At 51.2% G+C, this 57,671-nt stretch carries 49 protein-coding genes (1 of these 49 only partly in view); 37 read left to right on the top strand and 12 right to left on the bottom strand.

Annotated elements, in window-relative coordinates; all coding sequences use genetic code 11:
* Positions 1 to 112: 112 nt before the first annotated feature.
* The 3 genes from PAECUDRAFT_RS12965 to PAECUDRAFT_RS24695 all read left to right on the top strand — a co-directional run bounded on the left by PAECUDRAFT_RS12965 (position 113) and on the right by PAECUDRAFT_RS24695 (position 4,260).
* Entirely contained in the window at positions 113 to 673 is a 561-nt protein-coding gene (locus tag PAECUDRAFT_RS12965; RefSeq protein WP_006038546.1) for a hypothetical protein, read from the top strand.
* On the top strand, positions 670 to 1,515 hold the full coding sequence (locus PAECUDRAFT_RS12960; RefSeq protein ID WP_006038545.1) for a nucleotidyltransferase domain-containing protein: 846 nt from the start codon (positions 670 to 672) through the stop codon (positions 1,513 to 1,515). Before PAECUDRAFT_RS12965 ends, PAECUDRAFT_RS12960 begins: the two co-directional genes overlap by 4 nt.
* A 156-nt stretch (positions 1,516 to 1,671) precedes the next feature.
* Positions 1,672 to 4,260 (top strand): S-layer homology domain-containing protein, encoded by a 2,589-nt coding sequence (locus tag PAECUDRAFT_RS24695; protein ID WP_006038544.1) that lies wholly within the window; start codon positions 1,672 to 1,674, stop codon positions 4,258 to 4,260.
* 557 nt (positions 4,261 to 4,817) lie between these two features.
* On the opposite strand, the gene PAECUDRAFT_RS12950 is transcribed toward PAECUDRAFT_RS24695, so the two are convergent.
* Positions 4,818 to 5,636, bottom strand: a complete 819-nt coding sequence (locus PAECUDRAFT_RS12950; protein ID WP_006038543.1) for a WYL domain-containing protein — start codon at positions 5,634 to 5,636, stop codon at positions 4,818 to 4,820.
* Complete coding sequence (locus PAECUDRAFT_RS12945) at positions 5,611 to 6,939, bottom strand: helix-turn-helix transcriptional regulator (RefSeq protein ID WP_006038542.1); 1,329 nt, start codon at positions 6,937 to 6,939, stop codon at positions 5,611 to 5,613. The genes PAECUDRAFT_RS12950 and PAECUDRAFT_RS12945 overlap by 26 nt, the downstream gene beginning before the upstream one ends.
* Positions 6,940 to 7,114: 175 nt before the next feature.
* Between PAECUDRAFT_RS12945 and PAECUDRAFT_RS12940 the strand changes: the two genes are divergently transcribed.
* Positions 7,115 to 7,903 (top strand): nucleotidyltransferase domain-containing protein, encoded by a 789-nt coding sequence (locus PAECUDRAFT_RS12940; protein ID WP_144266540.1) that lies wholly within the window; start codon positions 7,115 to 7,117, stop codon positions 7,901 to 7,903.
* Here the strand turns inward: PAECUDRAFT_RS12940 and PAECUDRAFT_RS12935 are convergent.
* Positions 7,878 to 8,339 carry a hypothetical protein gene (locus PAECUDRAFT_RS12935; RefSeq protein ID WP_144266534.1) on the bottom strand — a complete coding sequence of 154 codons (462 nt, stop codon included), beginning with the start codon at positions 8,337 to 8,339 and terminating at the stop codon, positions 7,878 to 7,880. The two genes, PAECUDRAFT_RS12940 and PAECUDRAFT_RS12935, sit on opposite strands and share 26 nt — an antisense overlap.
* A gap of 90 nt (positions 8,340 to 8,429) precedes the next feature.
* On the opposite strand from PAECUDRAFT_RS12935, the gene PAECUDRAFT_RS12930 reads away from it, so the two are divergent.
* Positions 8,430 to 9,656, top strand: a complete 1,227-nt coding sequence (locus tag PAECUDRAFT_RS12930; RefSeq protein ID WP_006038539.1) for an RtcB family protein — start codon at positions 8,430 to 8,432, stop codon at positions 9,654 to 9,656.
* Between the two features lie 66 nt (positions 9,657 to 9,722).
* Here PAECUDRAFT_RS12930 and PAECUDRAFT_RS12925 read toward each other — a convergent pair whose 3' ends face one another.
* The gene (locus PAECUDRAFT_RS12925; RefSeq protein ID WP_006038538.1) at positions 9,723 to 10,283 is read right to left on the bottom strand and encodes a histidine phosphatase family protein; all 561 of its coding nucleotides are present in this window, start codon (positions 10,281 to 10,283) and stop codon (positions 9,723 to 9,725) included.
* A 104-nt stretch (positions 10,284 to 10,387) separates the two neighbouring features.
* On the opposite strand from PAECUDRAFT_RS12925, the gene PAECUDRAFT_RS12920 reads away from it, so the two are divergent.
* On the top strand, positions 10,388 to 10,909 hold the full coding sequence (locus tag PAECUDRAFT_RS12920; protein ID WP_006038537.1) for an ankyrin repeat domain-containing protein: 522 nt from the start codon (positions 10,388 to 10,390) through the stop codon (positions 10,907 to 10,909).
* Positions 10,910 to 10,929: 20 nt separating this feature from the next.
* Here PAECUDRAFT_RS12920 and PAECUDRAFT_RS12915 read toward each other — a convergent pair whose 3' ends face one another.
* Positions 10,930 to 11,553 (bottom strand): GNAT family N-acetyltransferase, encoded by a 624-nt coding sequence (locus PAECUDRAFT_RS12915; RefSeq protein ID WP_407636292.1) that lies wholly within the window; start codon positions 11,551 to 11,553, stop codon positions 10,930 to 10,932.
* Positions 11,554 to 11,757: 204 nt separating this feature from the next.
* Here PAECUDRAFT_RS12915 and PAECUDRAFT_RS12910 point away from each other — a divergent pair, with 204 nt between their 5' ends.
* Genes PAECUDRAFT_RS12910 through PAECUDRAFT_RS12895 form a run of 4 tightly spaced genes read left to right on the top strand, consistent with a single transcriptional unit; the run spans position 11,758 to position 13,857 of the window.
* Positions 11,758 to 12,402 carry an HAD family hydrolase gene (locus PAECUDRAFT_RS12910; RefSeq protein ID WP_040712533.1) on the top strand — a complete coding sequence of 215 codons (645 nt, stop codon included), beginning with the start codon at positions 11,758 to 11,760 and terminating at the stop codon, positions 12,400 to 12,402.
* Positions 12,403 to 12,429: 27 nt separating this feature from the next.
* A complete protein-coding gene (locus PAECUDRAFT_RS26575) occupies positions 12,430 to 13,110 on the top strand; it encodes a 4'-phosphopantetheinyl transferase family protein (RefSeq protein WP_006038534.1) in 681 nt (226 codons plus the stop codon).
* Between the two features lie 21 nt (positions 13,111 to 13,131).
* On the top strand, positions 13,132 to 13,419 hold the full coding sequence (locus PAECUDRAFT_RS12900; RefSeq protein ID WP_006038533.1) for a YciI family protein: 288 nt from the start codon (positions 13,132 to 13,134) through the stop codon (positions 13,417 to 13,419).
* 42 nt (positions 13,420 to 13,461) lie between these two features.
* Positions 13,462 to 13,857 (top strand): iron chaperone, encoded by a 396-nt coding sequence (locus PAECUDRAFT_RS12895; RefSeq protein WP_006038532.1) that lies wholly within the window; start codon positions 13,462 to 13,464, stop codon positions 13,855 to 13,857.
* A 462-nt stretch (positions 13,858 to 14,319) separates the two neighbouring features.
* Here PAECUDRAFT_RS12895 and PAECUDRAFT_RS12890 read toward each other — a convergent pair whose 3' ends face one another.
* The gene (locus PAECUDRAFT_RS12890; RefSeq protein WP_006038531.1) at positions 14,320 to 14,523 is read right to left on the bottom strand and encodes a DUF378 domain-containing protein; all 204 of its coding nucleotides are present in this window, start codon (positions 14,521 to 14,523) and stop codon (positions 14,320 to 14,322) included.
* Positions 14,524 to 14,851: 328 nt separating this feature from the next.
* Here PAECUDRAFT_RS12890 and PAECUDRAFT_RS12885 point away from each other — a divergent pair, with 328 nt between their 5' ends.
* The 9 genes from PAECUDRAFT_RS12885 to PAECUDRAFT_RS12845 all read left to right on the top strand — a co-directional run bounded on the left by PAECUDRAFT_RS12885 (position 14,852) and on the right by PAECUDRAFT_RS12845 (position 30,410).
* Complete coding sequence (locus PAECUDRAFT_RS12885) at positions 14,852 to 17,158, top strand: zinc ribbon domain-containing protein (protein ID WP_006038530.1); 2,307 nt, start codon at positions 14,852 to 14,854, stop codon at positions 17,156 to 17,158.
* A 54-nt stretch (positions 17,159 to 17,212) separates the two neighbouring features.
* Positions 17,213 to 19,501 (top strand): VWA domain-containing protein, encoded by a 2,289-nt coding sequence (locus tag PAECUDRAFT_RS24690; RefSeq protein WP_006038529.1) that lies wholly within the window; start codon positions 17,213 to 17,215, stop codon positions 19,499 to 19,501.
* A 20-nt stretch (positions 19,502 to 19,521) separates the two neighbouring features.
* Entirely contained in the window at positions 19,522 to 20,535 is a 1,014-nt protein-coding gene (locus PAECUDRAFT_RS24685; protein ID WP_006038528.1) for a M15 family metallopeptidase, read from the top strand.
* A 191-nt stretch (positions 20,536 to 20,726) separates the two neighbouring features.
* Complete coding sequence (locus PAECUDRAFT_RS12870) at positions 20,727 to 21,839, top strand: glycosyltransferase family 2 protein (RefSeq protein WP_006038527.1); 1,113 nt, start codon at positions 20,727 to 20,729, stop codon at positions 21,837 to 21,839.
* A gap of 196 nt (positions 21,840 to 22,035) precedes the next feature.
* The gene (locus tag PAECUDRAFT_RS12865) at positions 22,036 to 22,929 is read left to right on the top strand and encodes an ADP-ribosylglycohydrolase family protein (protein WP_006038526.1); all 894 of its coding nucleotides are present in this window, start codon (positions 22,036 to 22,038) and stop codon (positions 22,927 to 22,929) included.
* A gap of 240 nt (positions 22,930 to 23,169) precedes the next feature.
* Positions 23,170 to 24,267 carry a threonine aldolase family protein gene (locus PAECUDRAFT_RS12860; protein ID WP_006038525.1) on the top strand — a complete coding sequence of 366 codons (1,098 nt, stop codon included), beginning with the start codon at positions 23,170 to 23,172 and terminating at the stop codon, positions 24,265 to 24,267.
* Between the two features lie 444 nt (positions 24,268 to 24,711).
* A complete protein-coding gene (locus tag PAECUDRAFT_RS12855) occupies positions 24,712 to 25,647 on the top strand; it encodes an aldo/keto reductase (RefSeq protein WP_006038524.1) in 936 nt (311 codons plus the stop codon).
* Positions 25,648 to 26,389: 742 nt separating this feature from the next.
* A complete protein-coding gene (locus PAECUDRAFT_RS12850; RefSeq protein ID WP_006038523.1) occupies positions 26,390 to 29,683 on the top strand; it encodes an immunoglobulin-like domain-containing protein in 3,294 nt (1,097 codons plus the stop codon).
* 181 nt (positions 29,684 to 29,864) lie between these two features.
* Positions 29,865 to 30,410 (top strand): hypothetical protein, encoded by a 546-nt coding sequence (locus tag PAECUDRAFT_RS12845; RefSeq protein WP_144266533.1) that lies wholly within the window; start codon positions 29,865 to 29,867, stop codon positions 30,408 to 30,410.
* A 660-nt stretch (positions 30,411 to 31,070) separates the two neighbouring features.
* Here PAECUDRAFT_RS12845 and PAECUDRAFT_RS12835 read toward each other — a convergent pair.
* Positions 31,071 to 32,528 carry an esterase-like activity of phytase family protein gene (locus PAECUDRAFT_RS12835; protein WP_006038520.1) on the bottom strand — a complete coding sequence of 486 codons (1,458 nt, stop codon included), beginning with the start codon at positions 32,526 to 32,528 and terminating at the stop codon, positions 31,071 to 31,073.
* Between the two features lie 179 nt (positions 32,529 to 32,707).
* Between PAECUDRAFT_RS12835 and PAECUDRAFT_RS12830 the strand changes: the two genes are divergently transcribed.
* From PAECUDRAFT_RS12830 to PAECUDRAFT_RS12825, 3 genes are all read left to right on the top strand, one after another.
* A complete protein-coding gene (locus PAECUDRAFT_RS12830; RefSeq protein WP_006038519.1) occupies positions 32,708 to 33,055 on the top strand; it encodes a hypothetical protein in 348 nt (115 codons plus the stop codon).
* A 158-nt stretch (positions 33,056 to 33,213) separates the two neighbouring features.
* On the top strand, positions 33,214 to 33,369 hold the full coding sequence (locus PAECUDRAFT_RS25295; protein ID WP_083814148.1) for a DUF3934 family protein: 156 nt from the start codon (positions 33,214 to 33,216) through the stop codon (positions 33,367 to 33,369).
* Between the two features lie 61 nt (positions 33,370 to 33,430).
* On the top strand, positions 33,431 to 33,712 hold the full coding sequence (locus tag PAECUDRAFT_RS12825) for a hypothetical protein (RefSeq protein WP_006038518.1): 282 nt from the start codon (positions 33,431 to 33,433) through the stop codon (positions 33,710 to 33,712).
* A gap of 66 nt (positions 33,713 to 33,778) precedes the next feature.
* Here the strand turns inward: PAECUDRAFT_RS12825 and PAECUDRAFT_RS12820 are convergent, their stop codons facing one another.
* Entirely contained in the window at positions 33,779 to 34,096 is a 318-nt protein-coding gene (locus PAECUDRAFT_RS12820) for a hypothetical protein (RefSeq protein WP_006038517.1), read from the bottom strand.
* Between the two features lie 466 nt (positions 34,097 to 34,562).
* Between PAECUDRAFT_RS12820 and htpG the strand changes: the two genes are divergently transcribed.
* On the top strand, positions 34,563 to 36,443 hold the full coding sequence (gene htpG / locus PAECUDRAFT_RS12815; RefSeq protein WP_006038516.1) for a molecular chaperone HtpG: 1,881 nt from the start codon (positions 34,563 to 34,565) through the stop codon (positions 36,441 to 36,443).
* 80 nt (positions 36,444 to 36,523) lie between these two features.
* Here the strand turns inward: htpG and pdxR are convergent, their stop codons facing one another.
* On the bottom strand, positions 36,524 to 37,933 hold the full coding sequence (gene pdxR, locus PAECUDRAFT_RS12810) for a MocR-like pyridoxine biosynthesis transcription factor PdxR (protein ID WP_006038515.1): 1,410 nt from the start codon (positions 37,931 to 37,933) through the stop codon (positions 36,524 to 36,526).
* A 129-nt stretch (positions 37,934 to 38,062) separates the two neighbouring features.
* On the opposite strand from pdxR, the gene PAECUDRAFT_RS12805 reads away from it, so the two are divergent.
* From PAECUDRAFT_RS12805 to PAECUDRAFT_RS12795, 3 genes are all read left to right on the top strand, one after another.
* Positions 38,063 to 38,521: a RidA family protein gene (locus PAECUDRAFT_RS12805; RefSeq protein WP_006038514.1), complete on the top strand. Its 459-nt coding sequence runs from the start codon at positions 38,063 to 38,065 to the stop codon at positions 38,519 to 38,521.
* A 191-nt stretch (positions 38,522 to 38,712) separates the two neighbouring features.
* Positions 38,713 to 40,653, top strand: a complete 1,941-nt coding sequence (locus PAECUDRAFT_RS12800) for a hypothetical protein (RefSeq protein WP_006038513.1) — start codon at positions 38,713 to 38,715, stop codon at positions 40,651 to 40,653.
* Positions 40,654 to 40,684: 31 nt separating this feature from the next.
* A complete protein-coding gene (locus tag PAECUDRAFT_RS12795; protein WP_006038512.1) occupies positions 40,685 to 41,116 on the top strand; it encodes a hypothetical protein in 432 nt (143 codons plus the stop codon).
* A gap of 743 nt (positions 41,117 to 41,859) precedes the next feature.
* Here the strand turns inward: PAECUDRAFT_RS12795 and PAECUDRAFT_RS12790 are convergent.
* The gene (locus tag PAECUDRAFT_RS12790) at positions 41,860 to 42,048 is read right to left on the bottom strand and encodes a hypothetical protein (RefSeq protein ID WP_006038511.1); all 189 of its coding nucleotides are present in this window, start codon (positions 42,046 to 42,048) and stop codon (positions 41,860 to 41,862) included.
* 83 nt (positions 42,049 to 42,131) lie between these two features.
* Between PAECUDRAFT_RS12790 and PAECUDRAFT_RS12785 the strand changes: the two genes are divergently transcribed.
* The 3 genes from PAECUDRAFT_RS12785 to PAECUDRAFT_RS12775 are packed head-to-tail and all read left to right on the top strand — an operon-like array spanning position 42,132 to position 45,972.
* Positions 42,132 to 43,670 (top strand): spore germination protein, encoded by a 1,539-nt coding sequence (locus tag PAECUDRAFT_RS12785; protein WP_006038510.1) that lies wholly within the window; start codon positions 42,132 to 42,134, stop codon positions 43,668 to 43,670.
* 5 nt (positions 43,671 to 43,675) lie between these two features.
* Positions 43,676 to 44,860: a Ger(x)C family spore germination protein gene (locus PAECUDRAFT_RS12780; protein WP_006038509.1), complete on the top strand. Its 1,185-nt coding sequence runs from the start codon at positions 43,676 to 43,678 to the stop codon at positions 44,858 to 44,860.
* Positions 44,857 to 45,972 (top strand): GerAB/ArcD/ProY family transporter, encoded by a 1,116-nt coding sequence (locus PAECUDRAFT_RS12775; RefSeq protein WP_006038508.1) that lies wholly within the window; start codon positions 44,857 to 44,859, stop codon positions 45,970 to 45,972. Before PAECUDRAFT_RS12780 ends, PAECUDRAFT_RS12775 begins: the two co-directional genes overlap by 4 nt.
* 31 nt (positions 45,973 to 46,003) lie before the next feature.
* On the opposite strand, the gene PAECUDRAFT_RS12770 is transcribed toward PAECUDRAFT_RS12775, so the two are convergent.
* Positions 46,004 to 46,852, bottom strand: coding sequence for an EamA family transporter (locus PAECUDRAFT_RS12770; protein WP_006038507.1), 849 nt, complete (start codon positions 46,850 to 46,852; stop codon positions 46,004 to 46,006).
* 179 nt (positions 46,853 to 47,031) lie between these two features.
* On the opposite strand from PAECUDRAFT_RS12770, the gene PAECUDRAFT_RS12765 reads away from it, so the two are divergent.
* From PAECUDRAFT_RS12765 to PAECUDRAFT_RS25890, 6 genes are all read left to right on the top strand, one after another.
* The gene (locus PAECUDRAFT_RS12765; RefSeq protein WP_006038506.1) at positions 47,032 to 47,658 is read left to right on the top strand and encodes an AAA family ATPase; all 627 of its coding nucleotides are present in this window, start codon (positions 47,032 to 47,034) and stop codon (positions 47,656 to 47,658) included.
* Positions 47,655 to 50,987 (top strand): DEAD/DEAH box helicase, encoded by a 3,333-nt coding sequence (locus PAECUDRAFT_RS12760; RefSeq protein WP_006038505.1) that lies wholly within the window; start codon positions 47,655 to 47,657, stop codon positions 50,985 to 50,987. Before PAECUDRAFT_RS12765 ends, PAECUDRAFT_RS12760 begins: the two co-directional genes overlap by 4 nt.
* 156 nt (positions 50,988 to 51,143) lie before the next feature.
* Entirely contained in the window at positions 51,144 to 52,022 is an 879-nt protein-coding gene (locus PAECUDRAFT_RS12755) for a radical SAM/SPASM domain-containing protein (protein ID WP_006038504.1), read from the top strand.
* Positions 52,023 to 52,543: 521 nt separating this feature from the next.
* Positions 52,544 to 53,404 carry a hypothetical protein gene (locus tag PAECUDRAFT_RS12750; RefSeq protein WP_006038503.1) on the top strand — a complete coding sequence of 287 codons (861 nt, stop codon included), beginning with the start codon at positions 52,544 to 52,546 and terminating at the stop codon, positions 53,402 to 53,404.
* Between the two features lie 191 nt (positions 53,405 to 53,595).
* Positions 53,596 to 54,453 carry a hypothetical protein gene (locus PAECUDRAFT_RS12745; RefSeq protein ID WP_006038502.1) on the top strand — a complete coding sequence of 286 codons (858 nt, stop codon included), beginning with the start codon at positions 53,596 to 53,598 and terminating at the stop codon, positions 54,451 to 54,453.
* A gap of 191 nt (positions 54,454 to 54,644) precedes the next feature.
* Complete coding sequence (locus tag PAECUDRAFT_RS25890) at positions 54,645 to 54,782, top strand: hypothetical protein (RefSeq protein ID WP_006038501.1); 138 nt, start codon at positions 54,645 to 54,647, stop codon at positions 54,780 to 54,782.
* A 57-nt stretch (positions 54,783 to 54,839) separates the two neighbouring features.
* On the opposite strand, the gene PAECUDRAFT_RS12740 is transcribed toward PAECUDRAFT_RS25890, so the two are convergent.
* Positions 54,840 to 56,054 (bottom strand): copper amine oxidase N-terminal domain-containing protein, encoded by a 1,215-nt coding sequence (locus tag PAECUDRAFT_RS12740; RefSeq protein WP_006038500.1) that lies wholly within the window; start codon positions 56,052 to 56,054, stop codon positions 54,840 to 54,842.
* Between the two features lie 132 nt (positions 56,055 to 56,186).
* On the opposite strand from PAECUDRAFT_RS12740, the gene speD reads away from it, so the two are divergent.
* Together speD and PAECUDRAFT_RS12730 are read left to right on the top strand one after the other, a co-directional pair.
* The gene (gene speD / locus PAECUDRAFT_RS12735; protein ID WP_006038499.1) at positions 56,187 to 56,999 is read left to right on the top strand and encodes an adenosylmethionine decarboxylase; all 813 of its coding nucleotides are present in this window, start codon (positions 56,187 to 56,189) and stop codon (positions 56,997 to 56,999) included.
* Positions 57,000 to 57,215: 216 nt separating this feature from the next.
* Positions 57,216 to 57,671: the 5' portion of an SDR family NAD(P)-dependent oxidoreductase gene (locus PAECUDRAFT_RS12730; RefSeq protein WP_006038498.1), read on the top strand. The gene runs 309 nt beyond the window's last position; only the first 456 of its 765 coding nucleotides appear in the window; its start codon is at positions 57,216 to 57,218; its stop codon lies beyond the right edge, outside the window.

Genomic DNA, 57,671 nt, shown 5'->3' with positions numbered 1-57,671 from the left:
ATCCGGGAGCTTCGCCTGCGGGCGAGGTTCTCGGATTTTTTGTTTGGCGTAAACTTGTAGATGGTAATATAAAACAGATTGAGTGAATGGTTTTTGCTAAGGGGTGAAGAGCGTGCAGGAGTCCAAGTTCGAGATTAGGTTTGAAATTTTCGAGGACGATATCGAAGAGCTGAGAGCGATGGATGTTAAGACGTTCGATAAGGAGTTTCATGAAATCTACGGTCCATTCACGATGCGGGTTGACGGTCATGAATGGATCCCGTATCCGTCGGATGGGCTGCCTTTATCTGCGAAGCGCATTTACTCAGAGCTTATATTAACGCATTTTAACCTGCTAGTTGATGTTCTGGCTGCGCTGGATGCACATACGTATGTCGCATTAAAGTATATCGAGAATAGCTGGACATGGTTTGTATTCGAAGCGCATGCGGATCAATTATCATTAAGCAAGCTGAAGGCTGAGGAAGGTAGCTGCACAGGGTTGATTTGCACCACTCCTTCGCTTCTGAAAGACGCGCAGGTGCAAATTACTTCAATTTTCCGAATCGCGAGGAGCGAATTCGAACAAGAAATTAAGGATGCTATTACGCGTCTTATGGCACAAATCAGGGCAATCAACCTTCCCTTGCTGGAATCCCACTATTTTCGAAAGGTGAGGCGGTTTCTTCGATGAAGTTGCAATCCAACATCAATTCTACAATAGATCAAATCATATCCCTTTATTTAAACAGCGTGAATCGTAGCTTCCCTCATTTGCTTGAAGGTTTTTATCTATATGGTTCCATCGCTTTGGGGGACTATTCGCTGGAGCTTAGCGATATTGATTTTATTGCCGTAACGAAAGAAAGATTGCACGATGCGGAGGTCGCAATACTGAATCAGGTTCATCGTGAAATCGAGTCCAAATACAAGAAACCTAACTTGAACGGCATCTATTTAACTTGGAGCGATCTAGGTAAACTTCCGGAGAACACGCAGCCTTTCCCTTATTTTTGCGATGGCGTTATGCATCGTTCAGGTTATTTTGAGTTGAATTTGGTCCCTTGGTATGAATTGAAGGTCCACGGCATCAGGATCATCGGTCCGGACATATCGACGCTGGAGATAGAGGTGGATTTTGAACAACTGTTATCGAGCATGCATCAAAATTTAAATGAGTATTGGAAAAATTGGATTCGCAAATCGAGTAAACGATTTTCCCTTGCATCGTTAGCGCTTTACTTTAGAAGAGCTGATATAGAGTGGGGCGTCTTGGGAATTACGAGATTATACTATACGTTCCGAGAGCAGCAGATCACATCCAAAGCCGGGGCAGGGGAATATGCTTTAAAGGTTGTCCCTGCACGGTGGCATCGTGTCATTCAAGAGTGTATCCATACAAGGCGGGGAGAAGCCAAATCGCTGTATGTATCGAAAATCCAACGAAAGAAAGATGCATTAGGTTATATGAATTACATGATGAGTGAGAGTAACAAGATATTCAATTCTATAATAAATAAACGATGTGAAAAATAAGGCGGATTACTCGAATCGAGTGATCTGCCTCTTTTATTTCTTAAGAAATCTTAGGTTGTTCAATATACACTGAGATGTTAATATTTTCTTTGTGCTAGAGTAATATATTATTCAAGTTTTTGGATTCTAATCATCATGCGGTAGTGGAGGAGAACAATGAAGAAGTTTAGAAGCATATTATCCGCTTTGCTCGCAGTGAGTCTTGTATTTGGCACATTGCTTGCTTCGGTATCGGCAGCATCCTCGGAGAATGTAGACAAGCACTGGGCGGCAGGCACGCTCAAAAAATGGCTGGATGCCGGACTCATTCAGGGATATCCGGACGGCACGGTGAAGCCGGATGCGCCAGTGACGCGCGGGGAATTCGCGGCGCTGTTGAATCGCGCTTTTGGGCTGAAGGATGAGGCTGCTAGCGTATCCTTTAACGATTTGCCGACCACAAACTGGGCTTATCATGAGATCGCAGTTGCAGTAAAAGCAGGCTACCTGCAAGGGACAGGCGGCGGCAAAGTATCCCCTGCACAAGCAGCGGCTCGCCAAGAAGCTTCCGTAATGGTGGCAAACGTGCTGCATCTCGATACGAAAACGAATACGGATGTATCGCAGTTCAAAGACGCGGCGCAGATCGCGGACTGGAGCAAAGGAGCTATCGCAGCGCTTGCTTCCAAACAAATCGTCAAAGGCGACGAGCAAGGCAACTTCCGTCCGAAAGCGTCGATCACGCGCGCGGAAGCAGTCGTTGTGTTGGATGCGGCTTTGGAGCTTCAAAACAACAGCGCGACGAAGACGTTTGATAAAGCTGGCGTCTATGGCTCGGCTGACAAGACGGAAACGATCGATGGCAATGTCGTCATTTCGGCCGCAGGTGTAACGCTGCAAAACATGGTCATTACAGGTAACCTGACCATCGCGAAGGAAGTAGCTGAGGGCGATGTGACGCTGAAGAATGTAACAGTGAAAGGCACGACGACGGTTAATGGCGGCGGCCCGAACTCCATTCATTTGGAAGACTCGGTACTGCTTCGCATCATTGTAGATAAAGCAACAGGCCGCGTACGGCTTGTCGCAATCGGCGCAACGACGGTGCAGGATGTGATCATCCAATCGCCGGTTAAAATCGAAGAGTCGCATGTAACGGACAGCGGCTTCAAAAACATCGAGCTGTCCAAAGCGCTGCCGAAAGACTCGAACGTAGAGTTGGTTGGACACTTTGAAAGCGTAGGCGTCATGGCTGCGAACATCCAGCTCAACATTCCGAGCGGAACGGTCGACAATCTGGATGTTGCTAGCGGCGCAGCAGGCAATACGATCAACGTGAGCAAAGAAGCGCAAGTGCTGAAGCTCATTCTCGATGCAGTTGCGAAGCTGATCGGTGAGGGCAAAGTCGACCAAGCGACGGTGAACGATGCGGCGAAAGGCTCGTCGTTTGAAACGAAGCCAGGTCAAGTGGACGGCTCGGCGAAAGACAGCATCACGACACCAGGTACGGCGGTTGTAATTGGCGGCGGCGGTGGAAGCACGGGCGGAAACAATAGCGGTAGCGATACAGGCGGGAATAACGGCGGAAACACAGGTGGCGACAATGGAGGCAACAATGGCGGAAGCACTCCGCCACAATGCACGGTGGACTGCGATGATGCGACGCTGCACTCGCTTTCGGTAACGGGCAGCGTATACATGGAGCTGGTACAACGGGACTTTGGTGTGGCTAAGGTTGGCATTGGCTTTGAAAGTAATATGCAGGACTACTCCGTCGATCTTGCCCAGAATTTCACGGAATCTGATGTTAATTTCACGGTCACTGCAGCCGCATATGCTAAGCTTAGTTATAGCTTAGTTTATGACGATGGAAATGAGATTAAGGATATTGCTGTGGGTGATCAAGGCACTTTCAATATTCATTTAAGGGAAAAGCACGACGCTACTGTGATGGTTACTGTTACCAACGCAAATGATAATCAGTCGTGGAATTACTACGTTAAATTTGTTTATCAGCGTGATCTTCAAGAAGCTTTCCGTATTTTTAAGCTCCCTGTTAGCCCAACTGAGACGTATCAATTTTTTGAAACAAGTGCTCTTGAAGAAGGTGACCATGTAGTGGTAACCGTACCTGCTGCGGATACGACAAAAGGACTTAAGATATCGGTGAATTTTGACTGTGGGAAGTATGGTTCTGGATACAATCTTGCAGATTACTCTAAAAATAACTTTTTCAAGCCTGTAAATACAATTGGAAAGCTACATGTAGTAGTGACACGTGCTGGTCAAGAGATTATGAATGGTGAATACCAATATGATCTTACTCCAGTTCCTCTTATTACAGATGGTACGGGTATTAATGCATCCCTTTGGACGCAGGAACAAATGAAGCAAGATGGTGCGGAAAATGCGTCTTATAGAATAGAGATCGACTTAGATAAGAATGCTAATCCCGCGCTTCAAAATGTGAAGTATATGGATGTTATGTATGAAGATAAAGTCTATACTAATATGGAAAAGCGTGTTTGGACTTATGAGGATTTTAAGACAAGCCAAAATAAATATGGGTTCACAGGTCCAACGCGTGTAGGGAACAATTCTTATCTTTTGACATCGTATGGATATAATGAGGTGCATGACAAGTTTGCCTATATCTTCTTATTTGATGAGCACAAAAAACTGATAGGATGTTATGTGCAAGAATTGCACTTTGATGCCGATCACGTCGGTGAAGGTGTAACAATCGTGCCGCCTGTGGTTAAATAATGTCTTCATCCCCCTTTTAGAGAGGGACTTTTTTCACCCGAGTTAAAAAAGTTTTAGAAGCATACTACCAGCATTGCTCGCAGTCAGCCTTGTGTTCCGCACATTGGCTAGTGTAAACAAAATAATCCCTCTCCTTTCGGAGGGGGATTATTTTGTTTAACAGCTTTTGCAGAGGGCTAACGGACAGGAAAGCCGTTATTCGATAAAAAAAGGTTACTTTTAAAATGTAACGGACACCAGTGACGCTATTTGCGTCCTTTCGCGCGGAAACGGGGTGTAGACAGGTGAATAACGGCGCTGGGGTCCGTTAGAATTTCCAAATGCGCGATTTCCGGCAAATAACGGCTGTTACGGTCCGTTAGCCACGGATGGAGGGGTCACGTCGGCAGCATCGTCCGTTAGCCGTGGGCAGAAGGCGCTCAGCCAACAGCAGCATACGGTCCGTTAGCGGTGGGCAGAATACGCTCGGTGGCAGCATGAGTCCATTAGCCGTTGCCCGAGGCCGGCGTTAGCAGCATAAGGCGCATCAGCAGCATCAGTCCCTCGGCACACCAGCGTTACTCCGCCCCATACCGTGCCAACGCCTTCGTCGACGCCTCCAGCATCCGCCGCTTCAAGTAATCTCCCTCCAACACGCGCACGCGCATGCCCAGAAAACGAATCTTCGAAAGCAAATATTCGCGTTCATCCAGCTGCAGGCATACCCGGACGCGATATCGGTCCTGTTCCTCATCGTACTCGACGTCCTTCTCGAAGCTGGAGAGAGCATAGAGAATACGGGACAGCTCGCGGTTGTACGCAGGGACGACCTCAATGAGTGCCACGGTTTTGCGCGACTCGAGTATCTGGTTGATTTTATGCAATATAACGGCCGGGTCAAGCGTCAATTCTTGCTCGGATTCGGTCAGCTCGGCAGCTTTGATTGTTTGCATGTTGTCCAGCTTGGTCTGCATGAAGGTGCGGCTGCGAACGTTATACCAGAGCAGGTACCATTCGCGTTTGACCATGGAATACTCCAGCCGATAGGGAAGCGCCAGCGGCGCGTCATTGATGGTTCCGTTCTTGGTCTTGTAAGTGAGCCGGATGAATGTCCGCTCCGCGATATATCGGCGCAAAGGGCGCAGCAGCGGATGGTACACCTGCTTCTCCATGCTGCGGGCTTTCTCTACCAGATGCTCGGACGTATCCATCACTTGATCCTCGCCGAGCATCGCATGCAGCTTATCCAGCGTATCGGGATCGAAAGCGTCCGCAGCTGCGGGATGCTGCAGCATGGACTTCAGCCATGCGCGTTCATGCGAGGTGACGACGAAGGTGCCGGAGTCCTCCAGTCGGGAGATAATCTGGTAGTTAAAGATTTTCTCGAACAGGTTCATAGTACGACTGAATCTCCTTCCATTCGGCGATCATCTCGGCGCGAAGCTGGGCGGGCTCCAGCACTTCGCAGCTGGAGCCGAAGCTCCTCAGCCATGGCTTGATTTCGGTGAGACCGTTAACGGTAATCTCATAGACGAAGGACTGCTCATCCTCCGCTACAATCTGCCCCCACTGCCCTTGCAGCAGCACCCGGTCCTTGACGAAGTTAAAGCGAGGCTCTACGGGCTCCGGGTTATAAAATCTGGCGCGCACCGTTACCGGCCAGCCTGTGTCAATGAGCCAACTGGACTTCATGCGATCGTCCAACGCCTGACGCCGCGCCTCGAACACCTGCTCAGCCGCCGGCTCGCCCTCTTCGATCTGCGTCATGCCTTCCATCCGATACTTTTGAATGCCCTCGCGGCCGTTCGTGAGTAAATACCATCGGCCATATTGGTGATCGTAGATGACCCTGATCGGCAGCTGCTGATGCACGTTGCCTTCGACTGCCCGCTCGAACAGCGGATTTGTATTTTGAGAGCTATAACTTTTCTCGGACTTCGGCGAAAAATAGCGGAATCGTACCGTTCGGCGGTGTCGGATCGCATGCAGCAGCGTGAACAGATGCGCTTCGTCCAGAATGCGCGAGTAATAGTGGTATTTGTATAAAAAAGGCTCGGTCGCCAGCTTCTCGCCATCGCTCCGCATAAGATGCTTTTTCAGCCCGTCCCGCAGCAAGTAGCCCTGCACCGAGGGAACCTGCGTGTTCGCCATCACGTCGACGAAGTCGTAGAGATCGATGAGCTCCTTATCCGACAGCGTTTGTACAAGCTCATGCTGAATGCGATAGCGGAACGGGCGAATGCCCGGCTCGCGTCTGATGGCGCCGACCTCTTCCAAGTATTTCAGATCGGACCGAATCGTTTTCTCGTCAGGAAGCGGCAGGTCGGCAGGCAGCCCGCTATAGCAGATGTCCAGCAGCTCCATCGCCGTCATCGCTTGCTCCTTCATCGCACCGAGCAGCAGCGAGAGGCGCTGGCTCTCGGACTCCTTCACCGACTTGGCGCGGAAGAGGAACAAGAGCATTGGATCGGTCGAATCATAATAGCTGTATCGAATCGCTTCTGCGAATTCTTTGCCCTGCTCCTGCGGTAGCTGCTGCTGCATCGTGCTTACGATATCTTTAAGCTTGCGAATCGTCTTATCGAACGTATGGACTGAGATGCCGAGCCGCTCGGCGAATTGCTGTCTGCTGAATGCGCCGCTCGTCAGCACAAGCATGCGCAGAAATTGGATCTCTTTATCGAAGCTTTCTTTAGCCATGCGCTATCCCCCGTTTCCCATCTTTTCATTGTAACAGGCAAGGAATCGATCTGGGTAGATTGGAAAACTTTCTCTCCATCGTAATACTTTCACCATGTTCGCTGCGCGTGAAATCATCGATTATAGATACAGAAGGAAATAATAAGAAAGAGAAAGGGAGGTCTACATGACAGAAATGACTTGCATGAAGGAGCAAATCGTAGAGGAACTGAAACGAGTGGAGAAAGAAGAGAATGTGCGTATCCTGTATGCATGCGAATCAGGCAGCCGCGCGTGGGGCTTCCCGTCCAAGGATAGCGATTACGACGTTCGTTTTCTATATGTCCGGCCGCTGGAATCCTACCTCTCCATCTTCGACAAGCGCGATGTGATCGAACGCCCGATCAGCAACCTGCTGGATATTTCGGGATGGGATTTGAGGAAGGCGCTCATGCTGTTTCGCAAATCGAACCCGCCGCTGCTGGAATGGCTGCAATCGCCGATTCCCTATATGGAGGACTATACCGTGGCGGAGCAGATCCGTCGCTTGTCACCACTGTCGTTCTCGCCGCGATCCTGTATGCACCACTATTTGCATATGGCGAGAGGGAACTATCGGACCTACTTAAGGGATGAGCAAGTGAAGATTAAAAAATACTTCTACGTGCTTCGTCCGATCCTCGCCTGCGAGTGGATTGAGCAGCATAACACGATACCGCCGATTGCTTTTCAAGCATTGATCGACGAATTTATGCCTGTAGATAGCGAGCTTCGGAAGGTGATCGACCGTTTGCTGCACCGCAAGATGGCAGGCGATGAGCTGGATTACGAGCCGAGAATCGATCTGATCAACGCTTATGTAGAAGAGCGGTTAGGCTGCTTCGAGCGCATCGCTCCAGAAGCGAGCGCAGCTACGTTCGATCAGGATGAGCAGCTGGATAAGCTGTTCAGGGCAGCACTTACAGAAGCTTGGAGGATGACGTAGCTTCGGAATCTTTCAGCCTTCTGTTTTGAACCCGGGCAACGATATGTTTCAGCTGCAAACCAATCCATAACCATACGGTAGGCAGTATGAATTGCCAGAAGGTTATCGATGGATCAAGGGAGAAATGGAAGGCTTCGGAGAAAGTGATCGCGTGCAAATTATAAAATAAGAAAAAGAACCAGTTGAATCCCATTTTGCTTGGAAACGTCAGCACGTACAGCCCGATAAACAATCCGATGATGCTGACGGCTGTGACGGAGAGAAGATTAGCAAGCATGGACTTTAACGGCTGGAGAAACACATAGCCGAGCGCGATATAGGCGACGATGGTGAAGGGGAGTACCCCGATGGGCGTTGCATGTAAGAAATAAAGCATGCCGCACATGACAAGGACGAACAGATGTATGCCCACCGAACGAATGTTATTATCCGACAAAAGCGCATCCCCCTCTTTGTAGGTGATTTCCCATTTATTCACTACGTCCATTATAACGTAATTCATCGATTCAGGAGTGAAATTAATCATATGGCTTATCAAACAATAAACGGCGTCCGTGTCTGGGGAGCGCCAGACGAAGGCGCGTTATCGCAAGCGAGAACTTGCGCAGAGACGGGCAACGTCGTCCAGGCGCTGCTTATGGCGGATCATCACAAAGGCTATAGCCAGCCAATCGGCGGCGTTGTCGTCTATGACGGCCAAATCTCCCCCTCCGGCGTAGGCTATGATATCGGCTGCGGCAATAAAGCGGTGCGTACGTCGCTGCATGTAGATGATATCAAGCATCAGCTGCCCGCGATCATGGATGAAATTGCGCGCCGGGTTTCGTTCGGCATGGGGCGCGTCAATAAAGACAAGGTCGATCATGAGCTGTTTGACGACCCGGACTGGGCGGTCTATGCAGCCATAGGCGAGCAAGAGCATGACAAGCTCAAAGCGTTGGCGCGCGAACAGCTCGGAACGGTCGGCAGCGGCAATCATTATGTCGATCTATTCGAGGAGCCGAAAACGGGACGGATATGGATCGGCAACCATTTTGGCAGCAGAGGGTTCGGCCATAAGACGGCGAGCGGGTTCATGAACCTCGCGGTAGGCAGAGCATTTTTCGGCAAATCGCCAGGCGAGAAGATGGAACAGCCGCCGATCTTGCTTGATCTTAGCAGCGAGCTTGGCGACATGTATTACCGCGCGATGAAGCTTGCGGGACGCTACGCCTACGCGGGGCGTGATTATGTCATCGACGAGGTGCTGTCTATTCTGGGAGCGGCAGCGGATATGGACGTGCATAATCATCACAATTATGCGTGGAAGGAAAAGCATAACGGCAAGGAAGCCGTCGTCGTTCGCAAAGGGGCAACCCCGTCCGCGCCTGGGCAGGTCGGCTTTATCGGCGGCAGCATGGGCGATATTTCCGTCATCGTGCGAGGCAAGGATACGGCAGAAAACCGCGAAGCCTACTATAGCACCGTACACGGAGCGGGCCGCATTATGAGCCGGACGCAGGCTGCGGGCAAGATGAATTGGAAAACGCGCAAGCGCATGGGCGGGGAAATCTCGACGCGCCGCATGGAGGACGCGATCCGGGCATTTGGCGTTGAGCTTCGCGGGGCGGGCACGGACGAGAGTCCTTTTGTTTACCGGAAGCTGCAGGACGTGCTCGACGCGCATGCCGAAACGATTGAGGTCATGCATGTGCTGAAGCCGATCGGGGTGTGCATGGCGGGGGCAGATGAGTTCGACCCGTATAAAGACTAAGCGAAACAAAGCGGCAGGCCCGATCGGCGGACTGCCGCTTTTTCACCGTTGCACTAAAGCGTTCAACTATTCTCTGCTCCAAATCCGGGTTACATCGGTAAGCTTAAGGTCTGTGAAGGTTAGTTTATAAATGTCGGGGATGTCCATCTTCTTCCAAAACAAAAAGTCATAGCGTACATCCAAGCGGTTCATGATCAGCGCCATCATATTGCCGTGGGTGCCGATTGCAATGCTCTGGCCTTCGTATTGCTGCAGTACTTCGTTGAGCGCTTGCATGCCTCGACGCTGCGCAGCGAAGTTGGATTCGCCGCCTTCCCAGCTGAACGAATAGTCCTCCCACACCCTGGCTATTGCGGTATCAAAATTATCGACAGGGTTTTCCGCCAGCTTTCTTTCTTTGAAGTCTTCCACCGTTGTAATCTCGATGCCAAGCAAGTCTGCCAGGCCTTCGATCGTCTGGATGGCGCGTTTGTAGGGGCTTGCGAGCAGTACGTTAATATTCTCATGCTGCAAAAGTGCGGTTACTCGCTGGGCATCTTGTTGTCCGCGTTCGGATAAAGGGCGGTTGCGTTCATCGGCTGAATACGTTGAATGGGCATGTCGTACGAGATAGATGGTTGTGCGCAAGCGAGGTCACCTTCCAATATTAAAGTCTTCGATGCAGGAGAATGGGTAATTCATCCAGAAGCATTACACCAATGATAACATGAATTGTTAGGGAGGAATAACCAATGGAGTTAAATGACATGATTCAAGAGCTTTTTCAAGCGGCCAAATCAGGAGATGCACTGCGTTTGCAAGCCATGCTGGAAGCTCATCGGCAGCTCGCGAACATGGAAAATGCCGACGGGCTGACTCCGCTCGGGTATGCTGCTCATTTTGGGAACAAGGAGGCGGTGCAAATTTTGCTCGATTACGGGGCAGAGGTCGACGCCGTCTCGCATTCCAAAGTTTCATTTATTCCGTCCAATACCGCGCTGCACGCAGCCATTGCGGGAGAGCGAAAGCTGGATGTCATCCGGCTGCTGCTGGACCACCAAGCGAACACGACAATTGCTGATAGCAACGGACATACCTGCCTTCACAGCGCGGCGTTCCATGATGATAACGTGGAGCTGCTTCGTTTGCTGATCGAGCATGGCGCTGACGTGAATGCGCGTGTTGAAGGCGGCGATACGGCGTTATCGATTGCCGTCCAGCGAGGAAACGCGAGTGCAGCGGAGCTGCTGCGCCAGCATGGGGCGGTTGAGTAGCTGTGCAGTAGGTTGTTTTACTAGGGTTGCTGCGCCGCAGGGCGGTTGTTGAATTGGCTGAACACCGTGCGTTGTAGCACCAGCCATTCTGATCTAATAATGCTGTAATAGATGTCATCGCGACAATTGCCGCTAGCATCGACGTAATTACTTCTAAAGTACCCCTCCTGCGTGGCGCCCAGCTTAAGAACAGCCTTTTGTGAGCGAAGGTTGTCGGCATCTACACTAAACTGCACGCGGTTGAACATCATTTCCTCAAAGGCGAAACGTAATAGCTCGAATTTTGCAGCCAAGTTGACATGCGTTCCCCTAAAGGGTTTGCCGTACCATGTCCAACCGATTTCAAGACGTTTATTATGAAAAATGATGTTCCCGAATCGGGTCATTCCAGCAACTTGGCTGGTGAGCTTATCGATGACAATGAAGGGATAGGTTTGCTTCTCTTGCCGGTTGGCTAGCGCAGAGCGAATATACTTTTCTAGATCATGATCATCAACGATATGGTTTCCTGTATATTGTGTAATTTCTTTGTCGAAAATGATCGTTCTTAGCGCGTACGTATATTGTTCACTCAGTGGCACGAGCTTGACGAACTTATTTTCTAGTATAATTTCACGGTCAAAGAAAGCATTCAAATAGCACACCGCCTAAATATATTAGTGTTTTGTAAAACTATGGTTTAAAGATACTTCAAGAGCGGCGATATCCCCATAGAGAATCTGTATACAATTTTGCATCAATTCGTCGGAGGAACGCGGTGAAGGTCGGAGACGTATGGGTAGGTCAACTCGATGAACATGGCAGCCACGCGTAGGGTTTGCAACTAGCCGCATAGGAGGATTTACATGATTAAAGCAATCGTTTTTGATTTTGACGGGCTCATCATCGACACGGAGACGGAATGGTTCCATGCGTTCCAAGAGGCGATGGCGCGTTACGGCGCAGAGTTTCCATTCGAGTTTTTTGTGACGTGCATCGGCACGGTTGACGGTCGGTTAGAGGCGTTTATAGAAGAGAAGGCAGGCAAGGAAAATGTCGAGGCTATATGTAATCTTGGCAGGGAGCTTCATTTCGAGCGGATGAAAACGGTCGATATTCGAGAGGGCGTAAAAGAATATCTCGCGGAAGCGAAGGCGCTAGGGCTGCGCATCGGGCTTGCTACAAGCTCCCGAAGGGAATGGCCGGAAAGGTTTTTAAAGCAGCTTGGTATCAGGGATTATTTTGAGGTCATTAAGACGAGAGACGATGTTGAGAAGGTGAAGCCTGATCCTGCACTGTATTTGCAGGCGATCGAAGCTCTTGGGATTAATGCGGACGAAGCGATCGCATTCGAGGACTCGGCGCATGGGGCGAATGCTGCAATCGCGGCGGGCCTGCATTGCGTCATCGTGCCGAACGAATCGACGAAGGACATCGCGTTCGAGAAATATCATTTGCGAATCGGCTCGATGAGCGACATGAGCTTGGCGCAAGTCATTACCCATCTTACCTAAAATCGAAGTGCCGGTCGGAGGAGAGCCATGGTTGAGTTATTTGCAGTTCGAATCGAACAGAGGATCAGAGAAGCGGATTTGGCTCCCTTGATCCATCAAGTGTCAGAGGCGCGGCAAGCGCAGATTAAGCGTTATCGGTTTCAGGACGATGCGATCCGAAGCTTGTTCTCGGAGCTGTTAATTAGAAGAGTGCTGCGCGAAAAATATAACATCGACAACGACGACATTGTCTTCTCGTTCAATACATACGGCAAGCCAACGATTGCGGGGCCGATTGAGCAGCAGTATAACGTGTCGCATGCTGGCTCGTGGATCGTAGGGGCGATAAGCGCATTGCCGGTCGGCATAGATGTCGAAGCGATCAAGCCGATCGATATGGCCGTCGCGCATCGCTTTTTCTCTTCGGTTGAGTGCGGCCAGCTGGCCGAGCTGACGCCGGAGCAGCAGCAGCTTCGATTTTACGAGCTGTGGACCTTGAAGGAAAGCTACATCAAAGCCGTAGGCAAAGGACTATCTTTGCCGCTTAACTCGTTCTCGTTCCGCTTCCAAGCGGATGAAGGCCGTTATCAGCTGAAGGCGGACAATGGCGATGATGATTACGAAATCAGGCAGTTCGATCTGGATTCGGATTATCGTTTGGCGCTATGCAGTAAGGAGCGGGAGATTAACCGTCAGATCCATCAATGGTCAACGAGTGATTGGTTATAAATAGCGTGGAGGTGGGCAACGATGTATATCGTCTTAGTGAACTATATAAAGCCGTTGGATGAGGTTGATGTATATCTGGAGGAGCATATCGCATTTCTGGAAAAGCATTATGCGGAGAATCGCTTTATTGTGTCTGGTCGGCGTGATCCTAGAACCGGTGGCGTCATTATAGCCCAGGTCGAAGATGAGGATACGATCCGATCGATCATGCATGAGGATCCGTTTTATACGAACCATGTAGCGGAATTTGAGTTCATTAAATTCAGCCCTGTGAAATATGCAGAGGCGTTCTCGCCGTTTATTGTGTAGTTGAACAAGAGATCGAGTCCTCCCGAGGGCGAAGGAGCAGCAATGGAAGAGAACAAATCGGCTTATGAAACAATTGATGCGTACATCGGAAGCTTTCCGCCTGAGGTACAGGACGTGCTCCAAACATTACGGCGAGTTATCAGGGAAGCGGCGCCGGAAGCGATGGAGAAGATCAGCTACCAGATGCCGACGTTCGCGCAGAACGGCAATCTTGTTTATTTTGCAGCATATAAAAAGCATATTGGGTTCTATCCCACATCGAGCGGCATCGCCGCCTTCCAGCATGAGCTGGAAGCCTATAAGGTGTCCAAGGGAACCGTCCAGTTCCCGTTGGGCCAGCTGCTGCCGTACGAGCTGATCACCAGAATCGTGAAGCATCGGGTCGAGGCGAATCGGGAGAAGGCCGCGAGCAAGCGGACGAAGAAAACGGGCAAATAGCAGGCATGAGCGTGGCTGCCCACGCGCCGGAGCGTGAATAGGGAATAAAAATCTTCCCTATCCCGCCGGCCCACGCGCCGGAGCGTGAATAGGGAATAAGAATCTTCCCAATCCCGCCGGCCCACGCGCCGGAGCGTGAATAGGGAATAAAAATCTTCCCTATCCCGCTGGCTGACGCACCGCAGCGAGAATAGGGAATAAAAATCTTCCCTATTCCGCCGGCCCACGCGCCGGAGCGAGAATAGGGAATGAAAATCTTCCCTATCCCGCCGGCTGACGCGCCGCAGCGTGAATAGGGAATAAGAATCTTCCCTATCCCGCCGGCTGACGCGCCGCAGCGTGAATAGGGAATAAAAACCGGCCCTACGGGCAAAGAAAAGCCGCGTTTTCGAGAAACGCGGCTTTCTCTACAATCTGAAAGGCGGTGCAGAGAAGGAATCTCTGCACCGCCTTTTTGCTTGCTTACTCGTCTTTGACGACCTTCGTGAACAAAGCAAGCGAGTATAGCGCCGCTGCCCCTACGACGATGTATACGATCTTCGACCCGACCTCATCGGTCCCTCCAAAAATCTCGCTTACGACATCGTACTCGAATACCCCGACCGACAGCCAATTCAATCCTCCGAGGATGACAAGAATCAGACTGACCACATTAAGTGTCTTCATTCGGATGCCCCTCCTTATGGTTTTGCCATTATGCCTTGCGCCAATGCCGGAGGCGTTGGTTGTTCATTGTCATGTTATGAGAGCGTATTCCCCGATATTCCACTTGACGGGATGCGAGATGTCCTATGCTTGATTCATTTTGCGTACAAGCTGCAAATTGTTCATGAAACTTTGGTCCTACTAAAGTTATCTTAAAATCTGATTCTCTAGTATTGTTTTTCCAGATTTTGTGTTGAATCTTGTCGTAGATTTGGTGATAATAGGGAATGCGAGATCGATATCCAACTTTTGGTCAACTCATTCTACTATTGTAAAGGCAGGTTCAACCATGTTTTGTACGAAATGCGGGGTCAAACTAGACGAGAATACGAAGTTCTGCACCGGTTGCGGCAAGCCAGTAGCACCGCCAATAGATTCAAACGCTGCTAATGGCGCACACGTACAGCCAGCAGCGAATACACAAGCCGCACGGGTGGAAATGTCGAAAGCGGTTAGTGAAACGGCTGCAGCAGCGGCGGTGGCAGCACCGACGGCGGCGGCGGCAGCACCAACAGTGTCGGGGGCAAACTCCGCAGCGTCGGCGGCAAGCTCGACAACGACGGCGAGACCGGCGGCAGTAGCGCCAACGGCAGCGACTACCGCACCTGCACCGCAATCCGCGCCGCAACCGGCGAAAAATCCATCGCCTCTGCCCGAGAAGCTGCAAGGGCTAGTAAAAGCGCTGGCTGGCAAGCGCCGCTTGCTCGCGTGGTCGGCAGGCGTAGTGGTTGCCGTCGTTATCGCGTTCTTCGCGTATACGTGGCTATCGAAATCCGATAGCGAGGCGCAGCTATTTTATGTGAAGGACAACTCGATATTTTTCAAATCTGAAAGCATGAAGAAGAGCGTAGCGATCACGAAGGAGCTGCTGGATGACGCGGATAGCGAGGATTTCGATGGAGACTCGGGCATCCCGTCCTATACCCGAGTGAATCAAAGCCGCGATAAGCTGTTCTTCCTCGACGGGATTGACACAGAGGAGGGAACGGGCAGCCTCTACATGAAGAACTTGGGCGACGTTAGCGACAAGAACGAGGAGAAGGGCACGAGCATCTCCTCGAATGTTTCCAGCTTTAAGCTGGCGAACGACGGGAAGCTGGTCGCTTACCTGAAAGACGCCAACGACGAGAGCAAGCTCTATTACAACGATTTGAAGCAGGAGGTGCTCGTGGATCGCGATGTTTCCTCTTACTACGTATCGGATGACGGCAAGCAGCTGATGTATGTGGTGACGGATGAGGATGGCGCAGAAACCCTATACACGAGACCGCTGAAGGAAGATGGCACAAAGACGAAGATCGATTCCGATCTCCATCATATCGTGACGTATAAGGGAGATTTCAGCAAAGTTTATTATCAAAAGGTTGACGATGGCGAGGATCACAATGCCGGCACGTTATATGTCAAAGAGGCGGGCAAAGACAAGGTGAAGCTCGTATCCGGGTTCGATTCGATTGTGTCGTCCAGCAGCGAAGGCCGCTTCTACTATACGAAGCAGGATGCTTCGATGGTGCACTTGTACGATTTTGTCAACGATGACATGCTCAGCGAGGACCAGAAGACGACCGAACCGACCGAACCAATCGAGCCGTCTGAAACGAGCTTCCAACGTCAGGTAGCGCAAACCGGTTATTTTGGCGATATCTACTATGACACTGTCACGGATTATGATGCGTACAACGCGGCCTATGAAAAATACCAGAAGGCATACGACAGCTATTCCATCGCAAACGACAAGTATCAGGCGAAGGTTGAGCGGGACCAGTTGCGCGATGAGCTGAAGGCAGCCAAGCTGGAGAGTACCAAATCTTCCCTGTACCTGTTCGACGGGAAGAAGGAGCAGCTTATTGCCAAAGACGTAGACCGCACGTCGCTTTCGGATTTGAGCAGCGGCGTTGTCGTCTATAACAAAATCGCAGCCTCCAAAATGAAAAAAATAGCGATATCTACGATTTATAACACGTCCGAAGTCGAGTCGGCTTATCGGGATCAGGATCTATCCGATCCGAAGCTGTACATTTCCGTTAAGGGCGGCAAAGAATCGTTGTTCTGGGACAAGTCCGACTATACGGCCGATGTGAAGCTAAGCGATGACGGCTCGAAGCTTTATGTGCTGGAGAGCAAGGATGGGGAAGAAGCGGGCGAGCTGAAATCCTATTCGGTCACGTCAAACGGCGCGCAGGACAAGAAGACGGTTGCGAAGGACGTTGCGAAATATGCCGTGGCGGGCAGCAATCTGCTCTTCTACTCGAACGTCAAAGATAATGTGGGCGATCTGAACACGACGATCGATGGCGTCAACAACAAAATCGCCTCCGATGTGCAGGTCGGCTACACCCAGATTCTTGATGAAGCCCGCACGCTTGTATACTACTCGGATTTCAGCGAGAAGAGCCTGTCCGGTTCGCTTAATCTGTACGAAGACGGCAAATCCAAGAAGCTTGCCGATGATGTCTATGACTATCGTTACGTGAGTTCGGATCTGATCTACTATATTTCGGATTACAGCAGCAAAAACAGCTATGGCGATCTATGGGAGCTTCGCAAAACGAAAGATAAGAAGCTGATCGACGATCAAGTCAACTTCTTCCTCTAGGAGAACCAGCTCGTGCATCGCATCTGAATCTAAGTTAGGAGAGTCGCGACTATTATGAAATGCTCACAATGCGGAGTGACGAACGAGAGCACCAACCATTTTTGCAAGCAATGCGGCAATGATCTGACGAAAGTCAGCTGCCAGCAATGCGGAACGGCTTTGCAAGCCGACAGCGCCTTTTGCGGCAATTGCGGAACGCCGCGGCAGGCGGATAGCCCGGCTTCGCCGAACGAGCAGCCGCCCGCGCAACCTCCTTCGGCCCCAATTGCAGCGCCACCGGCAGCGGCAGCGACGCCGGAAGCTGCGCAGCCAGAGCCACCGGTCGCGCCGCCCGCGGTGCAGCTGAAGAAGACGCCGGAGGCGCAGGAGCAGCCTTCTGCAGCAGAGGCCGAGGCGCTCAACTCATCTTCTGCGCCAGCGACCGATACTGTCGCGGCACCGCGGACCGAGAGCGTGAAGAAGAAGCCATGGATCTGGATCGCTTCAGCAGCGGCAGCCGTTGTTTTAATCGGACTGGGCTTCTACCTGTTTGCTTCCAACGAGAAGTCGCCTGTCGTCAAGGATGAGCATGCTTCAGCCGCTGTTTCCGACGAACAGAAAGCAGAGGAAGCGCCTAAGAGCTTGAAGCTTGCGATCGACGCGATCGATGCTTCGAATTATCCGACGATCAAAGTGAAGCTTGCGGTCGAAGACGGCTCCGAGCAGTCTGACCTGTCGAGCGGACAAGTAGCCATCAAAGAAAACACGGTAGCGCAGAAGACGGCTGAAGTGAATGCCAATACGGCGGACAAAACGTACGAGATCGTGTATGACACGACGGTATCCAATACGAACCCGCCCAATGGCGAGCAGCGTGTCGTCGATCTTGTTATTGGCGACAACAAGCTGTCGGAATCGTACAAGTCGCCTAGTCAGAAGAAGCTGCACATCGATGACGTCAGCTATAATACAGACGAGTATCCGAAGGTAAACGTCTATTTCTCTCTCTATGACGAGAACAACCAATTGGTAGAGGATATGAACCCGGTTAAGACGGCTTTCACGGTCAAAGAAGGCGATAAAGAAACGAAGAACGCGTCCTTCTCGAAGCTGACGGAGAAGCCGCAAGCGATCAGCACGAATCTCGTTATTGACGTAAGCGACAGCATGAGCGAGGACAACAAGCTGACGAAGGTTAAGGATGCGGCTACCCAATTCCTGTCCCATGCTTCCTTTGCAAGCAACGACGTGGTCGGCTTGATGTCCTTCTCCGATGCGAGCAATATCCGCCAATCCGATTTTACGACGGAAATCGAGTCCATCAAGAGCAGCATTGCAGGCATGCAGACGAGTGGCTGTACCGCACTGTATGAGGCGCTCAATCAAGCGGTCAGCAACACGGCCTATAACTCGGTCGAAGGCTCGAAGTACGTTGTCGTCTTCACGGACGGCAAGAATACGATCTGCGATGGAACGAACTGGGTAAGCCCTAGCACGGTCATCAATAACGCTTTGCAGTGGGGTGTTCCGATCTATGCGATTGGCGTTGAAGAGGACGCGGATTTGCAGCAAATCGCAGAGCAGACGAACGGCCAATACCATGTGCTGGGCAATGATTTCACTGATCTTAACGCCATTTATAGCGATATTTATACGAACAAGAAGAAGCAGTATGTTATCACGTATGATTCTTCTGTAGCAGACAAGTCGCCGCGCCAAGTCGATATCAAAATGAACGGCGCGAATCTGTATTCGAAGGCATCGGCCATGGTTACGCCTAAGCTGTTGGACAACCGCCAAGTGTCCGAAGCGATGCAAAACTATCAAATCGCATGGTCGCAAGCGATGAATGCCCATTCGATGGACCCGTTGCTGCCATACGTCACGACGACGACGAATGCGAAGGACAAATCCTCCGTCTTCAACATCGTTGACGTTCAAATTAACGGTGATATTCAGCCTGGCGGCACGCGTACCGGCGGATTGGTGAACCTGCGCACGGAGTACGGGGAGTACGTCAACTATGATATTCCAGATTATAAGCTGGTCAGCGCAAAGAAAATTTCCGATGACCGTTACCAGCTGCGCGTAGAGAAGCGCGTTCGCCGCGATGCGCTCCTGCTCGTCAACCATAATCAGGCCGCGCTTGGCTTGTATGATCCGTTGACTACGTTCAAAGAGACGGCGTACACCTACAATGTCATTAAGAGCAATGGTGCTTGGAAAGTGTCGACGGTCGAGGACGATGAAGCGGTGCCAGTGTGCTATGTGGATGCATCCTATCAAGAGAAATACGTTCGCGCGGATGGCAAATCGTCCAAGACGAGCGGAAACTGCCCGGGCGCAGCGTCTAACGAACGGTAAAAGCAAATGAGGAATGAAAAATGAGAAGATACCATTTATTGCTGTTCATCGGTGCTGTCATCGTAATCGCTGCTGCGATTAATATGTATACCAAGCACGACGAGCCTGCCTCCGGCAGCCCGAGAGTCGAGGAAACAGCAGGCAATACGCCAACTGCTGAATCGGGAGCGACGCCTGATTCGGCAGGCGAGCCTTCTGGCCAAACCGACACGTCCAATGCAGATGACGATGCGGACAAGGATGATGGCTCGAATGCCACTGCCGACGCGGATGCCAACATCGATTCGAATTCGGATCAAGAGAAGGCTGATCCGCCGAAGGATCAGACCGCCGATGCTCAGCAGCCGGCTTCGGCAGATGACGAAGCCATGACGACTTGCTTGCTGTATGTAAGCAAGGACCCGGCCTCGGCGCTCGCGGACACGTTCGTGCCGAAAGATCTTGTGGAAGTGAATGTGCCTACCGCCTACGACATTAAGGGCGAGCACGTGAAGGAACTGAGCAAGGATGACCAGAACTCGCTGTACAACGAGAAGCTGATGGTCAAGGAAGCGGCGGACGCGCTTGAGAAGCTGTTCGCTGCGGCAAAGAAAGACAAGATGGAGCTGTATGCGTACTCCGGCTATCGCAGCTATACGACGCAGGAGCTGGTATACCAGCGGAATGTGAAGAGGCTAGGCAAGGAGGAAGCGGATCGCGTGAGCGCGATTCCCGGACACAGCGAGCATCAGACGGGGCTTACGATGGACATTACCTCCAAGGCCTTGATGGACATTTACAGCAAAAACAAAGATAAAAGTCCGTTAATCAAAGATTTCGGCCAAGATCCGGAAGGCATCTGGCTGAAAGAGCATGCGCATGAATATGGCTTCATTATGAGTTATCCGGAAGACAAAGAGGCTGTAACGGGCTACAGCTATGAGCCTTGGCATTATCGGTATGTAGGCGTGGAAGCAGCGGCGAACATGCATGAAGCAGGCCAGACGCTTGGCGAGTACGTGGCCGGGGGCTGCAAGCCGAGCAAACAGAAATAGCGGCAATCGTAGAAAGAGGCGAGGGGACATCCCTTGCCTCTTTTTTATAGAAATTCGCTACCGTCTTCCGCTATCGCCAGCAAATGGTCGGACGGCTCGCATGCCCCCTCCCCGACAGGCATAACGAACAATGTGCGCCATAAATTAGTGGTATTCGCGATATGAAAGCGCCATTGGGGGGATGCTGTCCGATGATCACCATCACGTTATGCCTTATTGTAAAAAATGAGGAGGATGTGCTGCGGCGGTGCCTGGATTCGGTAGCTGAGATCGTTGATGAAATCGTCATCGTCGATACGGGCTCCACGGACCGAACGAAGGCGATTGCGGCAGCCTATACGGACGCGATCTACGATTTCGAATGGATCGATGATTTTGCCGCCGCGCGAAATTACGCTTTTAGCCAAGCGACATCGGCTTATATTTTGTGGCTGGATGCCGATGACCTCTTCCTTGAGGCGGATCGCCGGAAGCTGCTGGAGCTGAAAGCATCGCTGCAACCGGACATCGATACCGTATCGATGCACTACAATCTGGCGCAGGACGAGTATGGGAGGGTGACGAGATCGCTTCGCCGTAATCGGCTGGTCAAGCGCTCGCGCAATTTTAAATGGATCGGCGCGGTTCATGAATATTTGGAAGTATACGGCGTATCGTTGGCTTCAGATATCGCGGTGACGCATGCGAGCCTGCGGCATGATCATAATCGCAACCTTCGAATCTATGAGAAGCGGCTGGAAGCAGGGGAGGCGTTCGGTCCGCGAGATCTCTACTATTATGCGAATGAGCTGAAGGACCATGCCCGGTACGAGGAGGCAATCGCGTATTATGTGAAGTTTCTTGAAACACGAGAGGGCTGGGTGGAGGACAACATTGCAGCCTGCGGCAAGCTGAGCGACTGCTGCGCGGCGATCGGCAGCTCGGAGCAGACGCTGGATTATGCCTTGCTATCGTTTCGATATGGCAGCCCGCTGCCCGAGTTTTGCTGTCGGATCGGGTTCTGGCATTTGAACCAAGGGGCATATGCGACAGCAGCCTACTGGTATGAAGCTGCGCTTCAAGCGCCAAAGTCGGAACAAACCTGGACGCTTGGGAATCTATCCTGCGAAACATGGCTCCCCCATTTGCAGCTATGCGTCTGTTATGACAAGCTGGGCGATCTGCGCAAAGCGTTTTGGCATAATGAGCAAGCGCGAGCTTTTCGACCGAACGATGCAGCCGTCCTGTATAACAAAGCTTATCTCGAAGGGCTGCTGTTTCCCGAGGAGCGACTGAGCGGCGAGAACGCGGCGGAGTCGAACTGAGGGCAGATGGCGGCATCAGGCGGAACGTTGCAAGGCATGAGTATAGCTATCCCCTGTGACAGCCTGCTTGTAGACGGGGCTGTTTTTTTGTTTCAATGGAAAGGAAGCTCTTTACAATTCATTTTAATATGTCATAATGATAATATCGATTTGACTATATAAATTAAATAAGCAGAATGAGGGAGCGTGTGAAACGATGGCGACGATGGATGCAGCCGAACGGCTCGATCGGATCAAAGGCGGGATGTACGGCGTTGCGGTAGGAGATGCGCTGGGCGGGACGACGGAGTTTATGAGTGCGAAGGAAGTACAGACTGCCTACGGTTATTTGATGGAAATAATCGGGGGCGGCGTATGGCGGCTTGAGCCCGGCGAAGTGACAGACGATACGATGATGACGCTGTGCGTAGCAGAGGGAATTATCGAGCGGCCAGACCAGCCGATGGAGGCGATAGGCGAGCGGTTTCTGGCGTGGTACCGAACGAATCCGAAGGACATCGGCAATATCATTCGCACGGTATTCCATAAGTTCGAGGGGAACTGGTTCGAAGCGGCGCTTCTTGCTGATCTGGACATGGGGCAAAGCGGTGGCAACGGCTCCTTGATGCGATGCCTTCCGGCAGCGCTCGTGTATGCGAAATGGGAGGAAGTCGAGCGCGTAACGCGTATGCAATCCCGCATGACGCATTATGATCCGCGATGCGACGAGGCGTGCATCATTTATAACCGGATCGCGTATCGTCTGCTGCAAGGGGAGGCGCTGCAGCCGGTTGTTCAACAGGAGCTAATCGGAACGGAATACGAGGATCTGCTGACGTCCGAGCCAAACTGTGAGCCGAGCGGCTTCGTCGTGCATACGTTCCGCTGGGTCGCTCACCTGCTGTTGACGAGCAAGGACTTCAGCGATGTGGTGCAGCGCGCTGCCAATCTGGGCGGCGACTCCGATACGATCGGCGCGATCGCCGGCGGCTTGGCAGGCATGCATTGCGGTTATGGCCAAATTCCGAAGGCGTATGCGGACAAGATTTTGATTCGCGAGCGGTTGGATGCTGCGGTGGAAGGGCTGCATGCATTGCGGCGTGCGGAGTAAGCTGGCTCGAAGTTCGAGAGTCTATCAACGAATGCTGGAACTCCTTGGAAGGCGAGACAACGCGGCAAAATTACTTGCGCATCAACAATACCCATATGGAGCCAGCGGAAGTGGCAGCGCTTATTAAAGAAACGTTCGGGCTGTAAGGACCGGAGTTGATTATTTTTCCATAAATAGGCGTATTCTAAAGACCGATTAACGGCGTCGTCCAAGCGGCGCGTACAGAGAGGATCGGTCGATATGAAATTATTGCCCACTTTATCCGAAGTGTATAATCAAGCCAGTTATCCCATCACGGGCCACGCGAAGCGGAATGTACAGGTGCTGAAGGAAGCGCTGGCGAGCTATGACGGCGAGCTTGATAGCGATGTTTACGGCTCGGGCGCGGTGATCGAGCCGTTTCAAGAACGGATGGCGAAGCTGCTTGGCAAGCCGGCGGCTGTATTTTTCCCGAGCGGCACGATGGCGCAGCAGATTGCGCTTCGCATTTGGTCGGATGGGGCAGGCAGCAAGAAGGTCGCGTACCATCCGCTCTGCCATCTTGAGATTCATGAGAAGGACGGGCTGAAGGAGCTGCATCATCTTGAGCCGATTCTATTGGCGGATACGACAAGGCCGGTACGGTTAGCTGATGTTGTAGGGATGGAGGAGCCAGTGGCGTGCGTGCTGCTGGAGCTGCCTCAGCGGGAAATCGGCGGGCAGCTGCCGCCCTATGAAGAGCTGGTGGAGATATCGGCGCACTGCCGCGAGAAGGGGATCAAGCTGCATCTCGACGGGGCGAGATTGTTCGAGGCGCTTCCCTATTACGGCGTGGCAGCCGATGAATTGTGCAGCTTGTTCGACAGCGTGTACATCTCGTTTTACAAAGGGCTTGGCGGGATAGCGGGTGCGGTGCTGGCGGGCGAGTATGATTTTACGGAAGAGTCCAAGGTTTGGAAAAGAAGGCATGGCGGCGATCTGATCAGCCTGTATCCGTATATTTTGAGTGCGGAGTATTACATGGAGCGGCGGATGCCTCGCATGGCGCAGTATTATCACGAGGCGCAGGAGCTGGCCGCGTTATATAATGCGTGTTCGACCATCACGACGGTTCCGCAGGTGCCTGTATCGAATATGTTCCACGTCCATTCGGCGCTGCCGAAAGAGGTGCTCGAGCCGATTCTGATCGCGGTGATCGAGGAGACCGGCTTTGGCTTTACGCATGTGCTTCGGGATAAGGATGACGGCGGCAGCTACTATGAGGTGAGCATTGGCGACCGCTATGCGGAGCTGCCGAAGGAGAAGCTGCGAGACGCTTTTCGGATGCTGGACGAGCGTGTGCGGGCTGCGGCGGAGTAAGGGGAAAAGCGCGTAGGCCCCAGCCTCGCCTCCTCGGTCCGTTAGGTAGCGCGTGCGCTAGGAGATGGCGCCGCGCATCCGGCCTGAACAGGCTGCTGCGTCTCTTGTCGCATGCTCCTAGCGTAACGGACCCTACAGCCGCTATTGCTCCGTATTTTGCGCATCTGGGAGCCTAACGGACTCCACGGGCGTTAATGTCATCATTTCAGCCGAAATGGTGGCATTTGTTGCGTAATAACGGCTCCTCGGTCCGTTACAATCTCCAATCGCCGCTTTTGCGCCAAATAGCGTCCTATCGGTCCGTTAGCGCGTGAAGCAGCGGCAGGCGTTCGCTTCAGCAAATAGTAAAGCAAATGCCCGAGCTCGAAAAGTCCCGCAAATGAGCGTATAATTTGTTGCGTAGAACAAGCCAAACAGCATTTTGTAACAAGAGGAGTGATCCAGTTGAAGCAACGGCAATATGGTACTACAGGCAAGCAGGTTTCGGAGATTGGGTTCGGCGCGTGGCAGCTCGGCAACCAGCAGGATTGGGAGGCCATGGGAGATGAGGATGCGATCAAACTCGTCCACGCAGCGCTGGAGCGAGGCGTGAACTTCTTCGATACGGCTCCGAATTACGGGCTTGGCCGCAGCGAAACGCTGCTTGGCATCGCGCTTGCAAACCGGCGCAGCCGCGCCGTCATCAATACGAAGTTCGGCCATGCTGCCGATGGCACGACCAATTATGACCCGAGCAGCATTCGTACTTCTGTCGAACAAAGCTTGCGCCGCCTTCGGACAGATTACGTCGACTCCGTGCTTATCCATAATCCGCCGTTTGACCATCTCGATGGCAAACTCGGGAATTTTGACATATTCAGCCAACTGAAGCAGGAGGGTAAATTGCTTGCCTACGGGGCTTCGGTTGATTCCAGCAAAGAAATGCTAGAGCTGATTCAGCATACGGACGTCGGCGTCATCGAGGTGCTGTTCAACATTTTTGCGCAAGAAACCGCCGAGGCATTCCAACTGGCGAAGGAGAAGAAGATTGCACTCATCGTCAAAATTCCGCTCGACTCCGGATGGCTGTCGGGCAAATACGATGCGCAGAGCACCTTCGAGGGCGTGCGGAGCCGGTGGTCGCGGGAAACGATCGCGAAGCGGGCAGCGCTCGTGGAAAGGATTCGGTTCATCTCGGACGAGCAGACGACAATGACGACGGCTGCGCTTCGTTTCATTCTCGCTTATCCGGAGATTGCGACGGTCATCCCAGGCGTGCGCAATATCGCTCAGCTCGACGAGAACGCCGCGGCAAGCGACGCTCAGATGCCGCATGAGCATGTGCGCAAGCTGCAAGAGCTGTGGGACAAAGAGATTCGTTTCCAAAATCTCGGCTGGTAATGCAGTCGGCAATTCGCACGCAATAGAAGCTTCTGCATCGCCTATTAAGGGGATGCGGAAGCTTCTTTTTTATCCCCGGACAGCAGTCAAATATTTTTGAGATCGATCAAATCCGTCGCTTTTTATCCCCCGCCAAAATTCGTTAAATAGAAGAAAGGGATTAGACAGCTTAGGGAGGAACTCGACATGGCGAATGGGGAAAAAACTTCCTTATACAGCCAGCTATCGCATCGGGAGGTGAATAGGGAATAAAAATCTTCCCTACTCATCCGGCTATCGCGCGGGGAGGTGAATAGGGAATAAAAACCTTCCCTACTCATCCGGCTATCGCGCGGGGAGGTGAATAGGGAATAAAAACCTTCCCTACTCATCCGGCTATCGCGCGGGGAGGTGAATAGGGAATAAAAACCTTCCCTATTCAGCCGGCTAAAGCGCCGAGGGATGAATAGGGAATAAAAATCTTCCCTATGCCACCAGCTATAGCATCAAGAGGCGAATAGGGCATAAAGATCTTCCCTATTCATGACGATCGATATAATCGGATCGTCTTTTTTGTTTCGCCCTTCATCCCAACGAGGAGCTACTCCCTGAATATAAGGAGATACTCTCCCGACTAGCATTTTTTCTTGTATTTTTATGAAAATAGTAGGAAAATAATTGTCGGTAAATATAAATCGTTTTTAGATTTCGATCAATAGATCGCTATTACAGAATACGAGACATAACATAGGAGGCAATAGCAATGATTTTACAGCCCAAAACAGCATTACAATCAAGAAGCCATCTCCGCTTGGTGATGTTTATTGCAATCGCAGCAGTGGCCATCGTGCTAGGCTTGACTGCAAGCAAGGCATCCGCTGCGAATATGCTGGACCAAGGAACGGGCCCGAACGTTCCAACCTCAATCGGCGGCTCCAATAATATTGGACAGAGCTTTACCGCGGGCAAGACCGGCACCATGTATGACTTGGATTTGTTTCTATCTCAGGTCAGTCCGCCAGCTGGTACTACATTGACCATCGAAATTCATGATGGTGAAAATCCGAACGGCACGTTATTGGGGTCCAGAACGCTCTCTTATAATGAAGTGCTAGCCTTGTCAGGTTGGCCAGGCGGTAAATTCACGGTCACTTTCCGAGATGGCATTAACGTCACCGCAGGCAACAAGTATACGATTATGATTCGCTCGACTCCTACTACGGGGCAAGTAACGATGCACATGTACGATACAGACGTGTATAGTGGCGGGATGAGCTATTATATGGGCGTTTGGAAATCGAGCTATGACCTCGGCTTCCAGACGTATGTCTCCGATTCGTATCGGAGCTATATTCCGTCGATTACGGTTTCGCCGATTGTAAGCACCTACGGACAGGCGACTCCGTTTTCAGCAACCTTAATGGTGGACGGCGAGCCGCTGGCGAACAAGTATGTTAATTTTTCTGTTGATGGAAGTACGGTTGGCATTATTCTCACGAACGCATCTGGCGTGGCTAGCTTTAGTCACCCTCACCTCTACTCGGCGGGATCGCATACAGTGGGGGTTTCATTTGCAGCAGCGTACCCTTATTACGCGGCTAGTGCAACGACTACGCTAACCATCAATAAAGCCGATCTAATGGTGAGCGCGAATTTTCCGTCCAAAATATACGGCGATGGTTTACCGACATTCACCGGAATGTATACGGGCGCTGTTGCTGGCGACCTGCCGTTAATCACCGGCGCTGTCCAATTCAGCACAGGCGCAACTTCTGCCAGCGACGTCGGCGCGTATGTGATTACGCCATCGCTCAATACGGTGCTGAGCAATTACAACGTGAATTTTGGTTATGGGGCACTGACAGTAACGCCTGCGCCGCTAAGCGTAACGGCGTCGAACGCGACGCGCCAATATGGCGAAGCCAATCCGGCGCTTGCCGGAACGCTGACGGGTTTGGTGAACGGCGATGCGATCACAGCCTCCTATACAACAGCCGCTGTCGCGAACAGCACGGTGGGCGATTATGCGATTACTCCGCAATTAGCGGACCCTTCGGGCAAGCTAAGCAACTATGCCGTTACGACGACACCGGCAATATTAACCGTGACGAAAGCGCCCTTGACTGTGCAGGCCGATAACTTATCTCGCTGGGTGAACGCATCGAATCCGACGCTGACCGGAACGATTACGGGCGCTTGGGCAGCGGATGATTTGACAGCGAACTACACAACTTCGGCGGATCCAAGCAGTCCAATCGGAACTTATCCGATCACGCCGGGGCTGGTCGATCCACTTAACCGTCTATCGAATTACGATGTTACAACGAATCCGGCTGTGTTGACGGTCTATGCGAGCCCGGCTCCGGCGTTCGCGACGGGAGACAGTGCGGCATCTGTAACGCAGGATGTGCAGCTTCCGGCAGTCGATGAGAAAGGCAACGCGCTGCAATGGACATCGACGGACAACAGCCTCCTTGACCCGACAACGGGTGAGGTTCATAGCCCTTCCTTCACGGCAGGAGACAAGCAGGTTATGTTAGAAGCTGCTGCTACGGTGAATCATATGAATGTTTCAGTGTCGTTTGTGCTGACGCTTAAGGCAGCGGCAATGACGGATGCAGAAGCTGTGGCGTTGGATAAGGGATTGCTTGCCATTGGCTATGCGCCTGCAGAGAATGAAGCAAATGTGAAGAGCCAAGTATCGCTTCCAGCGAACGGGGCGAACGGTTCGGTCATTACATGGTCATCTTCTAACGCTAATTACGTAAATGCGCAAACGGGTGCCGTTCATCAGCCAACGTCGGCGGCCGGCGACCAGCGTGTCACGCTGACCGCTACGATTACCAAGGGCGCAGCGTCGATCACGAAGACGTTCCAATTAAACGTCCTTCACGATCTGTCGTTGATCGTTCAGCCTGATCCGGTGTCCGATTTATATGTGGATATCGTGGATGGCGAAGGAAAGACCAAACGAATCGTCATTTCTCAAGCGTCCGCGGCAGCAGGGGCGATTCGTATTGATGCTGACCAAACGGATATACAAATTGAGTTGAACGCCGAGGTATTGGACCAGCTTCGCAAAATCAACAGTGCGTTCAAGCTGCTCGTATCGACGCCAGCAGGCTCGATTACAATTCCAGCCGCGGCTTTCGAAGCCAAGGCTATCGTACGTTATATCATTCATGTAGGCGCAGCGGCATCCCCATCGATGCAGGCGGCTTTGACGGCGCAGCAAGCGAATGTAGGGGCTGGGCCTGTAGCATTCCAGCTGGCAATGATCAATAACAAGGGCCTGAAGATCGATCTGCCGACCTTCCAAGAGGCGGCAGCACGGACGATTATTGCGGATGCGAAGGCCTCGAAGGAAAATGCCGTCGTCGTACGCTGGGACGAAACGCGTAAAACGTTCAGCTACGTGCCCGCTCAATTTACGGTGGCGGATGGCAAACTCGTAGCGACGTTCAGCAGCCAAGAGACCGGCGTTTACCTGATCGTTAACCGTCCGGTGCTTTTCAACGATTTGGCTCAGCATTGGGCGAAGGAGGATGCGGAGTGGCTGGCTTCCCGCTTCATTATTGAGGGCCGCAGCGCGGGCCAATTCGACCCGAACAGCGGATTGACGCGTGCGGAGACGGCAGCGCTGCTCGTTCGAGCACTGGGCATCTCCGGCGATGCAACAGGAGCAGCATTCTCCGATATTTCTGGAAAATGGTACGAGCAAGCCGTTGCCGCAGCAGCGGAAGCGGGCTTGGTAACGGGCTATGAGGACGGCACGTTCCGTCCGAATGCGAAAGTAACGCGCGAAGAGCTGGCGCTAATGATCACGAGAGCGATCAAGTACTCCGGCGCAAGCGTGCAGCCGAACGGGGCAGCGCACGGCGTGCTGATCGATGCGGGCAGCGTATCCGCATGGGCAACGGGAGCCGTCCAGCAGGTGCTCGACCTTGGCATCGTCAAGGGCGATCCGAACGGCAGCTTCCGTCCGCAGGCTACGGCAACGCGGGCTGAAATGACCGCTATGCTGCGTCGGTTGCTAGAGGCGCTGCAGTACGCGTAGCGTTTTGCGAGGTAAATGAAAACACCTTCAAGAGAATCTTCCGTTGAATGGGAGGACGATCTTGGAGGTGTTTTTTTGTTTGGAGGAAGTACAGCGCTTAGATTTAGATTATATTACTTTTGTTAATTTTATCCTATAATAGATGAATTGAAAGGTTTCTAGAAGGAGAGATATGGGATTTATGAGGGGAAATAAAGCGATTGTAACGATATCCCTATTCAATACGATTTGGTATTTTTGGGGCTTCTATTTGTTTATGTACGCTCCCGGACCAAGATTCGGCAACGGCATGGATTTTTATGCGACTTTATTTCTTGTAGGATTTTTCTTATTTTGGCCTTTTACATTGTTTTTGATTGTATATTACGTCATTTTCTTTATCACCAGTGACAAAGTCAGGTGGAAAGTAAGAGCATATGCCATTTTATTCGGGGCACTGATTCCGCTGCTTCTAGGGAGCATCCATAAATATTGGTGGGACGAGGTTCCGCCAATGTCTGAGCAAAAGGCGATTCAAAAAGCAGATAAGGAGATGGAAGGATATTTAAAGAATAACTACAAGCGGGAGATATATTGGGATAGAGGACTTCATGAATGGGCTGTGATCTATAGGGAAACTGATGAATTGCTTCCGACTTGTGAGGCATATCGTATTCATCGATTATATACCATTCGAACGGGAGGATCTTGTACCGAAGTTTTAGCAAGATACCTAGAGAATGAATAACGGTGTAAGAAAATAAACGATCGATGTGAGAGAGTGTGGGTCGTACATGTTAAAAAACAGAGTCTTGGTAACTGTACCGCTTATGAATGTACTCTGGTATTTTTGGGGTTTCTATTTACTCATGTTTGCTCCGTATCCTCGATCATTTATACTTGGGGGCAGCGATGATGAAGGCCCATCTCTTTATGGAAAAATATATTTAACTATGCTTATTTTATTTGCCATATACTCATTTTTATTGCTCATATACTACATCTTTTTTTTATTCATAAATCGGAAGCTAACGTGGAAAATAAAAGGATATGCAGTTTTGTTGGGAATCTTGCTTCCTGCTATTCTCGGAAAAATAAACAATTACTGGTGGTATGAAGTGCCGCCCATGTCCGAGCAAAAGGCTATTCAAACTGCCGACAGAGAGATGGAAGGATTTTTAAAGAAAAACTACAAACGAGAGATCCATTGGGACAGAGTAAACCATGAATGGATTGTAATCTATAGAAGATCTGGTGATTTGTCGTGTGAGACCTTTTCTATTCATCGATTATACACAGAGACAGCGGGAGGTACCTGTGCGGATATTATGACGAGAGTTCTAGCGAATGAATAGACATTCGGAAATAAGACAGACGGGTCGACATAAGTCGCCCGTCTGTCTTCCCCTTACTTAATCGTATAAGGCAGCTTAAACGTCCACAGCTCCGTGCCGTTCGTCGTCAGCTTGCTGTCTACGCCAAAGTCGTTGTCGTTCACGATCGCCAGCGTATCGCCGTTAATAAGCGACAAGCCTTCGATTTTTTCATAGGGGAATTTGAATTCTACTGCGTCCAGAACCGTACGTTTGGAAGCTGGTAGAATGTCGTTCGTTTTCAGATCGGCAACGGTCATTTGTTCCAGCGTCTTGCCGGCCGCTTTCTCATCGTCGTATTTGCCGAGGATGTTCGTTGCGTCAGACAGGTTGATCGCGTAAATGCGCTTCAGCTGCGCTTTGTCGCCGGAGAACTTGTCGCGCTCGTCGATGAGCAGCGTGTTTTCGTTGACGACGACCATATCGGAGACGACGATGTCGCCTTGCACCAAGTCTTTGAATTGCGTTGCGTCTTCGAGCTGGTAGACGAACTCAGCTGCCGGCTTCAGCGTCGACAGGTCGAACTTGATAATGCGCACTTGGCGGGAGTTGTCCATATCCTTGTTCGGGTTGCGCAGCGCATTTTGCATCGCCATGAACATATATTTGCCGTCCGGCGTAATGCCGACTGCTTCCGCACCGCGGTTTTGGCGGAGCTTGTTGTAGACGGCTGGCAGCGTCTCGCGTGCAGGCACGAGCGTGGATTGCGCTTGGGAAGCCCAGCCGCTCGGTACGATGCGCTCGATGAGCGTGCCGTCGCGTTTGACGTGAACGATCGATGGGCCGTACTCATCCGAAATCCAGAACGTGTCGTCCTTTGCGTTATAAGCCAAACCTTCGATATCCAGGCCGTATGGGTCGTAGGAAAGCTCTTTCTCGCCTTTCGTATCGAATGGCGCTTCATCGCGTCCCTTAATGTTTGGCAAGCCTGTGATGTTCGCTTTGCCTGTTACAGGGTCAATGCCGTTCACATGCAGCGGGAATTGATCGAGAATTTGAATCTCGCCGTCTGCGATTTTGATCTTATAGATGCTAGGCGTGTAGCTTGCGAGCGGGAACGTGCGCACCAGCTTGCCGTTTACGTCGACTTGGCCGTTCGGGCCGCGGTCAGCCGTCGAGTAGAACACGTTGTCCGGGTCGCCCGGAAGATGCGTTAACGAGGAGCCGACGCCCATTTTGATGCCTTGTGCGAGGTCTGCTGCTTTCAGCGCATATTTGCCCGTCAATTGGGGCTTGTCCGTCATCGCAACGCTGCGGCGGAAGTCGTCCCAATCCACGTATTTGCCAGTCGTTTCGCCCAGTGCGCGAACCGGCATGTACAGGTGTCCATCAATATTTACGGCGGAGGTCGATGGCGTAACCGAATCTCCGTTATTCGAGTACGTGATGCCTTCAGCAGGCGCGCCGCTCAATACCGCTGCCGATGCAATGCCGATCCCTGCCGTAAGCGTTAGTGCTGCGGTTGCAGTGATCATCCATTTTTTCTTTTTCATGAACGTGAATTCTCCCTTCGAGCCGCTAGGCTCTGTAGCTGTTTTACTAGTTATACTTGGACAATGTTAAGTTCACGTTATGCTGGCTTGAATGTATTGTAAAAGCGATGCGACCTCGCGGCTGTGTGTCCTAATCCCGGCTTTTCTTTCATATAGTGAGAGGAAGGAGCGTGATCGTTATGGATACGTCTGTCAAAAGGTATTACCAGTTGAAGCAGAAGCAGCGGGAGATCGAGCAGGAGCTTGCGGAGCTTCGCGCAGCTATTATCGGGTATTGCGATGAGCAGGGCTTGTCCGATTGGGAGGCGGGCGCCTATCGGGTTAAGATCGTCCAGCAGGAGCGCAAAGAATACGAGGACAGCAAGCTGTTCGAGGCGCTGCCTGATACGGAGGTGTGGAGGATGCTGTCAAAGCCGGATCCTTCGCGCATCGCGAGCCTCATTAAGCTCAATGTCATCACGGAAGAGAAGATTAAGGACACGTATGCCGTTAAGCAGATTAAGCTGCTGCAGGTCGACAAACGGTAAGCGTTTGCGCGATTAATGGAGAAATTTTATAAATATACGCGGGATAACGTCCCATTTGCTGTACATATTGAATAGACTGCTGTATAGTTCATCATACTTGGATAAAGAGCGACTTTTATCTTATCGATGGTTCGCATTAATGGAGTGGTGAGTGAAGGATGGCAAAGGGCAAGGGTGGAACAGGTCGAGGGACGGATAAGAAAGGCTGGAATCGCTGGCAGGCAAGTGCCAAGCGAGCTCAGAATGCCCCGAAGCCATACACGAGCAAAGGCACGAAGAAAGTAAACGCGACGGCAACCAAACCATCGACGTAATGTAACAGGATTGGATTCGGATAAAAGCAAAGGAAGTGGTCATCTGAGAAAGCATAAGCCAATGTCGTTTGACGACCTGCTTAAAGAACTGCAAGGTCAGAAAACGGTGCAAGAAGGTCAAGTTTCATTGAAAGACCTGTTCAACGATCGGTTCATGAGCAAGTACTCCACCTGCAAGAGCATGGAGGAGTTTCTGGAGAAGGGTAATTTCCAAGTGGATACCCTCGATGAAATGAACAACATCCACGATGAGTTGCTGGATCGGCATGTCGCGCGCGAAACGGATTTTGCGGATTGGAAAGCGATGCTCAGCAAAGCCAATTCGGAGTTTGCAGCGCAATAACCGCCAGCGCAAGCCAAAAGACTCAAGCCTAGCAAGAGAGGCTCGAGTCTTATTTGTTTTTCTATTCTAATAGAACATGCCCTTATTCCAGCCTTGGTGGCGATTGCTTTTCTTGAATACTTTTTTCGAAATATTTTTCTTAACCGCCGATTGTCCGCCCTGCTCATCGTTTTTCTTGCCCGCGATGCCGCTGCGGCCGTTGCCGTTGGCGAAGTTTGCTTGTTTGTTGAAGCTGCGGCTGCCGTTAATCGCATTTTGGCCGCCTTGATTGGCGTTAGCGCCGACGTTTTTCAAAATCTGGCCGCCGCCCTCTGCCCGCTGATTAATCGTGTTGTGAATGATGTTGCCGTGAACGATCGTAATATGGATGGTACCTTTGCCCATTTTGTAATCTCTCTCCCATTCTCATAACGCTTGATTGGTTGGTTGATACTCTACTATATGAAATGACCGCGAATTGCGAGTATACAAGTGTACCCTGTCTATCAACCATTTTGAGATAGGTAGCGTTGTTATGTGCAGCAGCCTGCCCATTGCATTTCGTACAATCGAATCAACGCGAGCGCGGATGTGAGGCAGCATGATTGCATATTGAGCAACGAGAAAGACGGCTTTCTATGTTTTAGGCACATTGAGCTTCTTCTAGCTCGTTTCTCGTTGCATGAGCTGCAATGGGAACCTTCGGGTCAGGCCATTCATGCCTTTCTCGTTGTATAAAGTGCAACGGCATCGCAATCGCAATATTGACATGGAAAAATGGGATATGTTATATAATCAAGTAGGGAGTTGGCACTCGACTTAGTGGAGTGCTAACAAGAAAGCCTTTTACCTATTGAAAGGGGATTAGACAATGACCAAAATGCAGTTCAAAGCCGAATCCAAACGATTGCTCGAAATGATGATTAACTCGATCTACACGCAGCGGGAAATTTTTCTCCGTGAGCTGATTTCGAACGCTAGCGATGCCATCGATAAAATATATTACAAAGCGCTGACGGACGATCAGCTCGTTTTCAATCAAGACGACTACTTCATTAAAGTGACGGCGGACCAGTCGGCTCGTACCTTGACGCTTACCGATACAGGCATCGGCATGACGCAGGAGGAGCTGGAGAACAATCTGGGCGTTATCGCCAAGAGCGGCTCGCTCGCGTTCAAGAACGAGAATGAGCGCCAGGACGGACACAACATTATCGGCCAATTCGGCGTAGGCTTCTACTCCGCCTTCATGGTGGCTGACCGCATTATCGTACGCAGCCGCGCGCTGGGCAGCGCGGAGGCTTTCCAATGGGAATCCGAAGGCGCAGACGGATACACGATTACGCCTTGCGAGAAGGATGCTGTCGGTACTGAGATCGTTATGCACATCAAGCCGAACACGGAGGACGATCAATACGATGAGTTTTTGGAGCCTTACCGCCTGAAAGCAATCATCAAGAAGTACTCCGATTTCATTCGTTATCCGATCCGCATGGACTTCAAAACGCAGCGTCCAATGGAAGGCAGCGAGAACGAGTTCGAGGAAGTGCTGGAAGAGCAGACGGTCAACAGCATGGTGCCGATCTGGCGCAAAAACAAGAGCGAGCTGAAGCAGGAGGATTACGAGAACTTCTACTTCGAGAAGCGTTATGGCTTCGACAAGCCGCTGAAGCATGTTCATATTAGCGCAGACGGCGCAGTCGTTTACAATGCAATCCTGTTCATCCCAGAACGTACGCCGTTCGACTATTACACGAAGGAATATGAAAAAGGCTTGGAGCTCTACTCCAACGGCGTCCTCATTATGGACAAGTGCGCGGACCTGCTGCCGGACTACTTCAGCTTCGTGAAGGGCATGGTCGATTCCGAGGATCTGTCGCTGAACATCTCGCGCGAGCTGCTGCAGCATGACCGTCAGCTGACGCTGATCGCGAAGAACATTAAGAACAAGATCAAAGGCCAGCTGCAAAGCCTGCTCAAGGACGAACGGGATAACTACGAGAAATTCTACGAGTCGTTCGGCCGCCAGCTGAAATTCGGCGTATATGGCGAATTCGGCGCGAACAAGGATGTGCTGCAGGATCTGCTGTTGTTCTCCTCCTCCAAGGAGAAGAAGCTGGTTACGCTCGACGAGTACGTGTCGCGCATGCCGGAAGACCAGAAATTTATTTACTACGCATCGGGCGACTCCATCGACCGCATCGAGAAGCTGCCGCAGACCGAGCTGGTTTTGGACAAAGGGTACGAGATCCTGTACTTCACCGACGACATCGACGAATTCGCGATCAAGTCGCTGGTCAGCTACAAGGAGAAATCGTTCAAGTCCGTATCGAGCGGCGATCTGGGCATCGAGCCGGATGAGAAGGACAAGGAGACGGAAGCCGAACAGAATGAAAGCAAAGAGCTGTTCGAGCAAATGTCTTCGATTCTGAGCGGCAAAGTGAAGAGCGTGCGCGCTTCCAAGCGTCTGAAGTCGCATCCGGTCTGCTTATCGACGGAAGGCGAGCTCACCATCGAGATGGAGAAAATTTTGAAGGCTATGCCGAACGGCCAAGACGTGCAAGCCGACAAGGTGCTGGAAATCAACGTGAACCATGAGGTGTTCCAGACGCTGAAGGCCGCGCAAACGGGCGATGCGGACAAGCTGAGCTTGTACACGAACCTGTTGTACAACCAAGCGCTGCTTATCGAAGGACTGCCGATCCAGGATCCGGTGGCGTTCACGAACGATATTTGTAAAGTGATGGTGTAAGCAGAGAAGAAAGAAGCATAGCGTAAAAAGGGCGATCCCAACGGTCATCTGTAGATGACTGGGGATCGCCCTTTGTTAGGTTATAAGACCTGTGACCAAGCTTTCTTGAGAAGTTGTACGCCAAGCTCCATCTGGTGCGAGGTCAGTCCACCGAAGCCGAGATAAATCTTGGAGGTTCCTCGGCTGGCGTGCGAATACGCATCTTGGCTGCCATATACAAGAACGCCTTCTTTTTGGGCGAGCTGAATCAAGGTCTCCGGCTTCGTTTCAGTTGCTATCGCTAATTCTAAGTGCAGTCCGGCTCCTCCAGCAGTGATCTGTACACATTTAGGTAATGTGCTGAGCAATAGCTGAGCAAGTCTATCATACTTATGCTGGTACAGCTTGCGCATACGCCGAATATGGCGGTACCAATGCCCGCGAGCGATAAACAATTGCATCGCCCATTGTTCCAGGCGAGAAGGGGGCGACAGGGTGCGCTCGACGCTTCGTAATCTGCCGAGGAGGTGAAGCGGGAAGATTGTATAATTCAAGCGCAGAGCTGGTGTAAACATTTTCGAGAAGGTTCCGATGTAAATGACGGCTTCCTCCTTATCCAAGCTTTGCAGGGAGGGAACAGGCTTGCCGGATAATCTTAGCTCTCCGTCATAGTCATCCTCTATGATATAGCCTTGATGGGAACGAGCCCACTGAAGCAGCTGCTGGCGCTGGGCGTAGGGCATCAGCGTTCCGTCAGGACGATGGGCAGGCGTTGCATAGAGCAGGTTAAAGGGCTCGCGCCAGCGGAGCGTATCTCGTTCTAGGGAGTAGGGGACGAGTTGAACGCCATTTTGGCTCAAAATAGGTCTGACCTGTGCGATCCCAGGCTCCTCGATCCCGATGTGGATATGCTCCCCGAACAGCCGGCTTAACAGCTGAATGCTATATGAAAAGCCCGTTCCGATCACGATCTGCTCGGGTAAACAGTCGACACCCCTAGAATGGCGCAAATAAGAGGCAAGGCTCTCGCGCAAGGAAGATTCGCCGAAGGGATCGCCGCCATACTGATGGATAGACTGGCTGTTGATTTCAAGGGCATCGGCCAAGACAGATTTCCACAAACGAAGCGGGAACGAATCGCCGTCTATTGCGAGCAGACTAAAATCAATGAAAGCGGGTTTGCAGGCAGCAGGCGTCGTAGCATGCTGCAAATCGACATCTGCGAAGCGGGAACGAGTCGCTGGACCTGTTAATTTTGCCGGCTGGGGGTTGATGACCGTTAGCCCTGATCGTTCTCTACTCTGCAAATAGCCTTCATCCAGCAGCATATGATAGGCGGTTTCAACCGTTGTTTTGCTTATATTCAGCTGGCTCCCAAGCGATCGAATCGAAGGCATTTTCGTGCCGTGGGACAGGCTGCCATTTTGAATTAAGTCCCGAATATGGGCGTAGAGCTGCTGATAGAGCGGTCCATCTTCATGAAAAGCAAGGGATAGTTCGATGCGAGTCATCTCCCGATCTGACCTCTAAATATATAAATAATCTGATCCTTAATTACAGGTCAAAATAAGTATAAACTTTTCTGTAAGCTTTTAACAATCTGGTTAAGCATGTCGAGAGGGTTCAAGAAAGGAGAGCGTATGTCCGTAATGATGGAGAGGCTGAACGCGATGGGGATTACATTGCCGGAGGCTAGCGGTCCGGCCGCTCAGTACGCCAACTACGTGCAGGTAAACAATCTATTATTCGTTTCTGGCAAAGGACCGACTGGTAACCCGCAAGGCAAGTTGGGCAGCGAATATACGACTGAAGAAGGTTACCAGTATGCAAGGCAGGCTGGAATCGAAGTGCTTGCGGTTGTGCGGGCTGCATTAGGATCGCTGGAGAGAGTGAAGCGCGTCGTGAAAATTCAAGGCTTCGTTAACGCAACTCCAGCTTTCGAAGAGCATCATAAGGTGCTTAATGGGTGCTCGGATTTGATGTTAGACGTTTTTGGCGAACGAGGTACGCATGCAAGATCGGTGTTGGGGGCGGTGTCCGTGAGAGAGAATCTGCCCATTATTATTGATTCGATTTTTGAGGTGGTAGAAGGTCGATAACATGGAATAAATAAAGAACTCACAATTAACGTGGGTTTTTTATTTATGATTTGACGGGTTAGTGGAGAGAGCTCTAGGGAAATTTTAGTATCAACTTCATGCAATTATCGAGTATACTCGTAATTAAGGAAAATAAAGGTTAGACAATCATATAATGAATCAACTTGATAATAGAGAGAGGTAATCGGGGGATGTTGAACAAAATCGTAGCACTTATGCTTATCTTGAGCATGCTGGTGACTTTAGCTGCGTGTGCAGACAAGCGGGATGAGGAAGTTACGAGTACAGCGACGGCGGATGAGCCGAGGACATCGACTACAAAAGGTTCAATACATGTTTTGAAGCAATCGGAAGTACTGCCTCTGCGATTGAAGGCAAAGGAAGCTGAGTATACAATCTTCGAATCTGGCGAGGCCTTTACTTGTAACGATAAGCAGAGTCTAGCTAAAAAAGAAGAGGGGCAATTCGACTTGTATTATATGTGCGATCCTTATCGTACACATGAGCTGCTAGTGAAAGAATTCGCCAAGGCAATGTCCAAAGCGCAAGCAGAAAGAATAATTCAAATCCATATTGGCTCCGCGTTGCTTGCAGAAATAAATGGACGCATGGCAGTAGCTCCTTATGAAGGGTCGGATGCGCAGGACTGGTCATCCGCAGAAATGATGCATTTTGAAGCGGTAGAAGGCAAGGCTGAAGTGAGCTTCCGAGTATGGGATTATTCATATGATACATGGTCGGGATTCCATGGCGTTTATATTTACGAGGATGGTGCGTGGAAAGAAGACCAATTAGAGCCTATCGAGTATGATAACGCGGCAGATGGCCAGGACCCGAAGCAAATGGAGAAGGTATCTGCGAGAATATGCGAAGTAATGACGGATAGTGATGAACTGGATGATGTGGTCGATCGGTATACGGCAGCCTTCGACAAGCACGGCGTGCAGAATGAGGTTGAAGTTAACGAAAAGATAGCGAATTGCTTCGGAGAGGCGAGGGGAACGTTAACGCGAGGGAATCAAGAACGGAGTGAACGCGCCGAGCAGTTAAATGAGTTAATGAACGATATTGTCGGTACATCCTCCAGCATTGCATTTGTAAAGAGCGGCGGGGGGCATATGTATCTCGATGAATCGAGTGGTTTTACCTCCCGTAATCCATTCTATGTCTATCGTTATCTGACATTGCTTTCAAGTGAGAAGAATAAGCGAGATACGGTTGGCTACGACAAGATCGCTAAGAAACTAAGAAGTCAGGCTGAGGAGCTAACGCATGACAGATCGGAGCGGGAGCTTTACGATAACACGGTTTCACAAGAAGAGTATCAGGATGCGCTAGATCGTCTTGGTAAAGAACTGGAATCACTGATCGGCCTACTGAAGACGAAGGATGAGGCAGCCGTTTATTTATTAAATCAAGTCGTCATGCTGGAGGTAGAGCATGAAGATGAAGTGCCAATAGACGTTGAGGTTGATCCTGCTGCTATGGAAGAGCATTTTAACGCAGTTAACGCCACGCTTTGTGATAGCAAGACGCTGGCAAGCGTAGATCTGACTACCGTAGACGCGCGATATGAAGCGGCCTACGAAACGAATGGATTCGATTTATCGGATAATGGCCGTGATCGCATGTCTGAGCAAATTGGTAATTGTTTTAATAAGGCGACATTCGAAGTGCTTCAAAACGATCGAAAGCTTTCAGACAAAGTGAAAGCCCTCGATGGCCTACTTGATGATATCGCCACTTCTGGAACCGAGCTTGATTCGATAACGAACGGCGGCGGATCGATGTTCGCGCATTTCGGTGTTTACGCGATTGAAGCCAATAAATTCACGATCTACCGATATGCTAATCTTGAGTTGGAAATGGGCAATAGGCCGCAAGTGAAGGTGGATGAGACGTATGATGAGAAGGTGGCGTTAATCCGCAAGCAGCTGGAGAAGCTTGGGACTGGCCAACCGAAAGTAGAGGACGAGATGATTGCGAGCAAGCCAGAAGAATACCAGGCAGCCTTCAAGCAATTGAACAAATCGACAGAGGCTTTCCTAAGTAAGCTGACGGACAAAAATACAGCTTCTATTTTGCTGCTGGACAGAGTATTAGAGAAAATCAACAATATCGGTTTTCTTTAAGCTATAAATAAACGTAACAGGGGGATTTTCAATGGGGAAGAATAGTTTAGTGCTTCCAGTGCTAGGCGCGCTAGCCGCAGCAATCGTCGGAGGCGGGCTCTGGGCGGCAATCGCCGTATGGACGGACTACGAGCTTGGTTTGATCGCTTGGGTAATCGGAGGCATGGCGGGTTACGCGGTATCGTATCTATCAGGCGGACTCGCAACCCAAGCGCATCGCGTCATTGCGGTAATTGCGAGCTTGATCGGTATCGTGCTGGGCAAATATTTCTTGTTCAGCTACGTGATTTACGGCAGCATTAACGGAATGTTTAAAAGCGAGATCATGACGCTGTTCCGCGAAAACTTCAGCGAGCTTTTCCAAGGCATGGATATCGTGTTCGTCGTGCTGGCAATCGTAACAGCTTGGCAAATTCCGGGTCGCGTGAATGCGCGCAGAGAGCAATCGGTAACGCCGCAATAACGATAGAACGTTGAACCGCTATAATTCTCCCCTATATGCATGGAGCACCATTTGCCTGCAATATGGGGATTTTTGTTGGCTTGCTTAACAACAAGGACCAAGCTTCCATATGGATTTTAAATCGCGTGTTATCCGAAATTGACAATGATTTTTTATAAATGAAAAAGGGGTGTTCCAAAAGCCGCGACGGCTGAGGAACACCCCTTTTTTGCGCTGCAAAGGTTGGGTTGCATTCACGTAAGGGTTGCGTTGTTGGTCGTATTCAAGGAGCGTTGGCTCGTGCAGCAGCCTTCTCATTGCAGTTCATACAATACAATCAACTCAAGCGCGGAAGTAAGGAGGTGTCATTGCATATTGTACAACGAGAAAAGTGACTTTCTATGTTTTGGGCACTATTTGTCTCTTCTGGATTGAATCTCGTTGCATGAGCTGCAATGGGAACCTTTGGAGCAGGCCGCTCATCCTTTTCTCATTGTACAAAGTGCAACGGCATGGCAATAAGAAGAGGGAAAACCTATCTCTTCGGACCACTTTATGCGGCGCATCACAACATGCGCTGGGAACAGCCGCTGTTTCATTTCCTGTTCGTGCATGAAGGATTGTTCATGGTTAAGCAGTACGCAACGCGTATAAAGCCCTACATCTAGGAGAAACTACAGCATGCTTTCTCATTGCTTAATGTTACCGTTTGAGGAAATGCCATCATACTACGATCGCCCAATTCATAGTTAGAACTCGGACATTTACCGCGCCGTCTGCTTCTTTCGCGCTTTCGCCTGCTGCATAAACTTGGTCAGCCTTTTTCGATTGATGATATACCAGATGATCAGCGGCGTCAGCAAGTTCAGGCCGAGCACTACACTGACTAACGACCACATGAACCAGCTCGTATTGATCACCTTCATATAGATCCAAGAATGGTACAGGTCCACGATGAACGCTCCCTTTGCATGCGAATGCTGCTTATTGTAAGCATGGGATATTTATCTTATCCATCAAAATGGAGGGATGGCGGATGGCAGCTGCAACAACAGCGGAAGAACAGCAAACTATGCTGCAAAGTCAGCTTACTGCGAGATTAACGGACAATGCATCCGTCATCGATAAGCTTTTAGGCGGAAGCGTGGATATATTGAAGCGCGACTTCATGTTCTGCGGTCAGTCGGATTATCCTGGCATTTGCTACTATACCGATGGAATGGCAGACACGACGATTGTCGATATGAGTTTAAAATCGTTGCTGCTATACGGCTTTGAAATGGACGCAGACCCTCAATCGATGCCGACGGCGGATGCGATCCGAACGAAACTGCTCGTTAACGCAGCGGTGAAGACATGCAGCAATGTGAAGGATGCAATAGCCGCTATCGTATCCGGCGATACCTTAATTGTGATCGAAGGCATCGAGCAGGGGCTGATCGTGAGCTCCAGAGGCTGGAAGGATCGGGGCGTGGAGGAGCCTTCCTCTGAAAATAACGTTCGCGGGCCGCGAGACGGCTTCGGCGAAAGCATTCGAACGAATACGGCGCATGTGCGCAGGCGAATCAAGGACCCGCAGCTTCGATTCGATGCTATGGTCGTGGGTACGCGGTCACAGACGGACATTAACATCGCGTACATCGCGGATTTGGTGAAGGTTGGGCTAGTCGAGGAAGTGAAGGAGCGCTTAGGCCGAATTAAGATCGATGCGATTCTGGAGAGCGGCTACATTGAGGAGCTGATCGAGGACGCGCCGCTGTCCCCTTTCAATACGGTGCAGAGTACGGAGCGGCCGGATAAAGTCGCCTCCGCGCTTCTCGAAGGCAGGGTTGCGATATTTATCGATAACACGCCTGTCGTGCTGATTGTGCCGACTTACTTCTGGCAGTTCATTCAAGCGCCTGACGATTATTACAATCGATATTGGGTCGGCACGTTTTTCCGATTTGTCCGTTATATCGCCTTCTTCATCAGCCTTATTTTGCCGTCGGTGTATGTCATGCTTATATCGTTCCATCAGGAAATGATTCCGACATCGCTCGCGCTGACGATTGCTTCGGGACGGGAAGTCGTGCCGTTCCCTGTACTGCTGGAAGCGCTCATCATGGAATTAGCATTCGAGCTTATGCGTGAAGCCGGACTGAGAATGCCGAAGCCAATCGGACAAGCGGTCAGTATCGTCGGCTCGCTCATTATCGGGCAAGCAGCGGTGCAAGCGGGATTAATCTCGCCCTTCATGGTCATCGTCGTGGCGATTACAGGGCTCTCTTCCTTCGCGATCCCGAGCTATTCCTCGTCGCTCGCTATTCGCATTGTTCGTTTTCCGATCCTGCTTGCTTCAGGGACGCTCGGGCTGCCGGGCTTTGCTACCATATTTTTTATCCTTATCCTCCATGCGCTGTCCATCCGTTCGTTCGGTGAATCCTATCTGGCGCCGGCCAGTCCGTTCCACCAGAGCGACCAGCGCGACATGCTGCTGCGATTGCCGATGTGGATGATGAACGATCGGCCGGGCTTTGCGCAGGATATAGAGCGAATGGGCGACCAACAAAAACCGGATCCGTCAAAGGAATGAAGTCGATGAAACGTGTGATAGGCTTATCCCTTGCCCTGCTTTGCCTGCTCGCCTTGACGTCCTGCTATGGGCTGCGCCAAATTAACGAGCTCGCCATTGTAACCGCCGTTGGGCTGGATCTTGGCGAGAAGCCGGATATGATCCGAGTGTCGGTGCAGATCATTCGCCCTGCGGATGCGCGGGGGCAGACAGGCGCGCCATCTGGAGGAACCGGAGAGCCGATCTATTCCGTCAGCGCCGAAGGGAAAACGATTTTTGAAGCAATTCGCAATTTGGGGCGGTTTACGTCAAGACGCGTATATTGGGCGCATAACTTTGTGATCGTCATGCACGAGGATTATGCGAAGAAAGGCATTGCGGATATGGTCGACTTCTTCACGCGCAACCATGAATTGCGAATGAATACATGGGTTGCTGTAACGCCGGATCGTCCAGATGAAGTCATCTCGACGATAACCGGGCTGGAAGTCGTGCCGGGCGAAGCGGTGGACCGCTTGTTTCGCGATAACGAGGTCGCCGGCCAAGCGCCGGGCAGCAATATGATGAGCTTGGAGGAAACTTTCCTAAGTCGTTCCAGTCAATCCGTGCTGGCGAAGGTTTCGTTGAAGCCTAGAGGCATATCGAACAAGAAGCCTGGCGAGCATGGCTCCATCAAGCAAGTGGAGTTGGCCGGTGCTGCTGTCTTTCAAAACGATCGTATGGTCGGCTGGCTCAACCCCAAAGATGCGAGAGGCCTGCTATTCTTTATCCAGCATCTCGATTCCGGCATTGAGGTGCTGTCATGCCCTAATCGGGATGCCAAAGCGACCGCTGAATTTCGGCACGCGAGGATGAAAGTAAAAACGATTTACCGTAACGAGAAGCTGCGTTTTGATATTCGGCTTAAGACGGATGCGGACATCGTAGAAAGCGGCTGCGACATCCCGATTAGTGAAATTCGTTCGGATCTGACGAAGCAGCTGGAGATGCGCCTGAAGCAAGGTCTGGAAGACGTCGTCGATAAATCCCAGCATAAGTATCGTTCGGACTTTCTGAAGCTGGGGGACGTGTTTCGGAATGAGTACCCGATGGAGTGGCATAAGCTGGCCGCCAAGTGGAAGCAGGTTTACGCCGAGGCCGAGGTGAACGTTACGGTTAAGGCCGATATTACGAGCACCGTGCTCAAAGCTGCGGGGAGAGGGGTCAAATGAACATTCAAATTTCCAACGGCATGTACGTGGCCCTGCTCATTAATGTCGTGTTCGCCAAAGCGATTGGCGTAACGCAAGGCGTAATTGCGCGAGAGGTCGGGCAGGACATGTGGATTGCGACGCTCTTGGCTACCCTGCAGGGCGTTGTCATGATTTACATCACCTACATCGTTATTCGACGAGCCTCTCACCGCGATTTTATGGCTACGGGGGAGCTATTGTTAGGACGATGGTTCGGAAAAATCGTGGTGATTCTCATCTTTGCCTTCTTCATCGGGGCGTTCGCGCCGATTATGATTACGTTCGTTTACCATTTGCAGGAGTACTTCTTGCCTGACGCTCCTGTTTCTTTGTTTATTATTTTGGCGCTGCTGGTCGGATCGATCGGCTGCTACTACGGACTGGAAGTGATGGCGCGAACGGCGTTGTTCGGCGTGCTGTTTATTTATTTGCTGAACGGGCTCATCCTGGCGGGCTCCTTTCGCGAATTTGATATCAAAAACCTGCTGCCCGTATTAGAGTCGGGCTTCGTGCAAACCTTTGAGTCCAGCGTTGCATTCGATGCGGATTGGGCGATCGCGACGATGACCGCAAGCTTGCTCCTGCCGTTCGTGAAGGATGTGAAGAAGCATGGAGCAAAGCTGAGTGTTACTGCGATTATCGCGACGGGGCTGCTCGTCATTAGCTGGTCGATTCTTGAAGGGGCGGTCTTGTCCGCAGAAGTGACCGGCAATTATACCGTCTCGTGCATGAAACTGGCGCGCAATGCGCATATCGGAACGTTTTTGCAGCGATATGAGATGGTGATGATTGCTTTTTATTCGGTCTCGGCTCTCGTGCAGGTGATGATGTGCGTATACGGTTCATCGATGGCGGCGGCTCGCCTATTCGGTCTGACAAACAGCAAACGAATGATTCTACCGGTAGCTGTCATTTTGGGCGTGTTCAGCGACTGGATCGTTAGGGACCATTTTCGCGCGATGGACTATTTGGAGCAATACTGGCCGATGATCGCCTTGCCAATCGCCGTCGGATTGCCTTTGCTGCTGTTGATTTTACAAGCCTTGTTCCGTAAAAAGCTTGATTCGGCCTTGAGCAAGCAGGGGGCTTAAGGCTTAATGCTTTCTTAGCTGTGAGCGAAGCTTACCCCCATACTCCTAAGACGATAATGCCGGCTGTAATCGCCATTGAGGCAAATAAGCGTCTGGCCCCTTGCTGTTCTCGTAAAATGAAAATGCCCATTATCGTGCCGAATACCGTTCCGATTTCTCGAATCGGCGCCAGCTGCGCGACAGGAGCGAGCTTGAGGGCGAACAGGAACAAGAGGTATCCCGCCGGGGCGAGCAGCCCGCCTAACAGAATAATGGCCCAGTTGGAGCGGAGCTCCTGTGTCATTCCACGTGAACGAAAAGCAGCCCAGGACAGGACGAGCAAATTGCCTGCATTCGTCGATTCATTCAGGACGACAGCCGGAACCTCGCTTAGTACGAGTTTATCGATGACAATGTAAGCTGCAATGCAGATGCCGACGGCTAATGCCAATAGAGGCGTCTTCAACGAGGTAAACCCGTGGCTTCTCAGAGAGAGGTTGCTCACGGATGCGATACCGCCCACGATGATGATCACGCCAAGCCACCCGACTGCGGTCAGCGATTCATGAAGCAAGGTAACGCCAAGCAATGGCACGAGCAGGGGGCTGGTCCCCCGCATGATCGGATACACCTGCGACAAATCCCCTATGGAATAGACAGCTGCGAGCAGTTGGATATAGAGTGCGTGCAGCAGCAGCGAAGCGGCGATGAGCCACCAGCATGTAGATGAGATGGCATTGCTGGGCCACGCCATAATCGTCCATGGCAAGAAGATAAGCAGCGCGGCCAGCTGGGTAAACCATAGGAACACCGTTTTGTTCATGCTTCTTTTCGTATACAGGTTCCAGATGGAATGCAGGAAACCAGAGCTAATCACAAGGAGCATTGCTGTACTATACACAGAGCCACCTAGCCTTTTCGAGTAAAAGTGTAACTACCAGTCTACCATAATTGACAGAAGGTAGACGTCTTGGCCCGTATGTGCTCCTTTGTCATCCGATCTCCCTGCGTGATAAGATCAGTAGCATAAGCAGAAAGCGCAGAAAGCGATAACGGATGTTTGCAAGGAGAGGGTAACAGATGGCAGCAACGCGGTTAGTATTTTTTGTTGGGGGAGCGGGCGCTGGCAAAACAACGCTGGCGAAGGCGTTCGCCAAGCGGCGGCGCATGGCCGTACTGGACATGGACACGCTGCTTCGGCCGGCGGCGGAGGCGTTAATGGCGACTGCGGGACTCGATCCGAGCGATCGGGATTCCGAAGCGTATAAGCGGCTATGTCGCGATCTTGGTTATCGGATCACGATGGATGCAGCGCTGGAGAACGCAGCCAATGGGATTGATGCTGTTGTGATCGGACCATTTACCAAAGAAATTGCAGATCGAGAGTGGCTCAATCAGGAGCTGGAGAAGCTTGGCGAAGCGCGGCATGCCGTCGAGGTGAAGGCGATCCTCGTCTATTTGCCTGATCACCAGCATCATTACGAGCGAATCCAGTCGCGCGGGCTGGCGATGGATCACTATAAGCTGGAGCATTGGGAAACGTTTAGCGCGTCACTTGTCCAGCGTACGATCAAGTGGGAACTACCGGATGATGCAATTCTTTACTATAACAATGCAGAGCCGATTCGAGAACAGACGCTGGAACAGCTGGAGCAGTTTGTTTATGGCGCGGACGCCGAGGCAGAAGCAGGGGCAAGCAGCCGATGAAGAAGCTGGAGTTAACTCAAAGTGCGATCAAACGACTATGCGGGTCGCTGTCTTATAACAAAGGCGAGACCTTGCGCCGCGGGGGCAAGGTCAGCTTCACGCATGTGGATGCCAAACGCCCGCTATATGAAGCGACCGTTGCTGCGGCGGAACCGTTTCACGTCGCTGTCACGCTTGATCAAGCGGACGAGGTGGCTGCGCGATGCAGCTGTCCATCGCTATCCTCATATGACAGCTATTGCAGCCATATAGCGGCCGTGCTGCTGGAAGTTATGCTGCATGAAGCGGACGCGACGGCAGGGGCGCCTGGACGGCAGGCTCCTATACGCGTTGAACGGCAGGAGGAAGCCGGCCAAGCGAAGGCGACCCCGCGGCTAGATTCCCTTGCGCGCGCAGAAGCTAATGACCTGCGTCTGACTAGCCAAATGCTGGCGCTTTTCGGCGGGAAGCCGAAGCGGCCGAGCGGAACGAGAACGGCGTTCGATACGCGCGAGCCGCTGGAAGCGTCGTTCGCGCTTATCCCGTTTCGTTACCGGGCGGATGCCTTGATGTTCGGCATTGAACTGAAGGTAGGGCCGCAGCCTAAGCGGCTATACATTGTGCAGAAGCTGCATGAGTTTCTCGATGCGGTGCAGCGAAGGGAGTCGTATCGCTTCTCCAAGCATTTTACCTATGAGCCGGAGCAGCATCGATTTCCAGTAGAGCAAGACCAAGTGATACAGGCGCTCATCCGGATGAGCCAAGGCGAGCAGCTGTATCTCTCCTCACAGCAAAGCTATGCGGTTGCTGCGCATTCGGCGGGAGATCGGATGCTGCTTATTCCGCCGGAAGCTTGGGAGGCATTCGCTCCGCTGCTGGAGCAACTGCCGAGCGTTCAGCTCCAGCAGCAGTACGGAAGCATCTATGAAGGAGCAATCCGGCTGGCAGATGAGCCGCTGCCGCTTCAGTTTCATTTTGAGCCAGTTGACGGTTCGGTTGATAGCTGCCGTCTTCGAGTAGATGGGCTGGAAAGCATGCTCCTAATGGAAGCGTACGGTGTGGCGATTGCTCCGGATGGCAAGCTGCTACAAATCGCGGCGGCGCAAGCGAAGCAGCTGGCAGAGGTGCAGAGCCTGCTGCAGCAGACGCGCGAGCAGCAGTTTATTATTTCGCCGGAGCAGATGGAGCTGTTCATGGAGCGCGTTGTGCCGGGGCTGATGAAGCTGGGCCGCGTTCAGATCACGAAGGAAGTATCTGAGCGCGTCGTACAGGCCCCACTGAAGGCGAAGCTGTACCTCGACCGCGTACGGGATCGGCTGCTCGCCGCGCTTGAGTTTCATTATGGCGACATCGTCATTCATCCCTTGGATGGTGCTGGGGCGCGGAGCGGCGCCGATCGGATTCTGGTGCGAGACGGGGATCGCGAAGAACAGATTCTTGCGCTGATGGCGCAGGCCGACAGCATGCAAACTGAAGGCGGTTATCTGCTGAGCGGCGATGATGCCGAGTATGATTTTTTGTACCATCTCGTGCCGAAGCTGGAGAAGCTGCTTGACGTATACGCGACCTCTGCCGTGAAAACGAGAATGGTCGGCGCGATAACGCCGACGGTCAAAGCCGACGTGGATGAGCGGACAGACTGGCTTGAATTCCGATTCGAAATTGACGGCATACCCGAGAAAGAAATTAAGCGCGTGCTGCAAGCCGTCGAGGAGCAGCGCCGATTTTATCGGCTGCCCGATGGCGCGCTAATGCCGCTGGAGAGCGAGGAATTTACGGAAATCGCTCGCCTGATGAACGATCTTGGCGTACGTTATTCGGAGGTTAGAGGCGCAGGGTTTCGCGTTCCTGCGATCCGCAGCCTGCGACTAATGGACATCGATCAGGAAGCTCGCGCGGTGAAGCTCGGACGCTCCTTGCGCCAGCTGCTTCATAACATGCGCCATCCCGACAGCTTGAATTTTGATGTTCCCGAGCCGCTCGTTCCTGTGCTGCGCGATTACCAAACGCTCGGTTACCAATGGATGAAGACGCTGGCGTACTACCAGTTCGGGGGTATTCTAGCCGATGATATGGGCTTGGGCAAAACGGTGCAGAGCATCGCGTTTCTCGTCTCTGTCCTGCCGGAAATCAGAGCGCAAGGATTGCGGGCGCTTATCGTCTGTCCAGCTTCGCTGATCTATAACTGGCAGCATGAGCTGCAGCGGTTTGCTCCGGAAATTCGCGCAGCGATTGCCGCAGGCGATCCGGCCGAGCGCGAGAAGCTGCTTACATCGCCGGACGTTGACATCATTATTACGTCGTATCCGCTGCTTCGCCGCGATATCAAGCTTTATATGGCGCATGCGTTCCATACGCTCATTTTGGACGAAGCGCAATATTTCAAAAACTACGCGACCCAGACGGCGCAAGCGGCCAAAGCGATTCAGGCGAAGCATCGGTTCGCCCTGACAGGTACGCCGGTGGAGAATCGGTTGGAGGAGCTTTGGTCGATCTATAGCGTCGTATTCCCCGAGCTGTTCCCGAGCCGCCAGTCGTTCTACGAGCTGACGCGGGAGACGGTCGCCCGCCGGGCTCGGCCATTTCTGCTGCGCAGGCTGAAGAAGGATGTGCTGAAGGAGCTGCCGGACAAGATCGAGACGCTGCAATCGTCAGAGCTGCTGCCGGAGCAGAAGAAGCTGTACACCGCTTATCTTGCCAAACTGCGCCAAGAGACGCTCAAGCATTTGGACGAAGACGACTTCGGCCGCCAGCGGATCAAAATATTAGCGGGCATCACCCGCCTGCGCCAAATTTGCTGTCATCCCGGGCTGTTCGTGGAAGATTATCGCGGCGGATCAGCGAAGCTGGAGCAGCTGCTCGATATCGTAGAGGATTGCCGCGGCGCGGGCAAGCGCATGCTGCTCTTCTCGCAGTTTACCGGCATGCTCGGCATTATTCGCGAGGAGCTGGGCGTCCGCGGCGTGCCGCTCTTTTATCTGGACGGCAGCACGCCGCCAGAGGAACGGGCCGAGCTGTGCCAGCGGTTCAACGCAGGCGAGAAGGAGGTTTTCTTAATCTCCTTGAAAGCTGGTGGCACCGGGCTCAACCTGACGGGAGCCGACACGGTCATCATGTACGATATGTGGTGGAATCCAGCCGTCGAGCAGCAAGCCGCAGACCGTGCGCATCGCATCGGGCAGAAAAACGTCGTGCAGGTCATCCGACTCGTCGCCCAAGGCACGGTGGAGGACAAAATGCACGCGCTCCAGGAGCGCAAAAAGCAGCTGATCGACGAGGTCATCCAGCCGGGCGGCGAGCCGCTTGGCACGCTGACGGAGGCGGATATCCGAGATGTACTGCAGCTGTGAGAATAGCGGCAGTCTTGCGCGCCCCGCATTAAAGTCGGCATACGGTCTAGAAGCATTTGCTATACGATGCTGCTGGATCGTATGCTTTTTTTGCGCGGGAGAACTGGTATAATGAATAGATTAGCAAGACAACTGTAACGGAATGGGGCACCGCTGGTGAAAACTTTCAAGAAGGTCTATATCGAGATTACGAGCGTATGCAACCTGGCCTGCACCTTCTGTCCGCAGACGGAGCGCGCCAAGGGCTTCATCAAGCTGGATACGTTCAATCACGTGCTGGACCAGATCAAGCCGCATACGAACCATATTTATTTGCATGTAAAGGGCGAGCCGCTGCTGCATCCGAGAATCGACGAGCTGCTGGACGCCGCGCATGACAAGGGCTTCAAGGTCAACATCACAACGAACGGCACGCTTATCGCCAAAAATAAACCGAAGCTGCTCGGCAAGCCGGCGCTTCGCCAAATGAACTTCTCGCTGCACAGCTTTGACGGGCATATCGGCTCCGAGGACCGCGACGGCTACCTGAACGAGATTTTGTCCTTCGTCCGCGAAGCGTCCGAACAGAGCAATGTCATCTTCTCGTTCCGGCTGTGGAACCTGACGCAGGATAACATCACGAACCTCGAGCGCAGCCGCAATCGCGAAACGCTGTCGATTTTGGAGCGGGAATTCAACCTCGATTATCGGATCGAGGAACGGGTGGAGCCGGGCAGCGGCATTCGCATCGCGAAGAACGTCTATATCAATCAGGACTATGAGTTCCAATGGCCGAGCCTTGATGCGCCGGAGGATGACGGCAAAGGCTTCTGCCACGCGCTGCGCAGCCAAGCGGCCGTGCTCGTCGATGGCACGGTCGTCCCGTGCTGCCTCGACGGCGAGGGCGTCATCAACCTCGGCAACGTCCACGAAACCTCGTTCTCCGAAATCGTCGACGGCGAGCGGGCGAACAACCTGTACTTCGGCTTCTCCCGCCGCGAAGCGGTGGAGGAGCTGTGCCGCAAGTGCGGGTACCGGCAGCGGTTTGGGGCTTAGAGCTAACCCGGAGCTAGCAGGATGGTGAGCAGGATGACGAGCCGATAGGCTAAGTAATGCTGGCGAAGTAGGTCGGATAGTCGGTCGACGAGCCAGTGGCGAGGCGAGTACCTCGTTAGCTGCCCGCAGCCGTTATTTGGTACACAATCGCTGACTTTAGCACCTCAATGACTCAGATCCTAAAACCGCGGCAGTTTCGCGTCTAACGGACCCCAGAGCCGCTATTTGGTGCAAAACTGCCGATTTTTGCATCTAACGGACTCCAGAGCCCTTATTTGCTCATTTTGCTGCTCTTTACTATCAAATCTAGGCCAATAACGCCCCTGAGGTCCGTTAGCGTTCCAAAGCGCTCCATTTTCGGCCAATAGCGGCTCCTCGGTCCGTTAGAAACTCCCATGTACGCTAGTGTGCATGGGAGTTTTTCTATTGGAATAAGAAATTCATTCTTTCCAATTCTTGTAATTCCACTTAGATTGTACTAACTTAGTATTTAGCAAAGTAGAGTTCGATAAAGGAGAACGATGAGCCAAACAACCCTATTTTCCCTAATTAAACCGAATAAAAATACCGATCTAGCAACCTTGCATCAGAAGAAGAATTACTTCTATTCAGCTGCTCCATGGAGAGGATGGAACATCCTCGCGCTAGAAGGCTATGAAAAGGAGCAGAAGACATGGTCTAAACAATTGTCTTCCGAGCATCAGCTGGATGTCATCTTCCTAGCGGCGAATGATTTCTATCAAGAGGCGGTATACTATCATTACGGTCATCAAGTGGCATGGGTTAAATTTGATGCGGATGATCATGCGCACACCAATTACTCGAATTTGAAGTTGTTCTTGGATGGTTTTGAGGATCAGGAGCAGTATGATGAGCTTCGGACAGTAGTAACTGAAATTGAGAGGAATCAAGAAGACCTTGAGCCATATGATCGGTTTTTCGAGGCGTTCTTCCAGCTATCGCAGCTTGAAGGCATTGACTATGAGACGCTATTTATGGTTGAAGATACCTCGATCTATTCGGAATATCAATTCGTAATTGTTGAGAAAAGAAAAACAATTAGACCCAAACAGGTAGTCCTCGCTGTACTCGGGGAGTTGTTACTGGAAAAAGGATATAAATATATTCCAGACTCCCCGAATCACGCGGAGAGTATGGTGTTTCGTAATGAAGCAGGCTATCGGTTTACTAGCATAGTTGGTTTTGAAATGGGCGGTATATTTGGCATTGGTATAATTTTCGGTACAGCTGAGGGAGGATTCGAATCTCTTGATCAACTCAAGTACGCCAACGAGGCCGAGCTCAGAAGAGGTCTAATAAAAGCGTGGAATCAGGTTATTCTGGCTAAGATTATGGAGTTTCAGGCAACTATTGAGGAATAAGATACTATGGCTCGTTAGCGATTCGTTTTACTTCATTTTACAGGGAAAATCCTCGGTGTCCATAAGAACGCCTTTGCACTTCACTAAAAAGTGCAAAGGTGTTTTTACTTCAAGTACGAGTAGAAAACACTTGAAATTGTCATCTCGTTCAATTCTACATTGCAGAAGTCGTGCTCGACTAAGGAGGCACTATGAGCCAAACCACCTTATTTTCTCTCATCAAACCGAATAAAAATACCGATTTAGCAAACTTGCATCAGAAGAAAAATTACTTTTACTCAGCTCCATGGAGAGGGTGGAACATTCTCGCTTTAGAAGGCTATGAAAAAGATCAGAAGACATGGTCGAAACAACTGTCTTCCGAGCATCAGATTGATGTAATCTTCCTGACGGTGAATGATTTCTATCAAGAAGCGATTTATTATCGCAATGGTCATCAAGCTGCTTGGATTAAATTAGACTTTGATGATCATGAGAGTAGTAGATACTCGCATTTGGAGCTGTTTTTGAATGATCTTGAGGATCAGGGGCAGTATGATGAGCTTAGTACAGCAATTGCAAATATTGAACAGTATCCTCATGACCCTGAGGGCTACGATCAGTTTTTTGAGGCGTGCTTCCGGCTATCTCATCTCGAAGGAATTGAATATGAGATGATCTTTGAGTTCGAAGATACATCGATCTATTCGAAATTTCATTTCGAGTTTGTTGAGAAAAGAAAGACAATTAGACCCAAACAGGTAGTCCTCTCTGTGTTAAGTAAGTTATTGCAGGAGAAAGGATATGATTTTGATCCTGATAGTCCCAATAATACGGAGATAATGCTTTTTAGAAATATGGCAGACTATTATAAATACATGAGTTCAGTTGGTATTACAATACGTTATAAAGGTAGTATTGAGATTGATTTTGCAACGATGGAAGGTCCCAAGACTATAACAGACTTCAAATATGTCGGCGAGGCGGAACTCAGAAAAGGGCTAATTAAAGCTTGGAATCAGGTTATTCTGGCTAAGATTACGGAGTTTCAGGCAACGATCCCGGAATAAATACTATGGCTCGTTAGCGATTCGTATTGCTCATTTTCGAGGGAACATCCTCGGTGTCCATAAGAACGCCTTTGCACTTCACTAAAAAGTGCAAAGGTGTTTTTACTTCAATTGCGAGTAGAAATACAGTTGAAATTGTCATCTCGTTCAATTCTACATTGCAGAAGTCGTGCTCGAATAAGGAGGCTTTTATGAGCCAAACAATTCTGCTTTCTCTCGTCAAATCGAATAAATATACGGATCTAGCAAACTTGTACCAGAAGAAGAATTACTTCTACTCAGTTCTACGAGAGGAAGCTGTCTTCCGAACAGCGCGCTCCCGTTTCTAACATCCCCAAAAGAAAAGGAAACTCATCGAGGCATCTGATCGCTTGGAGTTGCCAGCCCTACTTCGTTGCCCCCGGTAACGAGCTCACCTCGCGCGGCAGCGCAAACGTCAACGTCTCCTCACCAAAAGGCTCCATCAATCGAGTGTGCTTGAATGTTAAGATATCGCCTTTGCGGCCGGACAGCTTGAGCTGGTCGCCTGGATAGCCATCATTGTAGGCGGTAGCGTCGTCAATAAACTTTTGCTCCTTCTCATCGAGCAGCAGCTTGTACAGCGCATACGTCTTCTTCTCCCGCAGATCGACGAGCAGCAGTGTGCGGCTGCTATAGGCGCGAACCAGCATTGCATCATCGAAAACCGCTTCCACGGCGAATGGCTCATTGACGCCATACGCTTTCATATTGTATTTGCGCGTCTCTACGCCCGGTTCCGCCAGTTGGACCGACAGCCCATCAATCATGATCAGGCTGTTGCCGCTTCGCTCTATGCTTTCAAGTCCCCAACTACCCGGGTAGGAGACGGCTGCCTGAGCGATCAGTTGATTTTGCTCGATCAATAGCTTTGTAATCTGCGTCGGCTCCGCATAGCGATCAAGGACGCGAAGCAAATATCGATCGTTCTGCAGCGAATCGATCTCCATGTATTGCGCGGTGCGCATGTCTTTGGTTGCGCGGCTAATAAGGACGGCACGTTCACCTTTTTTGGCCTTATAAATGTTGCCGTACAGCTTATCGACCCAGAAATAGACGTCAAGCCATCCAACAGCGAGCACACGGGACTGGACATGGACCGTCAGCGTCAGTGTTTTACTATCCCAAGTTACCTCCTGCCCGAGCAGCTGCGTCAGCAACTGAACAGGCAGATAGACGGTTCCTTCATGCCGCTTGGGTGCGGCAGCCAACATGACTTTATTTCCGTTTATGAGCGCCGTTTTGCTCCCAACTTGCAGCTCAATGCGGCGCCATGGATTGGTGAAGGTGATTTTACCGGTTTTCTCATCGAATTCGCGCCGATACTCCATCACGAGATCGCTCATATCGTAAACGCCCATCCAAACGCGGCCCGGTTCGATCAGCAGCGGATAGCTGAGGCTCCGTTCGTAGCCGTTGTATATGACATGATTAATCCATGGCTTTTGTTTGTTTGCCGCATTGGGGGTACTCGACTGACCGTTAGCTGCTGCATTTGCCTGCCCGATGGCGGGAAGTGCAGCTATTGCAACAACCAACGCCGCCGAGGCAACGAGCAGCGCCTTGCGCATCTTAACGCTCATTCACTCACACCTTTCCAGTGATCAGAATTCCAATCTGTAGCTGTAAACGGTCGCAATTGGCAAAAGGTTGCGCCAGTCGCATGCTCCAGCACGAATATGGCAATAGTACGATAGGACAGGAGGATGATCGTGATGACGTTTACGCAAGAAGAGCGAATTACGCTGCATGGCTTCAACAATTTGACCAAATCGCTCAGCTTTAATATGTATGACATCTGCTACACGAAGACGAAGGAGGAGCGGGAAGCGTATATTGCTTACATCGATGAGCAGTACAATTCCGACCGGCTAACGGGTATCCTCAACACCGTTGCTGATATTATCGGGGCGCATGTTTTGAATACGGCGAAGCAGGATTATGTACCGCAGGGGGCAAGCGTTACGCTCCTTGTATCAGAAGGGCCGATTGTCGAGGTGCCGACGGAATCCTATGAGGAATCGCCTGGTCCATTACCAGACAATGTTGTGCTGCAGCTGGACAAAAGCCATATTACGGTCCATACATATCCCGAATATCACCCAAGCGAAGGGATCAGCACGTTCCGTGCCGACATCGACGTATCGACCTGTGGCGAGATTTCGCCTTTGAAGGCCCTCAACTACTTGATTCATTCGTTCGACACGGATATTATGACCATCGATTACCGGGTTCGAGGTTTCACGCGAGATATACACGGCAATAAGCTGTTCATCGACCACGACATTAACTCGATCCAAAATTACATCCCGGATGAGGTCATTGATTTGTACGATATGATCGATGTAAATGTATATCAAGAGAACATTTTCCACACCAAGTGCAAACTCCGTCAATTTGATCTGAACAACTATTTGTTCGGTTACACGAAGGATGTGCTGGGCGTGAAGGAACAGAAGGATATTGCAGAGCGGCTGAAAATCGAAATGGACGAAATATTTTATGGTAAAAGGTTCCATCTAAATTAACGTGAACTCTGTTCTGCTCTAAACAAGCTGGCTTCGGTTACATTGCCGAGGTCGGCTTATTCATGTTGTTTGCTCTTTTTTTGCAAATAAATAGCTTTCCGTAGCTGCCAATGTTTACTACAATCTACATTGAAGCATCAATGCCTCATATTTAAGCGATGACAGCTGTCCCGTTTATAGGCAGCTTATTATGCTATACAGGAAGGAGGATTAAACATGATTGCTATTGATCTAACGAACCAAACTGCGCTAGTGACAGGCGCGACAGGCGAGCTGGGACGCGTAATTGCAAGGACGCTTGCCCGCAGCGGAGCGGATATTATTATTCATTACTATAGCAACAAGGAAAAGGCGAACCAGCTTAAGCAAGAGATTGAGCAGTTAGGGCGGAAGGCTTTCACCATACAAGCAGACATGTCGAGTCTGGAAGCTGTTTTGGCTATGAAATCGGAGCTGATCGAAGCATTTAGGTTGCCCAATATTGTTGTTGCTAACGCCGTTTCCCAATATCAATGGGTCTCCGTGCTTGAGCAGAGCACGAATGATTACGTTAATCAATTCAATACGACTGTGCTTCAGATCGTTCATGCCGCCAAAGCATTCGTTCCCCATATGATCGAGCAGCGCGGCGGACGAATCATTGCGATCAATACGGAATGCGCGATGCAAAAT

Source organism: Paenibacillus curdlanolyticus YK9, assembly GCF_000179615.1.
Classification (GTDB): domain Bacteria; phylum Bacillota; class Bacilli; order Paenibacillales; family Paenibacillaceae; genus Paenibacillus_T; species Paenibacillus_T curdlanolyticus.
The sequence above is the reverse complement of the archived record's forward strand: the minus strand, read 5'-3'. Positions and strand labels throughout refer to the sequence as shown.

What these genes read in the sequence shown, in the direction of transcription:
- PAECUDRAFT_RS12960 (WP_006038545.1), top strand. Translation starts at nt 670, where the DNA reads ATGAAGTTGCAATCCAACATCAATTCTACAATAGATCAAATCATATCC.
- PAECUDRAFT_RS24695 (WP_006038544.1), top strand. Translation starts at nt 1,672, where the DNA reads ATGAAGAAGTTTAGAAGCATATTATCCGCTTTGCTCGCAGTGAGTCTT.
- PAECUDRAFT_RS12950 (WP_006038543.1), bottom strand. Translation starts at nt 5,636, where the DNA reads ATGAACCTGTTCGAGAAAATCTTTAACTACCAGATTATCTCCCGACTG.
- PAECUDRAFT_RS12945 (WP_006038542.1), bottom strand. Translation starts at nt 6,939, where the DNA reads ATGGCTAAAGAAAGCTTCGATAAAGAGATCCAATTTCTGCGCATGCTT.
- PAECUDRAFT_RS12940 (WP_144266540.1), top strand. Translation starts at nt 7,115, where the DNA reads ATGACTTGCATGAAGGAGCAAATCGTAGAGGAACTGAAACGAGTGGAG.
- PAECUDRAFT_RS12930 (WP_006038539.1), top strand. Translation starts at nt 8,430, where the DNA reads ATGGCTTATCAAACAATAAACGGCGTCCGTGTCTGGGGAGCGCCAGAC.
- PAECUDRAFT_RS12920 (WP_006038537.1), top strand. Translation starts at nt 10,388, where the DNA reads ATGGAGTTAAATGACATGATTCAAGAGCTTTTTCAAGCGGCCAAATCA.
- PAECUDRAFT_RS26575 (WP_006038534.1), top strand. Translation starts at nt 12,430, where the DNA reads ATGGTTGAGTTATTTGCAGTTCGAATCGAACAGAGGATCAGAGAAGCG.
- PAECUDRAFT_RS12900 (WP_006038533.1), top strand. Translation starts at nt 13,132, where the DNA reads ATGTATATCGTCTTAGTGAACTATATAAAGCCGTTGGATGAGGTTGAT.
- PAECUDRAFT_RS12895 (WP_006038532.1), top strand. Translation starts at nt 13,462, where the DNA reads ATGGAAGAGAACAAATCGGCTTATGAAACAATTGATGCGTACATCGGA.
- PAECUDRAFT_RS12890 (WP_006038531.1), bottom strand. Translation starts at nt 14,523, where the DNA reads ATGAAGACACTTAATGTGGTCAGTCTGATTCTTGTCATCCTCGGAGGA.
- PAECUDRAFT_RS12885 (WP_006038530.1), top strand. Translation starts at nt 14,852, where the DNA reads ATGTTTTGTACGAAATGCGGGGTCAAACTAGACGAGAATACGAAGTTC.
- PAECUDRAFT_RS24690 (WP_006038529.1), top strand. Translation starts at nt 17,213, where the DNA reads ATGAAATGCTCACAATGCGGAGTGACGAACGAGAGCACCAACCATTTT.
- PAECUDRAFT_RS24685 (WP_006038528.1), top strand. Translation starts at nt 19,522, where the DNA reads ATGAGAAGATACCATTTATTGCTGTTCATCGGTGCTGTCATCGTAATC.
- PAECUDRAFT_RS12870 (WP_006038527.1), top strand. Translation starts at nt 20,727, where the DNA reads ATGATCACCATCACGTTATGCCTTATTGTAAAAAATGAGGAGGATGTG.
- PAECUDRAFT_RS12865 (WP_006038526.1), top strand. Translation starts at nt 22,036, where the DNA reads ATGGCGACGATGGATGCAGCCGAACGGCTCGATCGGATCAAAGGCGGG.
- PAECUDRAFT_RS12860 (WP_006038525.1), top strand. Translation starts at nt 23,170, where the DNA reads ATGAAATTATTGCCCACTTTATCCGAAGTGTATAATCAAGCCAGTTAT.
- PAECUDRAFT_RS12850 (WP_006038523.1), top strand. Translation starts at nt 26,390, where the DNA reads ATGATTTTACAGCCCAAAACAGCATTACAATCAAGAAGCCATCTCCGC.
- PAECUDRAFT_RS12845 (WP_144266533.1), top strand. Translation starts at nt 29,865, where the DNA reads ATGAGGGGAAATAAAGCGATTGTAACGATATCCCTATTCAATACGATT.
- PAECUDRAFT_RS12835 (WP_006038520.1), bottom strand. Translation starts at nt 32,528, where the DNA reads ATGAAAAAGAAAAAATGGATGATCACTGCAACCGCAGCACTAACGCTT.
- PAECUDRAFT_RS12830 (WP_006038519.1), top strand. Translation starts at nt 32,708, where the DNA reads ATGGATACGTCTGTCAAAAGGTATTACCAGTTGAAGCAGAAGCAGCGG.
- PAECUDRAFT_RS25295 (WP_083814148.1), top strand. Translation starts at nt 33,214, where the DNA reads ATGGCAAAGGGCAAGGGTGGAACAGGTCGAGGGACGGATAAGAAAGGC.
- PAECUDRAFT_RS12825 (WP_006038518.1), top strand. Translation starts at nt 33,431, where the DNA reads ATGTCGTTTGACGACCTGCTTAAAGAACTGCAAGGTCAGAAAACGGTG.
- PAECUDRAFT_RS12820 (WP_006038517.1), bottom strand. Translation starts at nt 34,096, where the DNA reads ATGGGCAAAGGTACCATCCATATTACGATCGTTCACGGCAACATCATT.
- htpG (WP_006038516.1), top strand. Translation starts at nt 34,563, where the DNA reads ATGACCAAAATGCAGTTCAAAGCCGAATCCAAACGATTGCTCGAAATG.
- pdxR (WP_006038515.1), bottom strand. Translation starts at nt 37,933, where the DNA reads ATGACTCGCATCGAACTATCCCTTGCTTTTCATGAAGATGGACCGCTC.
- PAECUDRAFT_RS12805 (WP_006038514.1), top strand. Translation starts at nt 38,063, where the DNA reads ATGTCCGTAATGATGGAGAGGCTGAACGCGATGGGGATTACATTGCCG.
- PAECUDRAFT_RS12800 (WP_006038513.1), top strand. Translation starts at nt 38,713, where the DNA reads ATGTTGAACAAAATCGTAGCACTTATGCTTATCTTGAGCATGCTGGTG.
- PAECUDRAFT_RS12795 (WP_006038512.1), top strand. Translation starts at nt 40,685, where the DNA reads ATGGGGAAGAATAGTTTAGTGCTTCCAGTGCTAGGCGCGCTAGCCGCA.
- PAECUDRAFT_RS12785 (WP_006038510.1), top strand. Translation starts at nt 42,132, where the DNA reads ATGGCAGCTGCAACAACAGCGGAAGAACAGCAAACTATGCTGCAAAGT.
- PAECUDRAFT_RS12780 (WP_006038509.1), top strand. Translation starts at nt 43,676, where the DNA reads ATGAAACGTGTGATAGGCTTATCCCTTGCCCTGCTTTGCCTGCTCGCC.
- PAECUDRAFT_RS12775 (WP_006038508.1), top strand. Translation starts at nt 44,857, where the DNA reads ATGAACATTCAAATTTCCAACGGCATGTACGTGGCCCTGCTCATTAAT.
- PAECUDRAFT_RS12765 (WP_006038506.1), top strand. Translation starts at nt 47,032, where the DNA reads ATGGCAGCAACGCGGTTAGTATTTTTTGTTGGGGGAGCGGGCGCTGGC.
- PAECUDRAFT_RS12760 (WP_006038505.1), top strand. Translation starts at nt 47,655, where the DNA reads ATGAAGAAGCTGGAGTTAACTCAAAGTGCGATCAAACGACTATGCGGG.
- PAECUDRAFT_RS12750 (WP_006038503.1), top strand. Translation starts at nt 52,544, where the DNA reads ATGAGCCAAACAACCCTATTTTCCCTAATTAAACCGAATAAAAATACC.
- PAECUDRAFT_RS12745 (WP_006038502.1), top strand. Translation starts at nt 53,596, where the DNA reads ATGAGCCAAACCACCTTATTTTCTCTCATCAAACCGAATAAAAATACC.
- PAECUDRAFT_RS25890 (WP_006038501.1), top strand. Translation starts at nt 54,645, where the DNA reads ATGAGCCAAACAATTCTGCTTTCTCTCGTCAAATCGAATAAATATACG.
- PAECUDRAFT_RS12740 (WP_006038500.1), bottom strand. Translation starts at nt 56,054, where the DNA reads ATGAGCGTTAAGATGCGCAAGGCGCTGCTCGTTGCCTCGGCGGCGTTG.
- speD (WP_006038499.1), top strand. Translation starts at nt 56,187, where the DNA reads ATGACGTTTACGCAAGAAGAGCGAATTACGCTGCATGGCTTCAACAAT.